The following is a 56,483-nucleotide window of genomic DNA, read 5'->3' on the forward strand; positions in this document are numbered from 1 at the left end:
CGGGCCTGATCGTGATCGATTTCATCGACATGGAAGAGCGCAAGAACAACGCCGCCGTCGAGAAGAAGCTGAAGGACAAGCTGAAAACCGACCGTGCCCGCATTCAGGTCGGCCGCATTTCGGGCTTCGGCCTGCTGGAAATGTCGCGCCAGCGTCTGCGCCCCGGCATGATCGAGGCCACGACCCAGCCGTGCCCGCATTGCCACGGCACCGGTCTGCTGCGGTCCGACGACAACCTTGCGCTGTCGATCCTGCGCCAGTTGGAAGAAGAGGGCGTGCGCGGTCGCAGCAAAGAGGTGCTGCTGAAGGCGCCGGTGGGGATCGTGAACTTCCTGGTCAACCAGAAGCGCGAGCATATCGCCCAGATCGAGGCGCGCTATGGCATCTCGGTGCGGATCGAGGCCGACGCGACGCTGATCAGCCCCGATTTCACCATCGAGCGTTTCAAGACCGCCACCCGGACCGTGCCCGAGGTGATCGCGCCGGTGATTTCGGTGGATACCTCCGACATGCCCGAGTTCGAGGAAGAGGACGAGGTTGACGTAGAGGTCGAGGAGGAGCAGGTCGAAACGCCGGGGGCCACCGGCGAAGAGACACCTGCGCCGAAGAAAAAGCGCCGGCGGCGGCGGCGGCGGAAAAGCTCGACCGGCACCAACGGGGGCGAGAGCACCGACGAAGGCGCCGCAGATACGGGTGAAAGCGTCGAGGCACCCGAGGCCCCGGTGACCGAAACCGCCGAGGGTGAAGGCGCCCCCGCAGTGGAAGAGAAGCCCAAATCCGCGCGCAGCAGAAGCCGCAGCCGCAGCCGTTCCAGATCAAGAACGCCGGCGGCCGTGACCGAAGGTGACGAAACCACGCCCGAGGCCGTAAGCACCGAGCCCAAGGCCGATGTGACCGTGCCGGAGGAGACCGCCGCGCCCATGCCGGAAGAACCGGTCGCAGCGCCGCAAGAGACCCCCGCGCCGGTCGCCGAAGAGGCCCCGCAGCCCGCACCGGTTGCCGAGGAAACCCCTGCGCCCGAACCGGAGCCGGTGGCACAGGACCTGCCTGCCGCCGAGCCCGAAGTGGTGCATATGCCCGAGGAGCCCCCGGTTGCCGCCGAGGTTCCGCAAGAGCCCGCGCCGCAGCCCGAGCCCGAACCGGAATATACCGCCGAGGCGCCCGAGGAAGACAACAAGCCGAAAAAACGCGGCTGGTGGTCGATCCGCTAAGCAAGGACAGGGAAGCGCCGGGCCACGCGCCCGGCGTTTTCACATCCGCCGGATCAGATAGGCGCAGACCGGGCCATCCTCGGTCATATCCAGAAATTCATGCCCCGCCTCGGCGCAGAAATGCGGCACATCGACAATCGCGGCGGGATCGTCGGCCAGCAGGCGCAGCACCTGGCCGGGCGTCATCGCGGCCAGCGCCTTTCGTGCGCGCAGCACGGGCAGGGGGCATTTCAGCCCGGTCGCGTCGATCTCGGCGTCATGGGTCATGGCGCATCGCTTTAGGCACGATGTGACAGCATGTCCACGTGAATGTGAGCGCACCCCCCGTGACCTGGGCCGCCGCATTCGTTATGCCGGGCGCAAAAGGGGACCGTGATGTTCGGAATAGAATTGATCGACGCGGGGTTGCTGCCGGCGATGCTCGTGGCGCTGGTGGCGGGGCTGCTGAGCTTCCTCAGCCCCTGCGTGCTGCCGATCGTGCCGCCCTATCTGGCCTATATGAGCGGCATCACCATGACCGAACTCAGCAGCAATCAGGCCCGCGCCCGGCGCCGTGCACTGCTGTCGGCGCTGTTCTTCGTGATGGGCCTGTCGACGGTGTTTCTGTTCCTGGGCTTCACCGCCTCGGCCTTTGGCGCGTTCTTTTTGCAAAACCAGACCTATTTCAACATCGTCGCGGGCGTGATCGTGATGATCTTCGGGGCGCATTTCGTCGGCGCCATCCGCATCCCGTTCATGGAACGCGAGGCGCGGCTGGATGCGGGCGACCGTGGCGGCTCGGCCTTCGGGGCCTATTTGCTGGGGCTGGCCTTCGCTTTTGGCTGGACGCCCTGCATCGGCCCGCAACTGGGCGCGATCCTGTCGATGGCGGCAAGCGAGGCCAACCTGGCGCGTGGCACGCTGCTGCTGGCGGTCTATGCGGCGGGTCTGGGCCTTCCGTTTCTGCTGGTCGCGGCGTTCTTTCCGCGGCTGACCGGGGTCATGGGCTGGATGAAACGCCATATGGAACAGATCGAGCGGATCATGGGCCTGTTGTTGTGGACCATCGGCCTGCTGATGCTGACCGGCGGGTTTTCGTCCTTTTCCTATTGGCTGCTGGAAACCTTCCCCGGTCTTGCCAGCCTGGGCTGAGGCGGCTTACTTTCGCCAAACTCCCGCGCTATGCTTTCGCGCAAGGAAGAGCAGAGCGCCCGAATGGACAAACCAGCACAGCAACAGGTGCGGCGACGCCGGGTGTTCTATATCCCCGGCTATGATCCGATTCACCCCCGCCGCTACCGGGAGCTGTACCGCAAGGAAGGTGCCGCGCAGGCGGTCATGTCCGGCTATGATATCGGGCTGCGCGCGAAACAGGGCGGCGGGCCATATGGCTGGCATGTGACCGCCCGGATCGACGGGGCCGAAGTGACCACTGATGTCGAGGTTCTGGTCTGGTCCGATATCGTGCGCGACTCGATGGATCAGGGCATTGCTGCCACCTATCTGCAACTGATCCGCACCGCCTGGGCCTATATCGGGTCGGGGGCGCTGTTCCGGCTGATGCGGCTGCGCAAGGGGCCGGTGATTGCCGCGCTTTACCCGATCTTCATGCTGCTGGGTCAGCTTGCCCTGGCAATGGCGCTGGCGCGCGGGCTGGGGGCGGTTCTGGGGCTGAGCGGGCTGCCCTTTGCCGGCTGGCTGGGGCTGGTCGCTGTCTGGCCGGTTCTGGCCTGGTTTCGCAAGCACGACAACAGACTTTATGCCTATTACCTGATGCATGATTTTGCCTATGCGGCCCAGTCCCGCGGCGCCAACCCGCCATTGCTGGAGGCCCGTATGACCGAATTTCGCGCCACCATCGCCGACGCCCTGCGCGCGGATGTGGACGAGGTTCTGGTGGTGGGCCATTCGTCGGGGGCGCATCTGGCGGTGTCGATCCTGGCCGATCTGATCCGCGACGGGGTGCCGGACGGCGGGCCCGTCTTGTCGTTTCTGTCGCTGGGACAGGTGGTGCCGATGGTGTCGTTCCTGCCGGGCGCGGACCGGCTGCGCGCCGATCTGCACTACCTGTCGGCGCGCGATGAGCTGACCTGGGTCGATGTCACGGCCCCCGGCGACGGCTGCGCCTTTGCGCTGTGCGATCCGGTGGCGGTGACCGGCGTGGCGCCTGCGGACAAGCGCTGGCCGCTGGTACTTTCGGCCGCTTTCAGCCAGACCCTGAGCCCCGCGCGCTGGAAAGAACTGCGCTGGCGGTTTTTCCGGCTGCATTTCCAGTACCTGTGCGCGTTCGACCGACCGCATGATTATGATTACTTTCGGATCACCGCCGGGCCGCTGACGCTGGGCGCGCGCTATACCGGGCGGCCCCCCTCGAAAAGCAGGATCGAGGCGGCGGTATCGGGCTATCGGACGATGGCCGCATGACGACCCCGCCCAAACCCGCCAGCCGCCCCGAGCGCGTGTCGCTGCTGCGCTATCTGCGGCTGTTTCGCGACGACATCCTGTCGGCCCAGCCGGCCAAGCTGTACCGCGCCAAGATGGCCGAGTTCCGCACGCCGTTCTTTCGCTCCTATCTGGTCAACGAACCCGATCTGATTGATCTGGTGCTCAAGCAGCGCCCGCTCGATTTCCCCAAATCGGGCCGGGTCGGCGAAGGGCTGCGGCCGCTGCTGGGCAATTCGGTGTTTCTGACCAACGGCGCCACATGGCAGCGCCAGCGCCGCATCATCGACCCCGCGTTCGAAGGCGGGCGGCTGCGTGACACGTTTCCGGCGATGGTCGCGGCGGGGCAGGCGGCGGCGGCCCGGCTGTCGGACGGCGTGCAGGAGATCGAGGCCCAGACCAGCCACGCGGCGGCCGACGTGATCTTTCGCACGTTGTTTTCGATCCCGATCGAGCATGAGATCGCGGCGCGGGTCTTTACCCAGTTCCGCGACTATCAACGCACCCAGCCGATCCTGAATCTGGCCGCCTTCGTCCCACTGCCGCGCTGGGTGCCGCGCTTTCACCGGGCGCGCACCAGGGCCACCGCGAAATCGATCCGCGCGCTGATCACCGAGCTGACCGCCGCGCGCGGGGCCGCGATCCAGGCGGGCACGGCGCCCGACGATCTGGTGACCAAGATCATGACCACCGCCGATCCGCAGACCGGTGCGCGGTTCGATACCGAAGAAATGGTCGATCAGGTGGCGATCTTCTTTCTGGCGGGGCATGAAACCTCGGCCTCGGCACTGGCTTGGGCGCTGTATCTGCTGGCGCTTTACCCCGATGCGCAGGACCGGGTCGCGGCAGAGGCGGCAGCGTTCGGAGAAAACCCAGATTTTTCAGACATGTCCAAGCTGAAGTTCACGCGCGACGTGTTCCGCGAGGCGCTGCGCCTGTATCCGCCGGTGCCGATGATGGTGCGCGAAGCGACCCGGCCCGAACAGTTCCGCGACCGTGCCGTGAAACCGGGCAGCCAGATCGTGCTGTCGCCCTGGCACCTGCACCGGCACGAACGATTGTGGGACCGGCCCGACGATTTCGACCCCGACCGCTTTGCCACCGAAAACGGCAAGACCTGCCTGCGCGGCGCCTATATGCCGTTTTCATCCGGGCCACGGGTCTGCACCGGCGCGGGCTTCGCGATGGTCGAGGGGCCGCTGCTGCTGGCCCTTTTGCTGCGCGCGTGGCGGTTCGAGCGGGTCGAAGGCCGCGACCCTGTGCCGGTGGCGCATCTGACGGTGCGCGCGAAAGACGGGATCTGGCTGAAGCTCAGCCGTCGTCAGACCCCGCCGGCACCAGCCGCGTAACCCCTACCGCCCCGGCACGGGCCAGGTTCGGATCCAGCGACATCGGCACATATTCACCGCGCCGCCACAGTTCGCCCAGATCGTCGTAATGGCGCGACAGCGGATGGCCCGACTGGCCGGTGGCGGTGATGAAGACCGAACTGTCGGGATCGGCGAAATCATAGACCCCGCGATAGCCCGCCGCGTGGACGTTGGAAAAGGGCCGCGGATCGGTGCCGCTGGTCAGGCCGCGTTGCAGGGTGTTGTCGCCGCCGCTGGTCGACTGCCGGATATTGACCAGCCATTTCAGCACCGGCACCTCGCCCAGCACCGGGTGGTCGTGCAGCGCCTGATGCGCATCGCCCCAGCGCAGGCTTTCCAGACTGCCGCCGTGATGCTCCGCGATCCAGATCAGCGCTTCGTCCAGCGCGATGCGGGCGGTGTCGGAACAGGTTTCAACCGCGGTGGACTGGCGGATGTCGCACCAGGCGCCGGCGCCGTCCACATCGCGGAACACGCGCTCGATAAACAGCGGCTCCACATGCGGAAAGGCATCGGCCAGCGGGCCCAGATCGTCGCGGATCAGCCGATCCTGCAGGGCGCGCAGCCAGGCGGCATAGATCAGCGGTTCGGGCATATGCTCGTTCATCTCGCCGTTCCAGTTGGCCAGCAGCTCCAGCGCTTTCTGGCGCTGGCGCGCGGGCGTGTTGTCCGCGGCGGGTTCGCCGGTGTACCACAGATCGCGCGCAATCAGCGGCAGCAACGCGCGGGCGGTGAAGCTGACCGTATCCAGTTGCGCCTCGATAAAGCTTTCGCGGGTATGCACCTCGCGGCTTTGCATCAGCTTGCGCCAGCGCTGGATGCGTTGACTGTCGCCCCAGCTGAAGCTGACATGCCGCGGGAACGGGCGGTCCACCAGCTTGTTGTTGGTGTTGCCCAAAATGCCGCCTTCGGGGTTCGTGAAGCGTGGATTGTCGTCATAGGGAAAGGTGCCCTGCCAGCGGTTGTCGGCGATCCAGCCGGGCGCGGGCATCCGCCCCTGGGTCTGGTGGCGAGCATCGCGGCGCGGCATCGCGCCGACCATCTGCAGGGCGATGCTGTTCTTGTCGATCAGGGTCAGGTTCTGCGCCGGGGCCTGCCAGTCGCGCCCGGCCTCGATCGCCTCGTCGACCGATTGCGCCGCCATCAGTTTCAGCGCGGCGGTGGCTGACCGGTCGTGGTCGCCCAGCGCGGTCCAGGCGATTGCCGCCACATGGCCCGGCGGTGTGATGGCACGCAGCCCGTAATGGCCGCCGGGCAGGACCGGGCCGTTTTCGGTCCAGCGCAGGGTGACGGTCAGCGGTTCGTGATCCTTGATGCGGATGATCGACCGGCGGGTCGTGAACCGCTTGTACCCGTCCGGGGTCAGGTATTCCTCTGGGTTTTCGGGGTTCAGCTTTTCGATATAGACATCGACATCGTCCAGATAGGGTGTGGTCAGGCCCCAGCCCAGATGCGCCGAGCGGCCCGCCAGAATCGTAGGCGAGCCCGGCACCGAGCCGCCGATCACCCCGCCGGTCGACAGATCCAGCCCCGCCAGATACCAGATCGTCGGCGCGGTCAGTCCCAGATGCGGATCATTGGCCAGCAGTGTGCCGCCCGCGGCCGAACGTGATGGCGCCACCGCCCAGGCATTGGACGCCCCGGCCAGATCGCGCGGCGCGACCGGCGACAGCGGATCGCGCGGTGGATTCAGTGCGGCCATGCCGGGCTGCACGCCGGGCATCAAAGAGGCATAATTTGGCAAGGCGGCCACGCCCGGCCCCGGCACATCGGGCAGGATATCGGGCACCCGGTCTTCGGGCAGGGCCAGCGACAGCGACAGCCGGGCGCGCAGCACCTCGGTTTCCAGATGGCCGGTCAGTTCCATCGCCAGCAGCTTGCCGATGGCGATGGAATCGGCGGGCTGCCAATAGGCGACCTCGTTCGAGAACAGAAAGAATTCAGGCGCGCCGCGGCCCAGCGCCTGCGCGTTCACCTGCGCGATGCGGGCATTCACCCCCCGGGCATAGGCGGCCAGCGCGGCCTTGACCTGATCGTCCTGCGCGGCGACGGATTTGACCGCCAGCCCATAAAGATCGAACCGGCGCAGCAATTCGTCGATCTTGACGGTGCGTTCGCCGAACAGCTCGCTCAGCCGGCCCTGCGCGGTGCGGCGCAGCATGGTCATCTGCCACAGCCGGTCCTGCGCATGGGCGAAGCCAAGGCCGAAATACACGTCCTCGTCGGTTTGCCCCGAAATATGCGGCACATTGGCGTTGTCGCGTACGATCTCGACCGGGCCCGACAGCCCTTGGGCCCGCACCGTGGCGTCATATTCGGGCAGTGAACGCGAGGCCAGGTAATAGGTGCCCAGCACCGCCAGCGCCGCCAGGGCGGCCAGGGCGGCGAACAGGCGCAGCAGCCAGCGAAAGAGTATCGGCATGGAATTCCCGTATATTGCGGCCGGCGCAGATTAGGGCAAGCGCATGTCCGGGGGAAGCGGGGCGGCGGTAACTTTTCGCCCGCCCGCGCGGCTGTGTATCACGGAATGATGCGGGTGTATTTCGTGCCTTCCAGCGTGGCGCCCAGGATCAGCCCGGCCTGGCCAAAGACCACGGCGATGATCGGGTCCAGCGCGGTCAGGGTTTCGGCCGACAGGTTGCCGCCCTGATCGTTCAGCGCATATTCCATGTCCGCCCCGGCCGACCAGCCCGACGAGCGGCGGAATTCCGACAGCGCATCCTCGGTCATGAAGAACAGCGCATGGGCATATTGCTGCGCGCCGATCTGAAGGCCGAAGGTGGCCTGGGTGGCGGAATAGTAATCCACGGTCACGTTGTCGATCCGCAGCGCGCCCTTGCCATAGGCGCCACCGAACACGAAGCCGGCCTTGGTGATCAGCGGCATCCACAGGATGCCCTGCGCCTTTTGCGCCAGATCATAGGTGCCGGGATACTGATCGAACAGATAGTTGCGGGTCGAGTCCACCCGCGCGTCCAGCGTCGACGCCCCGTCGGAGCCCACGCCATTGCCGCAGCCTGCGGTCAGCGCCGTGGTGGCGCCCGCGGCCATCATAAACCTGCGGCGGGAATACATGGTCATGTCACTGCCCTCATCATGCCTGTACGGATCGGCACTTTTTGTGCCGTTCCCCTACCTATAGGGGTTTTCGCCTGTTCTGTCACCAATACATATGGCTGTGCGGCGGTTTCCCGCGTCTGATCACAGCGATTTCAACCGCCGCGCTACCGCTGGCGCGAAATAGGTCAGGATCCCGTCGCAGCCCGCGCGCTTGAAGGCCAGCAGGCTTTCCATCATCACCTTGTCGCCATCAAGCCAGCCGTTCTGCGCCGCCGCCTGCAACATCGCGTATTCCCCCGACACCTGATAGGCATAGGTCGGTACGCCAAATGTGTCCTTCACCCGGCGGCAGATATCCAGATAGGGCATCCCCGGCTTGATCATTACCATGTCGGCGCCTTCCATCAGGTCGCGTTCGATCAGGCGCAGGGCCTCGTCGCTGTTGGCCGGGTCCATCTGATAGGTGTTCTTGTCGCCGGTCAGCGCGCCGGTGGCCCCGACCGCATCGCGGAACGGGCCATAAAAGGCCGAGGCATATTTCGCCGAATAGCTCAGGATTGCCACATTGGCGTGGCCGTCCTGCTCCAGCGCCGCGCGCATCGCGCCGATCCGGCCGTCCATCATGTCCGACGGACCCAGAATATCGGCCCCGGCTTCGGCCTGGGCCAGCGCCATCCTGACCAGCGCCGCCACGGTTTCGTCATTGACGATCTCGCCGCCGCGCACGATCCCGTCATGGCCGTTGATGTTATAGGGATCAAGCGCGATATCGGTCATCACCGCGATTTCGGGCACGGCGGCCTTGATCGCGCGAATGGCGCGGTTCGACAGGTTGTCGGGGTTCCAGGCTTCTTCGCACAGTTCGGTCTTCAGCGCGGGGTCGGTATAGGGAAACAGGCAGATCGCCGGAATGCCCAGCTTTGCCGCCTCTTCGGCCGCCGCCACCGCCCGGTCGATCGACAGACGGTTGACGCCGGGCATAGAGGGCACGGGCTCTTCCACGCCGTGGCCGTCGCGCACGAAAATCGGCCAGATCAGATCGTCGACGCTCAGTGTGTTCTGACGTACTAGTGCGCGCATCGCGGCGGATTTGCGGGGCCGGCGCAGACGTGTGGCGGGGAAGGGGGCGACGGTCGGGCGCATCACAGGCTCCTTGGGCGGCGTTTGTATCTGGGTGACATGGATTTGGCCGCATCTCAAGGGTGGGAATCGGCTGTGCGCGTCGTTAACCTATTCGGCAACGCAGAATAAAGAGGGCAGGCATTGGACTGGTACAAGACCGTCTTTGAAGTGATCGACATGCGATCCTTCTCGAACCTGTGGTACTGGATCGCGCTGGCCGTGGTGTGGTCGTCGGCGGCGCATTGGGTGCTGGGGGTTCCGTTCGACCTGATCCAGCGCGGCGCGCGCCAGGGTGGCCAGGCCGAGGCCGATCTGAACGACATGGTGCGGATCAACGTGAACCGCATCCTTTATATTTCCGGCATGTCCGGCATGTGGCTGCTGGGGCTGGCCTGTTTCGGGCTGACCACGCTGGCGGTGCTGGGCTTCTACTACTGGATCGAGTTCTGCCAGGCGGTTCTGCTGCTGGCGGTGCCGCTGACACTGGTGGGCGGGCTGAGCATCCACACCGCGCACCGGATCGCGCGGGCGGGCGCCACCGGCCCGCAATTGCACCGGATGCTGCGCCAGCACCGGCAGGCCACACAGGCGATCGGGATGCTGTCGATCCTCGTCACCTCGCTGTGGGGGATGCATCAGAACCTGTCGATCGGCGCATTGGGCGGTTGACAGGGCGGCCTGCTGGGTTAACTGACGCCTCCATGTCCCAGCCCGATCACATCACCGTCGGCGGCGCGCCCGAAGGCTTCGACGCCCGGCTTCTGGCCACAGAGCTGACCAAGACCGGAAAGCCGGTCCTTCATGTCGCACGCGATGACAAGCGCATGGCCGCGATGCGGGCCGCGCTGTCGTTCTTTGCCCCCGATGCGGTGGTGCTGGACTTTCCCGCCTGGGATTGCCTGCCCTATGACCGCATGTCGCCCAATGCCGAAGTGTCGGCGGCGCGGATGGCGACGCTGGCCGGGCTGGCGCATGGGGTGCCGGGGCCGTTCATCCTGTTGACCACGCTGTCATCGGCAACCCAAAGGGTGCCGGCCCGCGCGGTGCTGCAAGAGGCCGCGTTCAGCGCCCGCGTGGGTCAGCGCATAGATGAAGCCGCGCTGCGCAACTTTCTGACCCGCATGGGGTTTTCACAATCGCCCACGGTGATGGAGCCGGGCGACTATGCGATTCGCGGCGGGATCATCGACATTTTCCCGCCCGGTCAGTCCGGGCCGGTGCGGCTGGATCTGTTCGGCGATGTGCTGGACGGCGCGCGGCGTTTCGATCCGGCCACCCAGCGCACCACCGAGACACTGACGGTTGTGGAACTGGCCCCGGTGTCCGAGGTCATTCTGGACGAGCCCGCGATCACCCGGTTCCGGCAGAACTATCGTATCGAGTTCGGCGCGGCCGGCAGCGACGATCCACTGTACGAGGCCGTCAGCGCCGGGCGCAAGCATCAGGGCGCCGAGCATTGGCTGCCGTTCTTTCACGAGCGGCTGGAAACCCTGTTCGACTATCTGCCCGATGCGTCTGTTTTTCTGGACGATCAGGTGACGGCCAGCCGTCTGTCGCGGTGGGAGAGCATCGAAGACCAGTACGACACCCGGGCCGAGGCGATGAGCCAGAAAAGCCGGATGGACACGGTCTATAAACCCTGCCCGCCGGGGCTGCTGTATCTGAATGATGCCGATTGGGACACCGCGATTGCGGGCCACCGGGTGCTGCGGCTGAACCCCCTGCCACAGGGCACCGGCCCCGGTGTGATCGACGCGGGGGGGCGGATCGGGCGCAATTTCGCGCCCGAGCGGCAGCTTGAACAGGTCAGTCTTTTCAGTGCTCTGGCCGATCACGTGAAGGTCCGGCGCGACGAGGGGCCGGTGATTATCGCCTCGTATTCCGACGGTGCGCGCGAGCGGCTGGGCGGGTTGATGGAGGATGAGGGCGTCACCGATGCTCTGCCGATCACCGACATCCGCGACGTGAAACCGGGCCGGGGGCTTTATCTGGCGGTCTGGGCGCTGGAGCACGGCTTTCAGGGGCCGCAGCTTACCGTGATTTCGGAACAGGACGTGTTGGGCGACCGGCTGATCCGATCCCCCAAGAAACGCAAGCGGGCCGAAAACTTCCTGACAGAGGCGCAATCGCTGTCGCCCGGCGATCTGATCGTGCATGTGGAACATGGCGTGGGCCGCTATAACGGGCTGGAAACCATCACCGCGATGGGTGCGCCACATGAATGTATCGCGCTGGAATACGCCGGCGGCGACCGTCTGTTCCTGCCGGTGGAAAATATCGAGCTGCTCAGCCGTTACGGGCACGAAGAGGGGATGCTCGACAAGCTGGGTGGCGGTGCCTGGCAGGCCAAGAAGGCCAAGCTGAAGGAACGCATCCGCCAGATCGCCGACAAGCTGATCCGGGTGGCCGCCGAACGCACCCTGCGCCGGGCGCCGATCCTGGAGCCCAGCCATCATATGTGGGAAACGTTCAGCGCCCGCTTTCCTTACGAGGAAACCGAGGATCAGCTGCGCGCGATCGAGGATGTGCTGGGCGATCTGGCCCAGGGCAGCCCGATGGACAGGCTGATCTGCGGCGATGTGGGCTTCGGCAAAACCGAGGTCGCGATGCGCGCGGCCTTTGTCGCGGCGATGTCGGGGGTGCAGGTGGCGGTGATCGCGCCCACCACGCTGCTGGCGCGCCAGCACGCCAAAAGTTTCCGTGAACGGTTCCGGGGCTTTCCGGTCGAGGTGCGGCAGCTATCGCGTTTCGTCGGGGCGAAAGAGGCCGCCAAGACCCGCGAAGGGCTGGCCGACGGCACGGTCGACATCTGCATCGGGACCCACGCGCTGTTGGCAAAAAACATCCGGTTCCAGAACCTCGGCCTGCTGATCATCGACGAGGAACAGCATTTCGGCGTCAGCCACAAGGAACGGCTGAAGCAGATGCGCAGCGATATCCATGTGCTGACCCTGACCGCCACGCCGATTCCACGCACGCTTCAGATGTCGCTGACCGGGGTGCGCGATCTGTCGATCATCGGCACCCCGCCGGTGGACCGGCTGTCGATCCGCACCTATGTGTCGGAATTCGACGCGGTGACGGTGCGCGAGGCCCTGCTGCGCGAGCATTACCGGGGCGGGCAAAGCTTTTACGTGGTGCCGCGCATTTCCGACCTGCCCGAGATCGAAGAGTTCCTGCGCGACCAGGTGCCCGAGGTCACGTTCATCACCGCCCATGGCCAGATGGCGGCCGGCGAGCTTGATGACCGCATGAACGCGTTTTACGACGGCAAGTATGACGTGCTGCTGGCCACCACGATCGTGGAATCCGGCCTCGATATCCCGACTGCCAACACGATGGTGGTGCACCGGGCCGACATGTTCGGGCTGGCGCAGCTTTACCAGATCCGCGGCCGGGTCGGGCGCTCGAAAACCCGCGCCTATGCCTATCTGACCACCCAGCCGCGCAAGCCGCTGACGCCGCAGGCCGAAAAACGGCTGCGGGTTCTGGGTAGCCTCGATACGCTGGGCGCCGGGTTCACGCTGGCGGCACAGGATCTGGACATTCGCGGCGCTGGCAATCTGGTGGGCGAGGAGCAGTCCGGCCATGTGCGCGAGGTGGGGTTCGAACTCTATCAATCGATGCTGGAAGAGGCGATCGCGCGGATCAAGTCGGGCGAGGCCGAGGGGCTGAGCGAAGACGACGGCCAATGGGCGCCGCAGATCAACCTGGGCGTGCCGGTGCTGATCCCCGACACTTATGTGCCCGATCTGGACGTGCGGCTGGGGCTGTACCGGCGGCTGTCGGGACTGCACAGCAAGGTCGAACTGGAAGGCTTTGCCGCAGAACTGATCGACCGGTTCGGCAAGCTGCCCAAAGAGGTGAACACGCTGCTGCTGATCGTGCGGATCAAGGCGATGTGCAAGAAGGCCGGGATTGCCAAGCTGGATGGCGGGCCCAGGGGCGCCACGATCCAGTTCCACAACGACAAATTCGCCAATCCCGCCGGGCTGGTCGCCTTCATCCAGGCGCAGGAGGGGATGGCGAAGGTCAAGGACAACAAGATCGTCATCCGACGCGACTGGGCGCGCGACAGCGACAAGATCAAGGGCGCCTTCGCGATTGCCCGCGATCTGGCCAGGAATGCGGCCGCCTGAACGGGCCGGCCGCTATTCGGCCAGTTGCGGCGCTTCGTCCATGCGCGCCTGCCACATGATCGCCACCGCAATGCTGGCGCAAACGAACGCCCCGGTCAGCAGCGGCACAATCGTGCCGTTGAACGCGGCCCCGATCGGCGCGGCGACAAGAACCGACAGGATGGTCGAGATCCCCCCGACGATCGACGCCCCGACCCCGGCGATATGGCCCAGCGGCTGCATGGCCAGTGCATTGAGGTTGCCGAAGGTCATTGAGTTGAGAAAGAAGAACGATACCGTCCAGACAAAGAAGACGGGAAAGGCCAAAAACCCGGGAATGATGCCGGTTGCCGCAGCCAGAAGATAGCCGCCCGACAGCACGACCTGAACCAGATAGGCCACAACGCTGATCCGCCACATGCCAAAGCGGATCACCAGCTTTGCATTGATGATCGCCCCGAAGGCCGCCAGCAATGCGCTCAGACCGAACCACAGCGGAAAGCTGGTCGCCTTGCCAAAGATCTGATCATAGACCTGCTGGGTCGAGGTCAGGATCGCGAACATGGCACCCAGCCCGAACGCCATGACCAGGATATACATCGTCACATGGCGGTTGCTGAGAACCTCCTTGGTGCCCGCCACAAAGGTATGCGGGCGCAGCGGGATCCGGCGCTCGGGCGGCAGGGTCTCGGGCTGGCGCAGACCCAGCCAGGTGCCGCCGATCAGGCCGAACGCGATGAAGGCCAGAAAGATGCCGCGCCATCCGGCCCCGGCCACGATCAGCGCGCCCATCGACGGGGCGACCGCGGGGACCAGCGCGAACAGCGTCATCACAAAAGAGGCGATCTGGGCCATGGCGCGCCCTGCATACAGATCGCGGATCATCGCCACGCTCGCGACCCGCGGCCCGGCGGCACCCAGCCCCTGAATCAGCCGCGCCAGCAGCAGCACCTCCAGCGTCGGGGCGATGGCGGCAAGCATGGCACCGGCAATATAAAGCGCCATCCCGCCGATAATCGTTCTCCGGCGCCCCAGCGCGTCCGAGACCGGCCCAGCCCCGAATGTGCCCAGCCCAAGCCCCAGCACGAAGGTGATCACGACCAGTTGGGCGCGGTTCACGTCCTGCGGGGTCAGATCGGTGGCGATTTGCGGCAGCGCGGGCAGCATCGCATCGATCGAGAACGCGACCGTGGCCGTCAGAAGCGCCAGCATCGACACGAATTCCGGCTTTGAAAGGCGGGTCTTGGGCATAGGGGATCCGTTACTGAAATGAGGGTCGCCAGGCAAAGTGCAAAACTGAACCGAGCGGTTTGATAAGTCGACCCTATGCCCGCCCGCCACCTGATGCCAGAGGCTCTACTGTGCCTTCATGCACAGAGTCTGACCGAAATAGCGGGAAATCGCACAAACCGGGGGCGTGGCGACAGCTCAGGCGCTGCCGGTCAGATCTGTGGTCAGTTCGTCGATCACGCCGGTCCACATCGCGGCGGGCTGTGCGCCAACCACCGCGTGCTTGTCGGCCACGATGAAGGTGGGCACACCGGTCACACCACGTTCGCGCGCATGGGCGTCGCGGGCGCGGATCTGATCGGCATCGGCGTCGCCGTTCAGCAGGCGGCGGATAATGGCGCCGTCCATCTCGGCCCGCTCGGCGATCTGCACCAGAACATCGGTATCGCCGATATCCAGACCCTTTTCGAAATACGCCTCGAACAGAAAGGACACGACCGGGGTCTGGCAACCCTCGATCCCGGCCCAATGGATCAGCCGATGCGCGTTCAGCGTGTTGGGTGTGCGTTCGATCGCGGCGAAATTGATCATCAGCCCGGCCTCTTCGGCGGCTTCGGCAATTCTGGAATAGACCGCGACCGCCTGTTGCTTGCCGCCGAATTTCGCTTCCAGATAGCTGCGCCGGTCGGCCCCTTCGGGCGGCATTTCGGGGTTCAGCTGAAACGGGTGCCACTCGATCGTGAACGGATGACCGGGCCGCTCGGCCAGCGCGCGGTCCAGATTGGTCTTGCCGATATAGCACCACGGGCAGATCGGATCGGACAGGATATCAAGCTTGATCATGGGGGGCCTCCCGGCCCTGGTGCAGGGCGCAGCGGTTCAGTTTGACGATGTCGTTCTTGGGCACCGTTTCCAGATACACATACAGGCGTGGCTGCTTGCCCGGGGGGCGTGAGCGCCACCCACGCGATCCTGCCGGGCAGCGCGGGTACAGAAGCCGGCGCATGGGCGGCCGGATTGCACGGGGCGGGGCAGGGCGGCGCAGCCGCTTTATCGAACAAGGCTTGCATGGCTCCGTGCTACCCGCCAGCCCTGCCAGTTGCAAGCGATCGGCGCGCGCGCTAGATGCACACAGCATGAGCGAACCGGACCAACCCAGCCTGATCCGCCTGGCCCGCGCCACGGGCGAGGAACCGCGCGTCGAGCCGGTCAACCTCGGCCAGCGCGTGCGCGAGTTGCGCACCGCGCGCGGCTGGACGCTGGAACAGGCGGCCAATCAGGCCGGGCTCGCCCGCTCGACCCTGTCGAAGATCGAGAACGGCCAGATGTCGCCCACCTATGAGGCGCTCAAGAAACTGGCCGGGGGGTTGGCGATCTCGGTACCGCAACTCTTTACCCCGCCGCAAAAGACCCAGGCCAACGGCCGCATGACCGTCACCCCTTCGGGCCAAGGCGCGGCCCATGCCACCACTACCTATGAGCATGAATTGCTGGCCGGTGCCCTGACCAAGAAACAGATGCTGCCCTACCGCGCCCGGATCCGGGCCCGCAGCATGGATGAATTCGACGGCTGGGTGCGCCATGACGGCGAGGAATTCCTCTATGTGCTGACCGGGGTCATCACCCTTTATACCGAATTCTACGAACCTCTGGAAATGCGCCGTGGCGACAGCGCCTATTACGATGCCACCATGGGCCATAACGTGATCTCGACCAGCGCAGAGGACGCGACGATCCTTTGGGTCACCTCACTGGTCTAACCGCTTCTTTTTCGAACAAATATCCCCGCCGGAGGCAAACCCGAGCATCCGCAGGATGCGAGATAAGGGAAATGGCCCGGAACGGGCCGCAATCTTGTGACGCAGGCTCAGAACGCGTCGCGCACCATGCGCGAGCCAGAGGAAATATCTTCCCCGATGCCTTCGACCGTGCCGCAGGCCGTCAGGGCCAACAGCGCGGATACGATCAAGAGTCTGGTCATTCAATCCTCCGCATACCACCAGATGTCGGGCTGGAAACCGTCCCAGTCCCCATACATGGGGATGGTTTCGGGATACTTCAGCTGTTTCTTATGCGCAAGACGCGAGATTGGCGAAAACCAGATCGGGATCACATAGCGCCCCGAGGTCAGCACCCGGTCCAGCGCGCGGGTCGCGGCCAGAAAGCCGTCAGTGTCGGGCGCGTTCAGCAGCGCGTCGATCATCGCCGCGATGGCCGGGTTGCTTGCGCCCATCCAGTTGCGCGAACCGGGGGTATCCACCCCTTCGGGGCCCCAATACAGCGATTGCTCGTTGCCCGGCGACAGCGACAGCCCGCGCCAGTAATAGGTCATGTCGAAATCATAGGCGGTGCTGCGCTCGGCATACTGGGCGCTGTCCACGGTGGTGATCTTGGGGAAAATCCCCAGCCGTTTCAGCCCCTCGACATAGATATCGATGATCTTCTGGGGTTCGGTGGCGCCCTGTTTCAACACGATCTCGAAGCTGAAAGCCTGCCCCGCGACGTTGCGCAGAACCCCGTCGCCGGCCACGTCCCAGCCCGCCGCTTGCAGCAATTTCAAGGCGCTGCGCAGGTTCTTTCGGTTGGATTCGCGGCCGTCCGACACCGGCAGGCTGTACCCCTCCAGCGCGCCGGGCAGCAGATCGTCGGCGAAGGGGGTCAGCAGTTCCTTCACCTGACCCTCGGCCGGGCCGTGCGACATGCCCAGAACCGAGTTCGAGAAATACGAGGTGGTGCGCGGCGCGGCGCCGTCGTTCAGGGTCTGGTTGATGAATTCGAAATTGAACGCCTCGATCATCGCCTGGCGTACCCGCCAGTCGGTAAACACCGCGCGCCGCGTGTTCATCACGAACCCGGCAATCCCCGACGGGCGCCGGTTCGCGATCTCGGCCTTCACCACGTCGCCGTGCGTCACTGCCGGAAAATCATAGGCGCTGGCCCATTTCGCGGCGTTGGTTTCGCGAAAGCTGTCGATTTCGCCGCCGCGGAACGCCTCGAACACCACATCGCCATCGCCGAAATAGTCATAGCGGATCTCGTTGAAATTCATCTGTCCGCGCATCAGCGGCAGATCCTTGCCCCAATAATCGGGGTTACGTTTCAGGGTCACATAACGGCCGGTCTCATACGCATCGATCACATAGGCCGCGCTACCGATCGGCACCAGACCGGTGCCGCTTGCACCGAAATCGTGTCCGTCCCACTGCGCCTGTTTCAGGATCGGGCGCATTCCCAGCAACAGCGGCAATTCGCGGTCTTGCGTGTTGAAGGTGAAGCGGACGGTGCGCTCGCCCACGGCCTCGGCGCGCGCGACCTTGTCCCAGACGGTGCGATAGCGCGGATCGCCCTGGGTGCCCAGAATCTCGTGGGACCAGAGCACATCCGCGACGGTTACCGGGCTGCCATCGGAAAAGCGGGCCTCGGGACGCAGGGTGAATTCGACCCAGTCGCGGTTCGGCCCGGTCTCGACCGATTCGGCCAGCAGACCGTAAAGGGTGAAGGGTTCATCCCAGGATCGGCCCATCAGGCTTTCGAACACATAGGCCCGCACGCCGAACGGCGCGCGCCCCTTCAGGATGAACGGGTTGAGGCTGTCGAAGCTGCCCGTCTCGCCCAGCACGATACGCCCGCCCTTGGGCGCGTCGGGATTCACATAAGGCAGAGACACAAAATCCGGGGGAAGGGCAGGGTCGCCATACATAGCTATGCCATGACGCGGCTCGGCGGCGGCGAATCTGGCTGCCAGAATCAGGCAGATCGCCGCCCCGAGCAACCCGGATCGGGTGAAAAACTTTGGTCTCATTTGCGCAACAATCCTGACTGCCCCTGTTTTCATTGGCGCAGAGCCTATGCCCGGTTGCCAGAGTTTTCAAACTTTTAGCTTGGACCACGCACACAGATTGCGTATAAAGAGGGCACTGCTCGATAGGTTTCTTGCCTGTATGAAACCTGCCTCAATAACTTAACGCCCGCTTCGTGCGGGCGTTTTTTTTTGGCCGTCGCTTTCGCGGCCCGCGCCCTTGTTCTGTTTCACTTTTTACCGGCGCGCGGGCATTCGCCCTCGTCAAACCTTGAGGCTTGCCGCATATTTCGCGGGCGTGGCATGTGGGGCCGCGCATCACAGTGCAACAGGAGGTATCGCCATGCCGCTCAAGGGAAAAACCGCCATCATCACCGGCTCGAACTCGGGCATCGGCCTTGGGGTCGCGCAGGAGTTGGCCAAGGCCGGGGCGCATGTTGTGCTGAACTCTTTCACCGACCGCGACGAGGATCACAAGCTGGCCGAAGATATCGGTGACGAATACGGCGTCACCGCGCGCTACATCAAGGCCGATATGTCGAAACCGGCGGACTGCCGCGCGCTGATCGAAACCGCAGGCGTCTGCGATATTCTGGTGAACAATGCGGGCATTCAGCATGTGGCGCCGGTCGATGAATTCCCGCTGGACAAATGGGACGCGATCATCGCGATCAACCTTAGTTCGGCCTTTCATACAATCGCCGCCGCACTGCCGGGGATGCGAGAGCGGGGCTGGGGCCGGATCGTCAACGTGGCCTCGGCGCACGGGCTGACGGCATCGCCGTTCAAATCGGCCTATGTCGCGGCCAAGCACGGCGTGGTCGGGCTGACCAAGACCGTGGCGCTGGAAACCGCCGAGCAACCGATCACCTGCAACGCGATCTGCCCCGGCTATGTGCTGACCCCGCTGATCGAGGCGCAGATCCCCGACACCATGAAGGAATATAACATGGACCGCGAAACGGTGGTCCGCGAGGTGATGCTGACGCGTCAGCCCTCGCACGCCTTCGTCACCGTCGGGCAGGTCGGCGGCACCGCGGTGTTCCTGTGCTCGGATGCGGCCGAGCAAATCACCGGCACCACGATCAGCGTCGATGGCGGCTGGACGGCGCTGTGATCCGCCCCATCTGATACCCGGACCGCAGCCCCATACAGGGAGACAGGCCAATGGGCACGACCAAGCGCATCAATCTGGCGCTTCAGGGCGGAGGCGCGCATGGCGCCTTCACCTGGGGGGTGCTCGACCGTATTCTGGAGGATGAGGAGATCGAGATCGCCGGCATCACCGGCACCTCGGCGGGTGCGCTGAACGGGGCCGCGCTGAAGGCCGGGCTGGCGGCGGGCGGGCGTGACAAGGCGCGCGAAAATCTTGACTGGCTCTGGGGGCAGGTGGGGGCCACGGGCGGTACGCGCCTGACCCAGTGGCTGAGCGAGTTCAACACCTCGCCGGGTCTGTTTTCGCGCGCGGTCGGCCATTCGGTGCCTTATTCGCTGGCCGACTCGGCGGCGCGGATGTTCAGCCCCTATTATTACGGCCCGTTCTATCGCCACCCGTTACAGCGCGTGGTCGAGCAGTTCGATTTCGATAATGTCTGCGCCGATCAGGGACCGCGTTTTTTTGTCTGCGCCACCAATGTGCGCACCGGCCGCGCGCGCATCTTCACCCGCGATGAAATCACCAGCGACGCGATCCTGGCCTCGGCCTGCCTGCCCACGGTGTTTCAGGCGGTGGAAATCGACGACCCCGAAACCGGCACGACCGAAGCCTATTGGGATGGCGGCTATAGCGGCAACCCGGCGCTGTTCCCGCTGTACGACCGCGATCTGCCCGACGATATCGTGATCGTGGCGATCAATCCCCAGCGGCGCGAGCGGCTGCCGGTGACCCCGCAGGAAATCCAGAACCGGGTCAACGAGATCAGCTTCAACGCCTCGCTGCTACGCGATCTGCGCTCGATCGCCTTCGTCAAGCGCCTGCTGACCGAAGGGGCCATTCGCAACGGCAGTATGAAGGATGTTCTGGTGCACATGATTTCGGACGACGAATTGATGCGCAAACTGGGCGGCATCACCAAATCCATGCCTAATCCGGTTCTGCTGCAAAACCTGCGTCAGGCCGGGCGCGATGCGGCGGATCAGTTCCTGACCGATCACAAGACGGCGCTGAACAATGAACCCACCGTCGATCTGGCGGCGATGTTCGCTTAACCCGCCCCAGCGATCAGCCCGGCCGCGATCATCCACATCACCGCGCCCACGCCGATATCGAACAGCCGCCAGGCGCGGGGGCTTTGCATCACCGGCGCCAGCAGACGCGCGCCGTATCCCAGCGCGAAAAAAAAGCTGAACGAGGCAGCGGTCGCCGCCCCGGCGAAGGCCAGCTTTTGCGGCACTGGCGCGAACTGGGTGGACACCGCCCCGATCAGCCCCAGCGTATCCAGATAGACATGCGGATTGAGCCAGGTAAACGCCGCCGCCGTGGCCAGTGTCGGCCCCAGCGGCGCCGAGCGGCCCGACAAGACCATGCCGTAGTCGCCCTTCCAGGCCGCGTGAAACCGCATCGCGCCATAGACCGCCAGAAACGCCGCCCCCGCCAGCGCCATCAGCCGTGGCAGGGCCGGGAACAAGCTTACGACCGCGCCGAACCCGGCCACCCCGGCCGCGATCAGCGCCGCGTCGGACAGCGCGCAGAACAGGCACAGCCAGAACACATGCGCCCGCAGCAGCCCCTGCCGCAACACAAAGGCATTCTGCGCCCCGATCGCCAGGATCAGGGACAGCGCGGTCAGATAGCCGGTGACGGCGGCACTGAACATGGCGGACTCAGATTTTGGGAATGCTGGTGGGCTTCGCGTCTCTCGCCCCGGCGCCGGTCTTCTTCTCGGAAGGATAGACCAGCCCGGCCGAGATCACCAATTTGGCTGCATCCTCGACGCTCATGTCCAGCATGATCACTTTCTCACGCGGAACGAACAGCAAAAAGCCCGAGGTCGGGTTCGGCGTGGTCGGCAGAAAGACGCTGATCAGCGGATCCTCGCGCGGGATTTTACGGTCGATCTCGCCTTTGGTGGTGGTCGAGATAAAGGCGACGGCCCAGATATCCTCGCGCGGGTATTCCACCAGGCAGGCCTTGTCGAACGAGGTTTCCGAATGGGCGAACACGGTTTCGGCCAACTGCTTCACGCCGCTGTAGATCGAGCGCACGACCGGCATGCGGTCGACCAGCCCTTCGGCCCAGTTCAGGAACGACCGGCCGATCATGCCCTTCGCGATCCAGCCGACGATGACCGTAAAGACCAGAAAGAACACGACCCCCACGCCACGGATGTTGACGGTGGTTTCCTCGCCGAACAGTTGGCGGAACAACTCGTCCGGCTGATAGGCGTCAGGCACGAAGGGCAGAACGAAGGCATCGATCCAGCCGACCACGGTCCAGATCAGCCACACGGTCAGGCCAATGGGTGCGATAACCACAAGCCCCGTCAGGAACGAGCCGCGAATGCCGCGCAGCGGGGCACGGCGGCGGCGGTGCTGGCCTTCGGCATTGTCCTGAGGGGTCTCGGGGTCGAACATGCGGTGCACCTTTCTGTTTCAGGGCAATCTAGTCACACCCCCCACGCACTACAATAAACTGCGACCGGCATTGGGGAATTTCTTTTACGTTGCGCCGATTTCACGGGCGATGGCGGCGGCAAGCCGCGCATTGTTCAGCACCAGCGCGATATTGGCGGTCAGGGACCGGCCTTCGGTCAGCTCATAGATCCGCGACAGCAGAAACGGCGTGACCTCTTTGGCGGCGATTCCGTCCGCGTCGCGCAGTGCGGCCTCGATGATCGGACCGATTTCGGCGGCGGGGATCTCGGCGCTTGCCGGGATCGGATTGGCGACCAGCTGACCGCCCGCAAGCCCCAGCCGCGCGCGCATCCGGTGCGCGGCGGCGATCTGGGCGGCGCTGTCCATCCGCAGCGGCACCGGCAGGCCCGCGCTGCGCGACCAGAAGGCGGGCAGATCGTCGGTACCATAGCCGATTATCGGCACGCCCAGGGTTTCCAGCACCTCCAGCGTTTTCGGCAGATCGAGGATCGCCTTGGCCCCCGCCGCGACCACGGTCACCTGGGTCTGCGCCAGTTCCTGCAGATCGGCAGAGATGTCGAAGCTGTGGTCCGCGCCGCGATGCACCCCGCCGATGCCGCCGGTGGCAAAGACTCTGATCCCGGCCAGATCGGCGCAGATCATCGTCGCAGCCACGGTGGTGGCGCCGGTCCAGCCTTCGGAAAGACAGGCGGCGATATCGGCGCGGCTGATCTTTCTGGCGCCTTGGGTCCGGGCCAGCGCCGTCAGCTGTGCGGGTTCCAGCCCGACCCGGATCCGCCCGTCCATCAGGGCGATGGTGGCGGGCACCGCGCCGGAATCGCGCACCTCCTGCTCCACCCGCTGCGCGGTTTCCAGGTTTTGCGGAAACGGCATCCCGTGGGTGATGATTGTGCTTTCCAGCGCCACCAACGGGCGGTCCTCGGCACGGGCGGCGGCCACTTCGGCCGAAAAACTCAGGGGGACGGTCATGAAGGGCTCTTTCCCGATACATATTGTGCGGCGGCCTGCAGCGCGCGGTCCAGCGCCGCGGCGGGGGCGGCGCCGCCAAGCTCGGCCGCGATATGGGCGGCCATGAGCGTGTCGCCCGCGCCGGTCACGCGGGTGACCATGACGGCGGGCGGGCGACGCGCGACCAGCCCGCCGCTATCGGCCAGAACCGCATCCGCGCCGCCATCGGTCACCAGAACCCGATGCGCGCCGCGCGTGCGCAGCGCCTGTGCGGCGGCCTGGGCCGTGGCGAATTCGGTCAGGCAGATCCGCCCGGCTTCCTCGCGGTTCAGGTAGAACGTGGCGCGGGGATGATCCAGCAGCGGGATCAGCCGCTCGGCCTTGTCGGGGCTGGCGAGCGCCACCCGCAGATCGGCGGCGGCGAACAGCGGGCTTTGCGCGATGTCGCGCAACAGCGCCTCGGTCAGATTGCCATCAAGCACGATCGCGCCCGCATAAGGCGCCGCCGCGCTGCCCAGCCGCCCGTCTTCGAGCGGGCGCAAAATCTTGCGTCCCGCCGCTTCAAGCGAATGGGCGTCGGCAATGGCCGCGATCAGTCCGTTGCGCCCCTCGATCGCCATATAACGGTCGGTGGGCAGATCAGCGGGGCGGTAAACGTGATCGGTCACCAGCCCGATCCGGGTGCAGGCGGCGATCAGCGCGTGACCGTCCTCATCGGTGCCGACCGCGCTCAGCAACGCCGGGATCAGACCAAACCGGCGCAGGGTCATCGCGATGTTCATCGCGACGCCGCCGGGCAGGCGGGTGATGCGGCCCGGTACATCCGCCCCCACGCCCATCGGCGTCGGCGCGCGGCCGATCACGTCCCACAGGACCGAACCGATGCACAGGATATCGGGTGTCACTCTCATGGAACGCTTGTGACCGGCGGCGGGGCGGGTTGCAAGCGGCTACATTGCGCGCCTGCGGCGCACGACATGCGTTCGATTGGGGCGCTGCCCCAAACCCCGGGATATTTGCACCAAAGCAATTGGAAGGGGAGCCTTCGTATGTTGCTTTGGGCGAAATATCCCCGCCGGAGGCATACCGGCCCGCAGGGCCGCAAACCAATGTCTTGCGCCGCAGGCGCGCCGGTGGGTCAGGGCTGAGGGCGCGGGATTCGCGGGCAGGGGGCTTGCATCTTTTTGCGAAGGGGGATAGATGCGCGCTACTTCACAGGCGGGGTATGGGCCTGACGGGGAGAAATCCCGTTCAGGTCCGCCGGTTGGGCATATGCCCTTGATTACCCCGCTCAGGCGCAAACCGGAAAAGGAAATGGACATGGCGCTTCCCGATTTCACCATGCGTCAGCTGCTTGAAGCTGGCGTTCACTATGGTCACCAGACCCAGCGTTGGAACCCGCGGATGGGCGAATACATCCACGGCGAACGCAACGGCATCCACATTCTCGACCTGACGCAAACCGTGCCGATGCTCGACACGGCCCTGAGCGTGGTGCGCGACACCGTCGCCCGCGGCGGTCGCATCCTGTTTGTCGGCACCAAGCGTCAGGCGCAAAAGCCGATCGCGGATGCCGCCGAGCGTTGCGCGCAGTATTACATGAACCATCGCTGGCTGGGCGGCACGCTGACCAACTGGAAAACCGTTTCCCAGTCGATCCAGCGTCTGAAAGCCATCGACGAGCAGATGGAAGTCGGTTTTGAGGGCCTGACCAAGAAAGAGCGTCTTGGCATGGAGCGCGAGCAGGCCAAGCTGCAGGCCAGCCTTGGCGGTATCCGCGAGATGGGCGGCATTCCCGACCTGCTGTTCATCATCGATGTCAAGAAAGAAGATCTGGCCATCCTTGAAGCCAAGAAGCTGGGCATCCCGGTCGTGGCCATCGTGGATACCAACTGTTCGCCCTCGGGCGTGGATTACATCATCCCTGGCAACGATGACGCAGCCCGTGCCATCGCGCTTTACTGCGATCTGGTGTCCCGTGCGGCGCTTGACGGCATGACCGCCCAGATGGACGCTGCCGGCGTTGACCTTGGTGCGTTCGAAGAGGCCCCCGTCGAAGAGGTCCTGGCCGAAGAAGCCGCCGAAGAGGCCCCGGTCGAGGCGTAAGGCCGGTCTGTCACGGAACTGACACCGGGCGCGGCTACTGGCTGCGTCCGGGAACCAACGATATCTCACGAGGAGAGCCGACATGGCAATCACCGCAGCATTGGTGAAAGAACTGCGCGACAGCACCGGCGCAGGCATGATGGACGCAAAGAAAGCGTTGACCGAAACCGATGGCGACATGGAAGCCGCGGTTGACTGGCTGCGCACCAAGGGTCTGGCGAAAGCCGCCAAGAAATCCGGCCGCACCGCCGCGGAAGGTCTGGTTGCGGTCAGTGTTTCTGCTGGCCGGGGCGTCGCGGTCGAGGTGAACTCGGAAACCGACTTTGTCGCCAAGAACGCCGACTTCCAGGAGATGGTGGCCAAGATCGCCGCCGTCGCCGTGAACGCGGACGACATCGAGGCGTTGAAGGCGATGGACATGGGCGGCAAGACCGTCGAGGACACGCTGACCGGCAAGATCGCCACCATCGGCGAAAACATGGCCCTGCGCCGGATGGCGTCGCTGGAAGGCGATACCGTGGTGTCCTATATCCATAACGCCGCAGCCGAGGGTATGGGCAAGATCGGCGTTCTGGTCGCGCTGAAGGGCGATAACGAGGCATTCGGCCGTCAGGTCGCCATGCATGTGGCCGCCGTCAACCCCGCCTCGCTGGGCGAGGCCGATCTGAACCCCGATCTGGTGGCGCGCGAAAAGGCCGTTCTGACCGAGCAGGCCCGTGAAAGCGGCAAGCCCGAGCAGGTCATCGAAAAGATGATCGAAGGCCGGATGAAGAAGTTCCTGTCGGAAGTGACCCTGCTGGGGCAGTCCTTCGTGATCAATCCCGACCTGACCGTCGCCCAGGCCGCCGAAGAGGCCGGCGTCGAGGTGATCGGCTTCGTGCGCCTCGAAGTGGGCGAGGGGATCGAGAAGGAAGAAGAGGACTTCGCCGCCGAAGTCGCAAAAGTGGCGCAGGGCTGACACCCTGTTTCTTGTGATCGGCCTGTCCTTGTCGGGGCGGGCCGCCAGCAATCCGGACCCAAAAAACGGTGCAGCCGGGCAGGCTGCACCGTTCTCTTTTACGCGCCGCACATTGGGGATGAGGACGGGGCGCATTATTTGTCCGACCTGCCGGCGGAACTATACACCGACAGGCCAGGTTTCCGGTTTCCCGGACAGGCAAGGCCAACACGAAATCGCGTGCCGCACACAAACCGCAGCTCCCTGGCAAAAAAAGCCACCACTCACGGAACGCCGCCAATCTGATCTGTTACGCAACGTCACGACAGTCAGGGATTCCCTACCTCAGGGCCGGCATTTGGTTCAGTGGTCAGGTTCGATCACGAAAATCTGGTTCTGATAAGAGGCCTTGAGCACCGCCTGCGCGGTGGTTTCGACATTCAGCGCCTCGCGGGCCAGCCGCAGATGCTTTTCGACCGTCGCGGCGGTCAGCCCCATGATCATGGCGATGTCCTGGGTGGTCTTGCCGTCGCCCACCCATTCCAGCGCCTCGCGCTGGCGGCGGGTCAGCGGCCGGCGCGAGCCGTGATGGGGCAGGTTGATCAGCTTCAGGTGCGCGGTATTGGCGAAGGCCGTGATCACGCGCCCGTGTTCGCGCCAGATCGCATCGACCTCGGGTTGGGACAGACCATCGCGCGCGGCCAGACCGATCGCCCCCTTGGCACGCGACGACACGTCCTTGAAGCTGATTGTATAACCGGTGCGCACACCGAAGGAATGGTTGAACTGGACGACCTTCTCTTCGGCACCGGTGAACCGGCCCAGGCGGGCCTCTTCCTCGATCCAGGACCACGAGCAGGCGCCGACATTCTCGGCGGCCCAACGCACCATCGGGGCGTGGAAATAAAGCCCCTGATGGATGAAGGCATTGGTGTAAGCCTCTGGATAGTTGGTCAAAACAAGTGAATCCTGCAGATCGCCCAGAGAGGTCTCGGTGCAGAACCGGGTGAACCCGTAGAGCACCCTGTCAAAGCCGAACTGACCCATATAGCCGATCAGGGTGTCACAGACCTCTTCGACACTGTGGGCGCCGAACAGAGCCTCCAGATCGTCGAGTGTCATGGCGACGACGCCCGCAGATGATCGGCCAGCGCCTGCATCGCCAACGGATAGCCCGCCGCGCCGAAGCCGCAGATCTGACCGACCGCAACCGGGGCGATCCAGGACTTGTGCCGGAACGGTTCGCGCGCATGGATGTTCGACAGATGAAGTTCGACAACCGGCACCTGGGCCGCCACGATCGCATCCATCAATGCGATAGAGGTATGGGTCAGGGCGCCCGCATTCAGCACGATCCCGTCATGGGCACCGGGCGCTGCATGGATCGCGTCGATCAGCACGCCCTCGTGGTTCGATTGGGCAAAGTCCAGCGCAACGCCCAGTGCACCGGCCTTGGCCCGGCAGGCCGCTTCTATATCGGCCAGCGTGGTGCGGCCATAGACCTCTGGCTGACGTGTGCCCAACAGGTTCAGATTGGGGCCGTTCAGGATCAGAAACGATATCATTGCAATTTCCCGATTTTCGCTTTTTTAGTCAGGAATACCATACCTGTCGAGGGGTGAGTCTATCTCGGACCAGGGGAATTCCGGGGACATTCCCCCCACAACGTGAAAGGGCAGGATGGATGCAGGTCGATGTGGTGATCGTGGGCGGGGCGGTGATGGGCAGCGCCGCCGCCTTTTGGCTGAGCCGGATGGACCCGGCGCTGTCGGTAGTGGTGGTTGAATCCGACCCGACCTATGCGCGCGCTTCGACCGCCCTGTCGGTGGCCTCGATCCGGCAGCAATTCTCCAACCCCATTAACGTGAAGATATCGCTCTTTGGAATTGAATTCATAAGGAATATTGCCTCTGAAACCGGGCCGGAGCCGACCGTGAGCGATCTGGGGTTTCGCGAAAACGGGTATCTGTTTCTGGCCGGTGAAGACACCGCCGCGGCCATGCTGGCGCTTCAGGCGATGCAATGCGCCCAAGGGGCCGGAACCGAGATTCTGGAGCCCGATCAACTGGCCGCCCGGTTTCCCTATCTTGCCCTCGGCGATGTGCGCCGGGGCAGCTTTGGGCCGCGTGATGAGGGCTGGTTCGACAATATGGGACTGTTGCATGCCTGCCGCAGTGCCGCGCGCCGCGCCGGGGTGCAGTACCGCACCGGGCGCGTGGCCGGGCTGATCCGCGACGGGGGCAGGGTGTGCGGGGTCACCCTGGACACGGGCGCACGGATCATGGCCGGCGCGGTGGTCAACGCCGCCGGGCCGCGCGCTGCCGACTTGCTGCGCGGAATTGGCGAGGATATGCCGGTAGAGCCGCGGAAACGCACGGTTTTCCTGATCGACGCACCGAATGCGCGACACCCGGATGCGCCGCTTTTGGTGGACCACACCGGGTTTTACCTGCGGCCCGAGCACAATCAGTGGATCTGCGCCACCGTACCGCAGGACGATCACGCCGCCGATCCCCAGGATTTCGAGCCCGAATATGATCAGTTCGAAACGCTGATCTGGGAAAAGCTTTATGCACGCGCGCCGGGCTTTGATGCGGTCAAGGTGCTGCGGGCCTGGGCCGGACATTATGCGTACAACACGCTGGATCAGAACGCCATTATCGGGCGCTGGCCGGGGCTTGCCGGGCTTTATGTCATGAATGGCTTTTCCGGCCACGGGTTGCAGCAGGCCCCGGCGGTGGGCCGCGCCATTGCCGAACTGATCCTGCATGGCGGGTTCCGCACCCTTGATCTGCGTGCGCTGGGGCCAGAGCGTATTTTCGAGAACCGACCGTTTCGGGAGACTGAAATCGTATAAAAACACTTTTACAACATCGGCTTGAGGCACAGTTTTTAACTGGTGCTCAAGTTGCTTTATTCACATAATACTGATTATCGGACTTAACCCAGAGCGTATCCGGCACCCCGCACTGTGCGTACCGGATCGTCGCCGCCATGCTGGCACAGCGCCTTGCGCAGCCGCCCGATATGCACGTCCACGGTGCGCGTATCGACATAGATGTCACGCCCCCAGACCCGATCAAGCAGTTGTTCCCGGCTCCAGACCCGACCTGGCTTTTCCATGAAGGTGGACAGCAGACGGAACTCGGTTGGCCCCAGCTTCAGCAACTTGCCGCCCCGGAACACCTTGTGGGTTTCGGAATCGAGCATGATGTCTTCGAATTCCAACTGCTCGCCCACCGCCGCAGGCCGTGTGCGGCGCAACTGGGTACGCACGCGCGCCATCAGCTCGACCACAGAATAGGGTTTCACCACATAATCGTCGGCGCCGGTTTCCAGCCCCCTGACCCGGTCGACCTCTTCGGAGCGGGCCGACAGCATGATGATCGGCACGCCACGCGTGTCGGCGCGGGTTTTCAGGCGGCGGCACACCTCGATCCCCGAGACATTGGGCAGCATCCAGTCCAGCACGATGATATCCGGCGCGGCCTCGTCGACCAGCAGCAGCGCCTCTTCGCCGTTCTCCGCCTTGGACACCAGAAAACCCTCGGCCTCCAGGTTATAGGCCAGAACCTCCCGCTGCGCCGGCTCGTCCTCGACCAGCAGCACGGTGGGTTGTTCGACGCTGCTCACTCGTCCACCTCCAGCGTACCGAGCCCGGTCAGTTCGCTTTTCGGGCGGGCATCCTCGGGCATGACGCCGGTGGTCAGATAGATCACCTGCTCGGAGATCGAGGTGACGTGATCGCCCATCCGTTCGATGTTCTTCGAGATGAAATGCAGATGCATGCACGCGGTGATATTGCGCGGATCCTCCATCATGAAGGTCAGGAATTCGCGGAACAGCGCGTTATACATCTGATCGACCTCGTGATCGCGCAGACGTACATCCTGGGCCAGTTCGGCGTCGCGCTGGATATAGGCGTCCAGCGCGTCTTTCAGCATCCCCTCGACGGTCTTGGCCATGCGCCGGATCGCGCCGGCGGCGCCCTCGATCGGGGTCATCTGCACCAGAACCGAGGTCCGCTTGGCCAGGTTCTTGGCATAGTCGCCGACCCGTTCCAGATTGCCGCTGATCTTCATCACCGTCAGAACGGTGCGCAGGTCGCTGGCGGTGGGCTGACGCAGGGCCAGAAGCCGCGCGCATTCCTCGTTCACCTGCTCTTCCAGATCGTCGATGACCTGATCGCCGGCGCGCACCTGTTCGGCCAGCTCTTCATCGCGCCGCTCCAACGAGGTCGCGGCGTCCAGGATGGCCGCCTCGACCAGCCCGCCCATCTTCATGATCAGCGCCTGGATCGCCTCCAGATCGCGGTCATAGGACGAAACGATATGGCTTTTGTCAGACATGATTGTCGCCTCTCTCAGCCGATCCGGCCGGTAATGTAGCTTTCGGTCCGCGGGTCCTGCGGGTTGGTGAAGATCTGGCCGGTCTCGCCGAATTCCACAAGGTTGCCCAGGTGGAAGAAGGCGGTCTTCTGGCTGACCCGCGCGGCCTGTTGCATCGAGTGGGTCACGATCACCACCGAATACTGTTCGCGCAGCTCGTCGATCAGTTCCTCGACCTGTGCGGTCGCGATCGGGTCCAGCGCCGAACACGGCTCGTCCATCAGCAGAACCTCGGGTTCGGTCGCAACGGCGCGGGCGATGCACAGGCGCTGCTGCTGACCGCCCGACAGGCCGGTGCCGGGGGATTCGATCCGGTCCTTCACCTCTTCCCAGATCGCGGCCCGGCGCAGGCTTTTCTCGACGATCACGTCCAGATCGGCCTTGCTGTTGGCCAGACCGTGGATGCGCGGGCCGTAAGCGACATTGTCATAGATCGACTTGGGGAACGGGTTGGGCTTCTGGAACACCATGCCGACCTTGGCGCGCAACTGCACCGGATCGACCTTGGCGTCATAGATATCTTCGCCGTCCAGCAGGATCGTACCCTCGACACGGCAGATGTCGATGGTGTCGTTCATCCGGTTCAGGCAGCGCAGAAAGGTGGACTTGCCGCAGCCCGAGGGGCCGATGAAGGCGGTGACCGTCTTGTCCTGAATATCCACATCCACGTCTTTGATGGCGTGCGTGTCGCCATAATAGACCTGGCAGTTCCGCGCGGAAATCTTCACCTCTTTGGTGTCCACTTTTCTCTCCACAATTCGCATGTCGTTCATATCGGCGTTCCCTTACCAGCGGCGTTCGAACCGACGGCGCAGGAAAATCGCGATCGCGTTCATGAACAGAAGGAAGATCAGCAGGACGATGATAGCGCCCGATGCCCGTTCGACAAAGGCCGGATCGGCACGCTGCGTCCAGTTGTAAACCTGCACCGGCAAAGCCGAGGCCGGGTCGAAGAACCCTTCGGGCGGTGCCGAGGGGTATTCGCGCACGAAGGCGACCATGCCGATCAGCATCAGCGGCGCGGTTTCACCCAGCGCCTGGGCCAGCCCGATGATGGTGCCGGTCAGGATGCCCGGTGCGGCCAGCGGCAGCACATGGTGGAACACCGACTGCATTTTCGAGGCCCCTACCCCAAGCGCTGCGTCCCGGATGCTGGGCGGCACCGATTGCAACGAGGCGCGGGTCGAGATGATGATCGTCGGCAGGGTCATCAGCGTCAGCACCAGCCCGCCGACGATCGGCGCCGATTGCGGCAGACCGGCGAAGTTGATGAAGATCGCCAAGCCCAGGATACCGAACACGATCGACGGCACCGCCGCCAGGTTCGAGATATTCACCTCGATCAGGTCGGTCCAGCGGTTCTTGGGCGCGAACTCCTCCAGATAGATAGAGGCCGCGACGCCGATCGGCAGCGCCAGAAGCAGCACCACCAGCATCATGTAAAGCGAACCCAGGATCGCCACGCCCAGCCCGGCCGCCTCGGGCCGGTTTTCGGACGCATCCGGCGCGGTGATGAAGGCCCAGTTGAACTTCTTGGCCAGCGCGCCCTGATCTTTCAGCGCATCCGCCAGCATCAGCTGCTCGGGCGAGACGTTGCTGTCCAGCAGCGCGCTTTCCATCGACACCCGGCCCTTCAGGTAGCCGTCGATCCGGCCATTGGCCAGCACCTCGAACCGGACGGTCTTGCCGATCTCGTCGGGGTTGGCCAGCACATAGTCGCGCAGCTGCGCCGGGGCATCTTTCGACACGATGTCGGCGGCGGCCTTGGACGACAGCCCGTCGATCACGATCCCCAACTCGGCCATCCGCGCCTCGATCGCGGTGTTGATCAGCGGCGCATATCCGAAGGTCGAGACCTTCTTCAGATCGTCAAGGTTGCGGTTTCCGGTCTTGTCGAGCTTGCTTTCCACCAGTTCGACATTCAGCGTCATATAGGTCTGCCGGAAGGCGCTCAGGCCATTGCCCATGATCGACACCAGCAGCATGATCAGCGCCAGAATGCCCAGGCAGACGGCCACCAGCCCATAGGTGCGGAACCGGGCCTCGGCCGCGTTGCGCCGTTTTGTCAGCTTGTTCTGCGTCAGCAGAGAGCCGCGATGCGGCGAAGCGGCACCGGGGGTTGCGGTCGCGTCGGTCATTCATACTGCTCCCGGTATTTGCGCACGATATACAGCGCGAAGACGTTAAGGCCGAGGGTGATGACAAACAGTGTCAGCCCCAGCGCAAAGGCCACCAGCGTTTCGGGGCTGGCAAAGTCGGTATCGCCGGTCAGCTGACTGACGATTTTCACGGTCACGGTCGTCATCGCCTCGAACGGGTTAAGGCTCATCCGGGCCGCGGCCCCTGCCCCCAGCACCACGATCATGGTCTCGCCGATGGCGCGCGACGCGGCCAGCAGCACCGCGCCGACGATGCCCGGCAGCGCGGCGGGAATCACCACCTGGCGGATGGTTTCGGATTTGGTGGCGCCCAGACCGAGCGAGCCGTCGCGCATTGCCTGCGGCACCGCGTTGATGATGTCATCGGACAGCGACGACACGAAGGGGATCAGCATGATGCCCATCACGACGCCCGCGGTCGCGACCGAGGCCGAACTTTCGCCCAGGCCCAGCGGCTGGGCGAAATAGTCGCGCAGCATCGGGCCGACGGTGATCAGCGCGAACAGACCGTAGACGATGGTCGGGATGCCAGCCAGAATTTCGATCGCCGGCTTGGCGAACGAACGCATCTTGGGGCCGGCATATTCCGACGTGTAGATCGCTGCGAACAGCCCGATCGGCACCGCGACCAGCAGCGCGATGAACGAGATATAGAGCGTGCCCCACAGCAGCGGCAGGATGCCAAGGTCGGAACCGCCGCGAAAGTTGGGCGACCAGGTCGTGCCGAAGAAGAACCGGTACCACGGGTACTGGCTGAAGAAATTGCGCGTCTCGAACAGCATCGACAGGACGATGCCCAGCGTCGTCAGGATGGCGATGGTCGAGGCCATGATCAGCAGCGCCTTGATCACCGCCTCCACCGTGTTGCGGGCCCGGAACTCTTTATGCGAGCGCGACCAGCCCAGGGCGAGCCCGGCCAGCGCGGCGGCCAGGACCGCAACCACCCTGATCGTCGAATAGGTGGCCTGAAGGCTGCGATAGCGCTGTGCGGCGCGCAGCACGACCGGTTTGACATCCGACCCCAGCGCCACGCCGACCTCGCCCAACCGGGCGCGCACATCGGTGAATCCGCTGCGGATGCTGCCGGCCTGCTCTTCGGTCATCGCGCCCTGTGCCACGGCCGTGTCCAGCCCGTCGGCGACCCGGCGCACATCGGCCATGACCAATCCGCGGCTGGAGCCTTCGGCGATCGCGCTGTCGGGGATGATGTCCACGACCTGCGCCTCGATCACCATCGGCTGAAGCAGCGACCAGATCGCCAGCAAAAGCAGCGAGGGGATGATCACCAGCAGGGCGACCTGCATCCCGTAATAGCTGGGCAGCGAGTGCAGCTTACGTGCGTCGCCGCCGACATCCGCCATGGCACGACCGCGGCCGAGCACATAGCCCGCGACCCCGAGCGCGAAAACGATCAATACAATCCAGAGGACAGGCATCAGCCCCTCATTCGTTTGGAAAAGGTCCTAAAAGGCAGCGACGGGCGGCGCACGAAGGCGCCGCCCGGCCTTGGCACGGATGTGCCTTAGTTCATCGGGGTTTCGTCGGCGACGGCAGCCTGGGTGGCAGCCAGCTCCGGGTCGGAAACCAGGCCATAGGCGGCCAGCGGGCCGTCGGGGCCGGCGATCTCGTCAGAGACGAAGAACTCGGCATATTCCTTCAGGCCGGGGATGACGCCGATGTGGGCTTTCTTGATGTAGAAGTACAGCGGACGCGACACGGGGTATTCGCCGGTCGAGATGCTCTCGGTCGAGGGAACGACGCCGGACATGGTTGCGACCTGCAGCTTGTCGGTGTTGTTCTCGTAGAAGGCCAGACCGAACACGCCGATGCCGTCCTTGTTGGCTTCGATGCGGGCCAGGGTCTCGGTGTAGTCGCCGTCGATGTCGACCGAACGGCCATCGGTGCGAACTGCCATGCAGGTCTTCTCGGCGGCATCTTCATCGCCACCGTTGATCTTCATGATGGCTTCCATCGCGCCGGTGTCTTCGCAGCCCTGCAGCAGGACCTTCTCTTCGAAGACTTCACGGGTACCGTGCTTGGTGCCCGGGATGAAGGCCATGATTTCCTGCTTGGGGAAGTTGGCGTTGACGGCCGACCAGTCGACGTTCTCGTTGGTCACCATGGCGCCATCGACGGGGAGTTCGGCAGCCAGGGCCAGGTACCAGTCGGAGGGGGTGAATTCGAACGAGTTGCCGTTGATGTCGGAGGCGAAGACGATGCCGTCATAGCCGATGCGAACTTCGACGATGTCGGTCACGCCGGCTTCGGCACAGGCTTTGACTTCTTTGTCTTTGATTTTCCGCGAGGCGTTGGCGACGTCGATGGTGTTTTCACCCACGCCTTCGCAGAAGCGCTTGAGGCCAGCGGAGGAGCCACCGGATTCCACGACCGGGGTCGGGAAGTCGAAGTTCTCACCGAAGGCTTCGGCGACGATCGATGCGTAGGGCAGAACCGTCGAAGAACCAGCGATCTGGACCTGATCGCGGGCAACTGCGGCGGTAGCGGAAACGGCAGCGATCGCCAGTGTGGAGGCGGTCAGTTTCACAAAGGACATGTAGAGCTCCTGATATCTTTGTTCGGGCCGTCAGCAACGACGGCCTGTGCCCCGCCTCCTATTGGCCGGGCGCTATGCTTTTGTGACGATATGGTAACAGTTTTATGACAACGATCGTATTGGCAGAAATATAGACAAATCGATCCGGTTGTCGGCAACGTGCCGGGCCAATCAAGCGACTGGCAACATAACCGAAAACCGGCTGCCCTGGCCCGGCGTGCTTTCGATGCGGAAGCGGCCGCGGTGGCGATTCACGATATGTTTCACGATCGCCAGCCCAAGGCCGGTACCGCCCATTTCGCGCGAGCGGTGACTGTCCACCCGATAGAACCGTTCCGTGAGTCGCGGAATGTGCACCGGGTCGAAACCTTCGCCCCGGTCGATCACGTCGATCCGCAGACCCGGGCCACGAAACGCCAGTTCGCGCTCGGCATAGGTGATCGCCACCGTGACCTTGCCGCCGCGGGCGCCATATTTGATCGCGTTCTCGATCAGGTTGGTGAACACCTGCACCAGTTGATCGGAATCGCCGGGCACCACGACCGGCTGATCGTGGCCTGTCACCTCCAGCACCACGCCCGCCTCTTCGGCCATGGGGTGCAGCGTCCGCACCGACGACTGGACCAGCCCCACCACATCGACCCGGTTCGAGGGGCGCATCCGTTCTTCGCTTTCGACCCGGCTGAGCGACAGCAGATCGCGCACCAGCCGGTTCATCCGCTCGGCCTCGCTTTCCATGATCGACAAAAACCGCTCGCGCGCGGCGGGGTCGTCGCGGGCATTGCCCTTCAGCGTTTCGATGAACCCCAGCAGCGCGGTCAGCGGGGTTTTCAGTTCATGGCTGACATTGGCCACGAAATCACGGCGGATCTGGCCGGCCTGCTCGCGCTCTGTGATATCCTCGAAGCACAGCAGAACCCCCTGCCCCAGGCCGTTGTTGCCCTCGACCGGGCTGGCGGTCACCTCATAGGTGGCTTCGCGCGTCATGTCGGTGGTCAGATAGCGGATGCGCCGGGTCTGGCGCAGGCGCAGGGTCTCCTCGACACAGTCCAGCAGCGCCGGCTGACGCAGCACGGTAATGTAGTGCCGCCCGATCCCGCTGGGGCCGAACATCGCCTGGGCCCGTTCGTTCATCGCCTCGACCCGTTCGTCGCTGGTGATCAGCACGCAGGGCAAGGGCACCGCGGTCAGCACCGATTGCATCAGGTCGGTTGTCATGGGCATCGGGCTCCGTCGCTGCTTTTTCCGGCGCCACCCTCATCCACTGCCGCGAAATTGTAAACGGCCCTGTGGTACGGGCGCATCTTGCCGTCTTAAGGCTTTCAATCTGACTTTATTTCAACTTAAATTTGTATATCGTTTCAGAATTCGTTCCTGATGGAGCTTAAGCCGTTGACACAGCCGGATGCCGGGCATCATCGCCGGCAGATATTCGTTGGGGTTCCGATGCGATGAGGCGCAGCTTGATCCTGGCCTCGCTGTCGGATGTGACGGTGACCGAGCCGCTGGTTCTGGTCGTCGGGATGGATCCGGGCGAACTGCCGCGCGGGCGCAACATCGGGTCCGGCACCCGGCTAGAGGCGCTTCCCTTCACCCTGATCCATGCCGCGCTGGCCACGGCCCCCTGGGCCGAAGAGGTGGTCACACCGCTGGTGTCCGAACATTTCGACGCGATGGACATGGCGATGCAGCTGTCGCTCGCAGGCTATACCGGCACCTATACGGTGATGATTCCGCCGCTGCCGCGCCCCGACATCATCCGCCGCGAGCTGTGCCAGATCTGCCCCGGCCTGAAGGTCGAACTGCGGCAACGGGCGCCGCATTAGGCGCCCGCGCCTGCGGCAATGTCACAAGGTCGCGGCGACCCCGGCGCTAAGTTCGGCAATCAGCATCTCGACCGGCTCGACCCCGACCGACACCCGGAAGAACCCCTCGGTGATGCCAAGGGCGGCGCGGCCCTGCGGCGTCAGCGCCCGGTGCGAACTGGACGCGGGATGCGACAGCGTGGTGCCGACATCGCCCAGCGTCGGGGCAAAGGCGATCTGCGGGCAGGCCCTGGTGAACGCATTGGCCGCCGCGCGCCCGCCTTCCAGTTCGAAGCTCAGCATGTTGCCGAACCGGTCCTCCAGCAACGCGCCGGCGCGGTTGTGGTCGGGGTGGTCGTCGCGCCCCGGATACAGCACCCGCTTGATCCCTTTCAGCCCGGCCAGATGATCGGCCAGCGCGCGGGCGTTTTCCTCGGCCCGGTCATAGCGCAGCTCGAACGAATACAGCCCGCGTTCGGCCAGCCAGCAGTCGAACGGGCTGGGCGTCAGGCCCAGAGTGACGGCGGTGGCCCGGATCCGCGCCTGCAACGCGGGGTCGCGCGCCACGGCATAGCCCAACGTCACGTCGGAATGGCCGGCCAGCAGCTTGGTCACCGAATGGATCACGATATCTGCGCCATGCTCGAACGGACGAAAGGCACGCGGCGTGGTGAAGGTGTTGTCGACGACCAGCAGCAGACCGTGTTCCTGCGCCAGCGCCGCGATTCCGGCCATGTCGGCCACCCGCAACGTCGGGTTCGACACCAGCTCGATCAGGATCATCTTCGTTTCAGGCCGCAGCGCGGCGCGCATCGCCGCCGCATCAGTGGGATCGGCCAGCGAGGTGGCAACGCCGAAGCGCGGCAGTTCCTCGGCCATCATCCGCAGCGACCGGCCATAAAGCTGATCGCCGCCCAGAACATGATCGCCCGCCTGCAAAAGCCCCAGCATCACCGCCGTGACCGCCGCCATCCCCGAGCCCAGGATCAGCCCGCCACTGGCACCTTCCAGCCCGTCGATCTTGGTGGCCAGAACATCGGCGTTGGGGTGACCTTCGCGGGCATAGGTATAACCCTGGGTGCGGCCCTCGTACTGCGCGTCCAGCGCATCGGGGCTTTCGGATGCATAGACGACCGAAGGCTGAAGCGGCGTGCCCACCGGGCGCGAGGCGCTGTCGGGCCAGGGGGTGCGGCGCACAAGGGTTTTGGGCGGTATCGTCATCTTTGTCCTTTCCGAACGGCGGTGGGCACTCTTCGGCACGGAAGAGCATTGAAAGGGAAAAGTCTTGATGAAAAGTCTTTAGCCGACAGGTGTCAGTTCCTGCCGGAACCGGCGCATATTGTCCTGATAATGCCGCGCGGACCAGCGCAGTTTTTCCATCGCCTCGGCATCGAGCTGCCGCACCACCCGGCCCGGCGCGCCCATCACCAGCGATCCGTCGGGAATTTCCTTGCCCTCGGTGATCAGCGCACCGGCGCCGATCAGGCAGTTCTTGCCGATCTTCGCGCCGTTCAGCACCGTGGCGCCCATCCCGATCAGGGTCTCGTCGCCGATGATGCAGCCATGCAGCATGACCTTGTGGCCGATGGTGCAATCGCGCCCGATGGTCAGCGGATAGCCGATATCGGTGTGGAACACGCTGTTTTCCTGCACATTGCTGCCCGCGCCCACGGTGATCGCCTCGTTATCGCCGCGCAGGGTGCAGCCGAACCAGACCGACGCGCCGCTTTCCACGATCACCTTTCCGATCAGATTGGCGTCGGGCGCGATCCAGCAATCGCCGTCTTCGGCCAGGGTGGGGGAAATTCCGTCCAGAGCATACAGGGTCATTGGCGTTCCTCGAATTCCTTGTTCAGTGCGCGGACGATATCCACCAGATCGGGTTGTTGCGAGATTCGCATCCGTTCGGCGGTGACGATGGTTTTCAGCCGCTCGAACGTGGCGTCCAGATCGTCATTGACCAGCACGAAATCATATTCGGGCCAATGGCTGATCTCGTCACGGCTTTTCTGCATCCGCTTGGCGATCACCTCGTCGCTGTCCTGGGCGCGGCTGTGCAGCCGGCGTTCCAGTTCCTTGATCGAGGGCGGCAGGATGAAGACCGACAAGACATGCTTGCCCAGGGCCGAGTTGCGCACCTGCTGCCCGCCCTGCCAGTCGATATCGAACAGCACATCGTCGCCGGCATTGATCGCCGCCTCGACCGGGCCGCGCGGGCTGCCATAGAAATTGCCGAACACCTCGGCATGTTCCAGCATCCCGTCGCTGGCGACCAGCGCCTCGAACTCTTCGCGGCTGTGAAAATAATATTCGCGCCCGTGCTCTTCGCCGGGGCGTGGCGGGCGGGTGGTGGCCGAGACCGAAAACCGGATGCCGGGATCCCAGTCGCGCAGCCGTTTGGCCAGCGTCGATTTCCCCGCGCCCGAGGGCGAGGACAGGATGATAAGAAGCCCGCGCCGAATGCTCATGCCTACTCCACGTTCTGAACCTGTTCGCGCATCTGATCAATGGTGGCCTTGAGGTCAAGCCCGATCCGGGTCAGCGCGGCGGCCTGCGCCTTGGAGCACAAGGTGTTGGCCTCGCGGTTGAATTCCTGCATCAGGAAGTCGAGCTTGCGACCCACCGGCCCGCCCGCCCCCAGCAGATCGCGCGCCGCCAGCACATGCGCCTCCAGCCGGTCCAGCTCTTCGCGAATATCGGCCTTGACCGCGATCAGCGCCAGTTCCTGGGCCACGCGGTCGGCATCTGCGCCGTCGCTGTTGTTCAGAACCCGGTTCAGATTGACGCGCAGCGTGTCGGCCATCTGGCCCTTGCGTGCCTCGGCCGCATCCATCGCCTGACGCACCAGCGCCTCGATCGTGGCCAACTGGCCGCGCAGCACCGCCGCCAGCGCCTGCCCCTCGCCCGCGCGCATCTGGTTGAACCCGGCGATCAGCCCCGGCAGATCCGCCATCAACGCGGCCAGCAGCGGCGCGGTGTCGCGCTCGGCGCCGCCGGTCTGCTGCACACCGCGCAGCATCAGAATCTCGGCGGCCGAAGGCGGGCGCAAAGGCAGGTCATGCGCCTGCGCGGTGGTTTCGATCCGTTTCAGCGCAGCCAGCGTGGCCTCCAGCACGTCATTGTCCAGCGCCAGCGGCTCGGCCCCGTCCGCCTGTGTCACCCGCAGGGTCAGGCTGATATTGCCGCGCGCGACGGCAGCGGTCAGCGCGGCCCGGACCGCCTGTTCCAGCCCGCCGATCCAGTCGGGCAGCCGCAGCCGCAGATCCAGCCCCTTGGCGTTGACGCTGCGCAGCTCCCACGTCCAGCGATAGGCGTCCAGACCCCCGGTGGCCGCGGCAAATCCGGTCATAGAGTTAACCATTTGCCCGTTTTTGCCCCTCGATTCCCGGCAATTCATGCCATGTTAAGACTTGGGTAACCGTTCTCATCCTAGCGTTAACACAGTGCGGCGCCGGACGACAACGATCCCGCAAACGGGGGCGTTTGGGTTTACAGGTGCGACGTGAAACACATGTTTGGCGGCGGGGCGACTGTCATTCGCCTGTCGGAGTATCAGGGCAGAATGCGCTTTCCGGTCGTGAATGAGGTCGAGGCCTATTGGGACGCCCTGCGCGACGGGCGCGCCATGCCGACCCGCGGCGACGTGGATCCGCGCGGGCTGGAACGCGCACTGGACCATGCCTTCATTCTGGAACGGGTCGCGCCGGGTGTGGTCCGGGTCCGGCTGTCGGGGCAGCATCTGAACGACCTGATGGGGATGGATCCGCGCGGTATGCCGCTAAGCGCCTTCTTCACCGCCGAGGCGCGGCCGGAACTGGCCGGGCATCTGGAGGCGGTGTTTGACGCGCCGCAAACCGTCCGACTGATCCTGTCGGGCGAACGCGGCATCGGCCGACCGGCGCTGGCGGGGGAAATGCTGCTGCTGCCGCTGCACAACGAGATGGGTCAGGTCACCCGCGCGCTGGGTTGTCTGGCCAGCGACGGCCGCATCGGCCGGGCGCCGCGCCGGTTCCGCATCGCATCGGCGCGCGCGGCCCCGCTGGCCCGGACCCGCCAGACCGGCACCGGCACAACCCCGGCGGCGCATGGTTTTGCCGAGGCCCCTGCCCCCTTTACACAAGAGAAAGGGCCGGACGCGGTGCGCCCGACCCTGACCCTGATCAAACCCGACGTGTGATCACAGAACGGCGCGATGCGCCTGCTGCCGGCGGTCGCTCAGTTCTTCGGCGACAAGGAAGGCCAGTTCCAGCGACTGGCTGGCATTCAGGCGCGGATCGCAGGCGGTGTGATAGCGATCCGACAGATCCTCGTCGGTGACCGCGCGCACGCCGCCGGTGCATTCGGTCACGTCCTTGCCGGTCATCTCGAAATGCACGCCGCCGGGCACGGTGCCTTCGGCGTTGTGCACGGCAAAGAAGTCCTGCACCTCGCGCAGCACGTTGTCGAACGGGCGGGTCTTGTAGCCCGAGGGCGACTTGATGGTGTTGCCGTGCATCGGATCGCAGGTCCACAGCACGTTGGCGCCCATTTCCTCGACCGCGCGAATGAGACGCGGCAGATGCTCGCCCACCTTGCCCGCGCCGAACCGCGCGATCAGGGTCAGCCGCCCGGCCTCGTTTTCCGGGTTCAGCGTGTCGATCAGCGCCTTCAGATCATCGGTGCGCATCGACGGGCCGCATTTCACGCCGATCGGGTTCAGCACGCCCTTGCAGAATTCCACATGCGCGCCATCCGGCTGGCGGGTGCGGTCGCCGATCCAGATCATATGCCCCGACCCCGCCACCGGCAGGCCAGAGGTGCTGTCGATCCGGCACAGGGCCTGCTCATATTCCAGCAACAGCGCCTCGTGGCTGGTATAGAAATCCACCGTCGACATCCGGCTGTCGGTGTCGCCGTTGAACCCGGCCGCCGACATGAAATCCAGCGTGTCGGTGATGCGCGCGGCCATTTCGCGGTATTTCTCGGCCTCTTCGCGGTCGGTAAAGCCCAGCGTCCAGCTGTGCACCCGGTGGATGTCGGCATAACCGCCCTTGGAAAAGGCGCGCAGCAGGTTCAGCGAGGCCGCGGCCTGCGTATAGGCCTGCAACATGCGCTGCGGGTCGGGGATGCGCGCCTCGGGGGTGAAGTCGAACCCGTTGATGATGTCGCCGCGATAGCTGGGCAGCTCGACCCCGCCGACGGTTTCCGTCGGCGCCGAGCGGGGCTTGGCGAACTGACCGGCCATGCGCCCGACCTTGACCACCGGCACCTTGGCGCCGAAGGTCAGCACCATGGCCATCTGCAACAGCACCTTGAACGTGTCGCGGATCGTGTCGGCGCCGAATTCGGCAAAGCTTTCGGCGCAGTCGCCGCCCTGAAGCAGGAACGCCTCGCCGCGCGACGCCGCGCCCAGCTTTTGTTTCAGCTTGCGGGCCTCGCCGGCAAAGACAAGCGGCGGATACTTGGCCAGCTGGGCCTCGACGGCCTCCAGCGCTGCCGAATCCACATAATCGGGCATCTGAACCCTGGGCTTTGCGCGCCAGTCGGATTTTTGCCACTTGCTCATTGTCTTGCTCCCGAAGGTCCCTCGTTTGGGCCGTGTATATAAGCAAAGGGGGCCCTGCTTGCTAGCGCTAAATCCCCGGCCTGCCCGTCCGGCGGGGGCGACTTTTTCGCGCGGCACCTTGATTGCGCCGGGCAAACCTGCTTTCGCTGGGGGATTGGCGTCAGGGAGAGCGGCGTGCAGGAACGACTGAGCGAGGAATACCAGGTCGAGGTGGAGGATGACGGCACGCGCCCGCGCGGCTTTGTCTTCGTGCTGCTGGATCAGTTCACCATGCTCAGCTTCGCCTGCGCGATCGAGCCGCTGCGCATCGCCAACCGGCTGTCGGGCAAACAACTGTATACCTGGACGCTGGTCGGCGAAGGCGGCGATTTCGTCACCTGCTCGAACGGAACCGCGTTCAAGCTGGACATGGATCTCGAAGAACTGGGCCGCGACGACGTGATCCTGATCTGCGGCGGGATCGACGTGCAGGCGGCCACCACCAAGCGGCTGCTGAACTGGCTGCGGCGCGAGGCCCGGCGCGGGCTGACCATCGGCGGGCTGTGCACCGCGTCCTACACCATGGCCAAGGCCGGGCTGCTGGACGGCAAGCGTGCCACGATCCACTGGGAAAACCAGGACAGTTTCACCGAGGCGTTCGAGGATGTGGAACTGACCAAATCGGTCTTCGTGATCGACGGCAACCGGCTGTCCACGGCGGGCGGGACCTCCTCCATCGATTTGATTCTCAAGCTGATTGCTGACGATCATGGCGAAGAGCTGGCCAATGTCGTTGCAGATCAGCTTATTTATTCGTCGATCCGCACCGATCAGGACACACAGCGCCTGTCGATCCCGACCCGGATCGGGGTGCGCCACCCCAAACTGTCCCAGGTGATCCAGATGATGGAGCAAAATCTGGAAGAGCCGATCTCGCCCTCGGTGCTGGCCCGCGACGCGGGCATGAGCACGCGGCAGCTGGAACGGCTGTTCCGGCGCTATCTGAACCGCTCACCCAAGCGGTATTACATGGAATTGCGGCTGGCCAAGGCGCGCAACCTGTTGATGCAGACCGAAATGAGCGTGATCAACGTGGCGCTGGCCTGCGGTTTCGCGTCGCCGTCGCATTTCTCGAAATGCTACCGGGCGCATTACAATACCACCCCCTACCGCGAGCGCGGCGCCCAGGCCACGCGCCTGTCGATCTGAACGCGGCGCCACGTCGCGCAGAACCGGCGTGCCGGCGGCCTTTTCTTTTTCCGAAGGCCGCTCTACGCTTTGCGGCGGACGCATGTTCCAACACGGGAGTGATAGAATGAAAAAGCTGCTTATGGCCACGGCCCTGACGGCGGTTGCCGCCTCGGGCGCCTATGCCGAAGAGGTCAAGCTTGGGGTGATCCTGGGCTTTACCGGCCCCATCGAATCGCTGACGCCGCAAATGGCCTCCGGCGCCGAACTGGCGATGACCGAAGTAACCGACTCGGGCGCGCTGCTGGACGGCGCGACGGTGACGCCGATCCGCGCCGACAGCACCTGTATCGACGCCGCCGCCGCCACTGCCGCGGCCGAGCGGCTGGTGACCTCGGACGGGGTCAAGGGCATCGTCGGGGCCGACTGTTCCGGCGTGACCGGCGCGATCCTGGCCAATGTGGCCGTGCCCAACGGCATCGTGATGGTATCGCCCTCGGCCACCTCCCCGGCGCTGTCCACGGCCGAGGATAACGGGCTGTTCTTCCGCACCGCCCCGTCGGATGCCCGTCAGGGCGAGGTGATGAGCGACGTGCTTCTGGATCGCGGCATCAAGACCATCGCGCTGACCTATACCAACAACGATTACGGCAAGGGTCTGGCCGACAGCTTTGCCGCCGCCTTTGCCGCGGCGGGCGGCACCGTGACACTGGATGCTGCGCATGAGGACGGCAAGGCCGACTATTCCGCCGAAGTGGGCGCACTGGCCTCGGCCGGTGGCGAGGCTCTGGTGGTTGCGGGGTATGTCGATCAGGGCGGCTCGGGCATCGTGCAGGCCGCGCTCGATAGCGGCGCATTCGACACGTTCGTGTTTCCCGATGGCATGATCTCGGCCGCGCTAACCGAAAAGTTCGGCGCGGATATCGATGGCTCGTTCGGCCAGCATCCTGGCACCGACAGCCCCGGCGCGACCAAATTCGCCGGGCTGGTCGGCGATGCGTTCGACCCGACCTCGCCCTTCACGCCCGAAAGCTATGACGCGGCGGCGCTGATCATGCTGGCGATGCAGGCGGCGGGGTCGTCGGATTCGGCGGCCTACAAGGACACGCTGATGGCCGTTGCCAACGCCCCGGGCGAGGAAATCTTTCCCGGCGAGTTGGCGAAGGCGCTGAAAATCCTGGCCGATGGTGGCGAGATCGACTATGTCGGCGCAACCGCGGTCGAGCTGATCGGCCCGGGCGAATCCGCCGGCAACTATCGCGAGATCGAGATCAAGGACGGCGAGATCACCACCGCCGGGTATCGCTGAGCATCCGATTTTGACACCGAAACAGCCCGGAGCACCCGCTTCGGGCTGTTTCCATAAAGAACAAAAAGGGCCAAAGGCCCAAGGGGGACCGGGGAATGATCGTCGCCCAGGACATACACAAGCATTTCGGCGGGTTCCGGGCCGTTGACGGTGCCTCGATCGAGATCGCCGAGGGCTCCATCACCGGGCTGATCGGCCCGAACGGTGCGGGAAAAACCACGCTTTTCAACGTGATCGCCGGGGTTTTGAAACCGACCTCGGGCACCGTGACCATGGCGGGCGAGGATATCACCGGCCTGCCCCCGCATGAGTTGTTTCACAAGGGGCTGCTGCGCACCTTTCAGATCGCACATGAATTCGGCTCGATGACGGTGCGCGAAAACCTGATGATGGTGCCCGGCGGTCAGGCGGGCGAAACCCTGTGGAACACCTGGTTCCGCCGAGGTCGCGTGGCCGCCGAGGACCGCGCACTGGCCGCCAAGGCCGACGAGGTACTGGCATTTCTGACCATCGACCATCTGGCCGATGAACGGGCCGGCAATCTGTCCGGCGGGCAAAAAAAGCTGCTGGAACTGGGGCGCACCATGATGGTGGACGCGCGCGTCGTGTTTCTGGACGAGGTCGGCGCCGGGGTGAACCGCACCTTGCTGAACACGATCGGCGACGCGATCGTACGGCTGAACCGCGAGCGTGGCTATACCTTTTGCCTGATCGAGCATGACATGGATTTCATCGCCCGGCTGTGCGATCCGGTGATCGTGATGGCCGAAGGCCGGGTGCTGGCCCAGGGCCGCGCCGAAGAAATCCTGCAAAATGAGGCGGTGATCGAGGCTTATCTGGGCACCGGGCTGAAGAACAAGACCGCCGAGGGCGCGCAATGACCCGTCTGCGCCCTGCCCTGACCGCGCTTTGCGCCGCGCTGGCGCCGCTGCCGGTGCTGGCCGATCCGATCACCTTTTCCTGCACCTTCGACTGGGTCTGCGACACCCAAACCTGCGCGGCGGCCGATCTGCGCCTGCGCATCCGGCTGGACAGCAGCACCAGCGAGGCCACGATCCCCGGCCAGACCGACCCCGCCAGCATCGCGGTGTTCATCGGCGACCGCGCGGTCAGCTTTGTCGAGGTGCCGATCTCGGGCGGGGTGCGCGCCACCACGGTCAAGCTGGCCACCGGCGAGGCCGTTCACAGCCGCAACCGGATCGACGGCACCGATCTGACCCCGGACCAGTATCTTGGCACATGCTCAATCTCATAGGCGCCTCATGACCCAACCCTTTCTGAATGCCGAAGAGATGACCGGCGGCTATGGCGGCGCGGATATCCTGCATGGCTGCACCATTTCGGTCGAACACGGCCAGATCGCGGTGATCGTCGGGCCCAACGGCGCGGGCAAGTCCACCGCGATGAAGGCCGTGTTCGGGATGCTGAACCTTCACACCGGCACGGTCACGCTGGACGGCGAGGATATCACCGCGCTCAGCCCGCAGGCCCGCGTGGCCAAGGGCATGGCCTTCGTGCCGCAGACCAACAACATCTTCACCTCGATGACGGTCGAGGAAAACCTGGAAATGGGTGCCTTTCTGCGCCGCGACGACATTTCCGGCACGATGGCGCAGGTTTACGAGCTGTTCCCGATCCTGCGCGACAAGCGCAAACAGGCGGCCGGAGAGCTGTCGGGCGGGCAGCGTCAGCAGGTGGCGGTGGGCCGCGCACTGATGACCCAGCCCAAACTGCTGATGCTGGACGAACCCACTGCGGGCGTCAGCCCGATCGTGATGGACGAGCTGTTCGACCGCATCATCGAGGTCGCCCGCACCGGCATCTCGATCCTGATGGTGGAACAGAACGCGCGCCAGGCGCTGGCGATCGCCGACAAGGGCTATGTGCTGGTGCAGGGGCGCAACGCCTATACCGATACCGGCACGGCGCTGCTGGCGAACCCCGAGGTTCGCCGCACGTTTCTGGGGGGCTGAGGATGGATTTTCTGAACGCAATCGTGGCGCTGGCCAATTTCGTGATCATCCCCGCCACCGCCTACGGCGCGCAGCTGGCGCTGGGGGCGCTGGGGGTGACGCTGATCTATGGCATTTTGCGGTTCTCCAACTTCGCTCATGGCGACACCATGGCCTTTGGCACCATGGTCACGATCCTGGTGACCTGGGGCTTGCAGGGCGCGGGTGTCAGCCTTGGGCCGCTGCCCACCGCCCTGCTGGCGCTGCCGATGGGCATTGCCGCCACCGCGCTGCTGCTGCTGGGCACCGACCGGGTGGTGTATCGCTTTTACCGCAGGCAAAAGGCGGCGCCGGTCATTCTGGTGATCGTGTCGGTGGGGGTGATGTTCATCCTCAACGGGCTGACCCGCTTTATCATCGGGCCCAACGACCAGAATTTCACCGATGGCGAACGGTTCATCGTCTCGGCCCGGACCTTCAAGGCGATGACCGGCCTGGACGAGGGGCTGGCGATCCGCACCACGCAGGGCATCACGGTGATCACGGCGGTGATCGTGGTGGCCTGGCTGTTCTGGTTTCTGGGCCGCACCCGCACCGGCAAATCCATGCGCGCCTTTTCCGATAACGAGGATCTGGCGCTGCTGTCGGGCATCAACCCCGAGCGCGTGGTGGCGATCACCTGGATCATCGTGGCCGCGTTGGCAACCATCGCCGGGGTGCTGTATGGCCTCGACAAGTCGTTCAAGCCCTTCACCTATTTCCAGCTTCTGCTGCCGATCTTCGCCTCGGCCATCGTCGGCGGGCTGGGCAGCCCGCTGGGCGCGATCGTCGGCGGCTTCGTCATCGCCTTTTCCGAGGTGACGGTGACCTATGCGTGGAAAAAGGTGCTGGTCTATCTGCTGCCCGAAAACCTTGAACCCAGCGGGCTGGTGCAGCTTCTGTCCACCGATTACAAATTCGCGGTCTCCTTCGCGATCCTGATCATCGTGCTTTTGTTCCGCCCGACGGGGCTTTTCCGGGGGAAATCGGTATGACCAAACGCGACGCGATGCTGTTTGCGCTGGTGGCGCTGCTGATCATCGGCACCGGGTTCATGCAAAGCTGGAACACGGCGCTGACGATCCTGAACATGGGGCTGATCTCGGCCATCATGGCGCTGGGGGTGAATATCCAGTGGGGCTATGCCGGCCTGTTCAATACCGGGGTGATGGGCTTTGTGGCGCTGGGGGGGCTGGCGGTCGTGCTGACCTCGACCGACCCCCTGCCCGCGGCCTGGGCCGCCGGTGGCGGGCGGGTCGTGCTGGCGCTGGCGGCGGGGGTCGCCGTGATCGCGGGGGCGGTGCTGATCTGGCGGCGCATGGCGGCGGGGCGGGCCCGCAGCCTGACGATGGTCGTCTGGCTGATCGCGGGCTTTTTCATCTATCGCTGGATGTTCGACGCGGGCGTCGCCGCGATCGAGGCGATCAACCCCGCGGCCCAGGGCAATATCGGCGGTCTGGGCCTGCCGGTACTGCTCAGCTGGCCGGTGGGCGGCTTGCTGGCCGCCGGGGCGGCGTGGGTGATCGGAAAGACCGCGCTGGGGCTGCGTTCGGACTATCTGGCGATTGCCACGCTGGGCATTGCCGAGATCGTCATCGCCGTGCTGAAGAACGAGGACTGGCTGGCGCGCGGCGTCAAGAACGTGGTCGGCCTGCCCCGTCCGCTGCCTTATGAGATCGACCTGCAAAACAGCGCCGATTTCGTGGCTGCGGCGGGCAGCATCGGCATTGACCCGGTCACCGGCTCGACCCTGTTCGTCAAGCTGGGCTATGCGGTTTTGTTCGCGCTGGTGCTGCTGGCGCTGATCTGGCTGTCGGAAAAGGCGCTGCATTCACCCTGGGGCCGGATGATGCGCGCGATCCGCGATAACGAGGTCGCGGCCGAGGCGATGGGCAAGGATGTGACCCGGCGCCATTTGCAGGTCTTCATCCTGGGCTCGGCGGTCTGCGGCATCGCGGGGGCGATGATGACCACGCTGGACGGCCAGTTGACGCCGGGCAGTTATCAGCCGCTGCGCTTTACCTTCCTGATCTGGGTGATGGTGATCGTCGGCGGGTCGGGCAACAACTGGGGCGCGGTGCTGGGCGGGTTCCTGATCTGGTTCCTGTGGGTCCAGGTCGAACCCCTGGGCAACTGGCTGATGCAGCTTGTGACCTCGGGCATGGCGGATGGCTCGGCGCTGAAGGCGCATCTGCTGGACAGCACCGCGCATATGCGGCTGCTGACCATGGGGGTGATCTTGTTGCTGGTGTTGCGGTTCAGCCCGCGCGGGCTGATCCCGGAACGCTAACCGTTACAGGCGCAGCCCTGCCCGACATGGCAGGTCTTGTCGCGGCTGATGCAACTGTTGCCGCAGGCCTTGCCCTTGCGACAGACCTTGCAGCACGCGGCGTTGAAGAGCGTATCGGGCCGCAAGTCCTGTATTCTTTCCATCAAGGACGGGGCGGATGAGATCGGCATGGTTTGCGCGACCCCGGCCGATGTCGCCAGTCCCGCAGCCAAAGCGATGACAATCGCCAGAATGGGTGTTTTCACGGAATCTCCCAGATACGAAATAAGCGCCCAAAATTGCGCCGTTCGTTAAAAATTGCGCCGTTAATAAATTGTTAATTAAGGTTAACAGAATATCGCGCACTCCGCGATAGAGATTGAGAATGTTTCCATCGGCCCGGATGCGACATGTCATGTCGCCTTTGGCCTTGCCGCCCCGGCCCCGCGCCGCCACGCTGACCCCATGTTGCAAGGCGTGAGGGCCTCATGAAATCGCATATTCAGGTCTGTGTCATCGGCGGCGGCGTCGTCGGCTGTTCGGTGCTTTATCATCTGACCAAACTCGGCTGGTCCGACGTCATGCTGATCGAGCGGTCGGAACTGACCAGCGGATCCACCTGGCACGCGGCGGGCGGGTTTCACACCCTGAACGGCGATACCAACATGGCCGCGCTGCAGGGCTATACGATCGGGCTGTATAAAGAGCTGGAGCAGATCACCGGAATGAATTGCGGGCTGCATCATGTCGGCGGCATCACCCTGGCCGATACGCCCGAACGCTTCGACATGCTGAAGGCCGAGCGCGCCAAGCATCGCTATATGGGGCTGGACACCGAAATCCTTGGCCCCGCCGAAATCAAGGCGATGGCCGAGCTGGTCAATACCGGCGGTGTGCTGGGCGGGCTTTACGACCCGCTCGACGGGCATCTGGACCCGTCCGGCACCACCCACGCCTATGCCCGCGCCGCAAGAATGGGCGGGGCCGAGATCGTGCTGCACAACCGGGTGCTCGAAACCAACCAACGGGCCGATGGCACCTGGGAAGTCGTCACCGAAAAGGGCACCGTGATCGCCGAGCATGTGGTCAATGCCGCCGGCCTGTGGGCGCGCGAGGTTGGCGCGATGGCCGGCATCTATTTCCCGCTGCACCCGATGGAGCATCAGTATCTGGTGACCGACGACATCCCCGAGATTTATCAGCGCGACACTGAATTTCCACATGTGATCGACCCCGGCGGCGAAAGCTATCTGCGCCAGGAAGGCCGGGGGCTGTGCATCGGTTTCTACGAAAAACCTTGCGAGCCATGGGCCGTGGACGGCACGCCCTGGGAGTTCGGGCATGAGCTGTTGCCAGACAAGCTCGACAAGGTCGAGGCCAGCATCGAATTCGCCTATCGCCGGTTTCCGGTGTTGGAACGCGCGGGCGTCAAGACCGTGATCAACGGCCCCTTCACCTTTGCCCCCGACGGCAACCCTCTGGTCGGGCCGGTGCCGGGCGTGCGCAACTACTGGTCGGCCTGCGCGGTGATGGCGGGGTTCAGCCAGGGTGGCGGCGTCGGCCTGACGCTGGCGCAATGGATGATCGAGGGCGAACCGGCGCAAAACAGCTTCGCGCTCGATTGTGCCCGGTTCGGGGATTGGATCACGCCGGGCTATACCCGCCCCAAGGTGATCGAGAATTACCAGAACCGGTTTTCCGTCACCTATCCCAATCAGGAACTGCCCGCCGCGCGCCCGTTCAAGACCACGCCGATGTATGACATTTTCGATGGCATGGGCGCGGTCTGGGGCCAGCAATTCGGGCTGGAGGTGGTCAATTACTTCGCGGAAGGCGACGAACCGAGATATGAGACGCCCAGTTTTCGCCGCTCCAACGCGTTTGACGCCGTCGCGTGCGAGGTGCAGGCGGTGCGCAATGCCGTGGGCATCAACGAGCTGCAAAATTTCGGTAAGTTCCGGGTCACGGGCGCGGATGCGCATGGCTGGCTGGACCGGATCATGGCGGGCCGCATCCCCGCACCGGGGCGCGTGGCGTTGTCCCCGATGCTGTCGCCCAAGGGGCGACTGATCGGCGATTTCACCGTTTCCTGCCTGCACGAGGGCGAGTTTCAGCTTACCGCCTCCTATGCCGCGCAGGCCGCGCATCTGCGCTGGTTTCTGCAGCATCTGGCAGGCGATGTGACGGTCGAAAACATTTCGGACACGCGCACCGGGTTTCAGATTGCCGGGCCTGGGGCGACCGAACTGCTGGCGCGGTGCACCCGCAGCGGGATCAGCGATATCGGTTTCATGGAACTGCGCCAGATGGGTGTGGGGATGGCCGACTGCATCGTGCAGCGGATCAGCTATACCGGCGATCTGGGGTATGAGATTTACTGTGATCCGATGAGCCAGCGCGCGCTGTGGTCGGTGCTGTGGGCGGCGGGTCAGGATCTGGGCCTGCGCCCGTTCGGAATGCGCGCGATGATGAGCCTGCGGCTCGATAAATTCTTCGGCGCGTGGCTGCGCGATTATTCCCCCGATTACACCGCTGCCGAAACCGGGCTGGACAGGTTCATATCATTCGCAAAAGAGGCGGATTTCATTGGGAAATCTGCCGTCCTGGCCGAGCGTGAAGCCGGTCCCGCGCGTCGCATGTGCGCGTTCGAGGTGCAGGCCGGCGATGCCGATGTCATCGGGCGCGAGCCGATCCGGATCGACGGCGCGGTGCAGGGTTTTTGCACCTCGGGCGGCTATTCGCATCATGCGCGCAAATCGGTGGCGCTGGGGCTGATCCCGGTCGGGTTGGCGCGCGACGGTCTGGGCGCCGAGATCGAGATACTGGGCCAGATGCGCGCGGCGAAACTGATCACACGACCGCTGTTTGACGCCGATGGCGCGCGGATGCGGGGCCGGGCATGACCACCGTCGCGATCTTGGTGCTGGCGGCGGGGGCGTCGCGGCGGATGCGCGGCGCCGACAAGCTGTTGCAGCCGGTCGACGGTGTGCCGCTGCTGCGCCGTCAGGCGATGGCCGCCCAGGCCACCGGGGCGCCGGTCTTCGTGGCCCTGCCCGATGCCGCCGGCCCGCGCCGCGCCGCGCTTGATGGGTTGGACGTATCCATTGTGGCGGTGGCCCGCGCCGCCGAAGGTATGGCGCACTCGCTGTGCGCGGGGGTGGCGGCGATGCCTGCAACTGTCGCTGCCATGATGGTGGTTCCGGCCGATATGCCCGATCTGACGGCAAACGATTTCGCGCATCTTATCAGTCAGTTCCGGGATGATCCCGATGTGCCCCTGTTACGGGCCACGTCATCCGGCGGTGTGCCGGGGCACCCGGTGCTGTTCCCGCGTCGCGTCTTTGCCGCGCTGTCGCGACTGACGGACGACACCGGCGCGCGGTCGGTGCTGGACGCGCATCGCGCGGCGCTGCGGCTGGTGCCCCTGCCCGATCGCCGCGCCATAACCGATCTGGACACGCCCGAAGACTGGGCCGCCTGGCGCACGCGAACCGGGGTCGCCGGGTGATCAACTTGCCAGCAGCAGGCGCGCTTCGTGTTTTTTGAGGGTCTTGCGCGCCGCCGAATATCCCTGAACCCCGTCCTGGGTGGACAGTTCCGGGAACAGTTCGAAAATCTCGGTGCGCTGTGCCTGTCCGATACCTTTCAGCGCGTAATCGCCGGGCTGAAAGCTTTCGGTCCAGGCGCCGTTTGACAGCACGACCTCGTGCCGGTCGCACAGGAAATGCAGATAGGAAACCGGCTGGGCCGCGGCCCGTTCGATCCCCGGCAGGTGCAGCAGATGCTTGGCCGACACCAACACCTCGTGCTCTTCGAAATAGAACTCGGCCGCGTCATTGGCCATCAGCACGCGGTGGCTGGGGCTGACCATCATGTCGCGCTGCGGCATCCCGTTGCCAAGCGCGCCGGCGCGGATCAGGATCGGGCGCAGATTCTCATGCGCGGCCAGATCGGCGGTGCTCAGATCCTTGCGCCCGGTCCAGCGGATTTCCTGCACGCCATTGTCGCGGGTGATGATCCTGTCACCCTCGCGCAGATCCTCGACCGCGCGGGTGCCGCAGGGCGTGGCGATGCCCGTGCCGGGGGTGAAGCAGACGATGACCTTTTCGATCTCGGCAAAGTTCAGGCGGCGGAAGATGTTGCCGTTGGCGTCCAGAAATTCGACCCGGCCCTTTTCGGGATCGGCCGCATCGTAGATGACGTTGGCAGCGGCATAATCGGTGCCCATCCCGGTCGACAGATCCAGCACGTCGAGATCGCCGCCATCGGCATCCTCGCCGCCATAGACCGTGATTTCGCCGGCCTTTTCGATGCTGAACGTATCGCTGCCGGTGCCGCCATACAGGCGGTCGTTGTCGCCATCGGCGATCAGGGTGTCGTCGCCCGCGCCGCCATACAGGCTGTCATCGCCCTGGCCGCCGCGCAGGATGTCGTTGCCGTCGCCGCCATCAATCTGGTCCCGTCCCTGGCCGCCGTCCAGCGTGTCGTTCCCGCCCTGCCCGTAAAGCCTGTCATCGCCGTCGCCGCCGGAAATCGCATCCGCGCCGTCGCCGCCATAGATCCTGTCCTGCCCGGTGCCACCGTCGATCACGTCATTGCCGGTGCCACCATCAATGCAATCGTCACCGCCGTTGCCGTGGATCGTGTCATCGCCGCCCTTGCCGGAAATCCGGTCAGAGACATTGGTGCCGTTCAGCACGTTGTCGGTGTCATCGCCATAGATATTCGCCATGAGCAGCGCCCCTTTGCGAAAAGGTGGAAGGTAGGTTCGTATGTTTCGCCCGGCGATTCCTGATCCGGCAGCCCGTCCGGATGGCGCCTGTAGGCGGATCGCGCCTTGTTATTTCAGAAAACAGCAACTTTCAAAGGGTATCGCGAAAAGTGCCCTAACGTCACATTGGCCGCCCACGATACGTTTGCGCCGGGCGGCACGGGATTGTTTCCCGGTATTATTCAATCCGTGTCAGGTGTCGTAATTATTGCCAGACTGGCCCCCGAGCCAGCCATATCAAGGGGTGGGCGCAAAGGATAATTCGCGGGCCCCAGAGCGCGGCGAATTATACCGCCCGGGACAACAGATTGATGACAGGGCTGATAGAACGGGATTCGCCCGCCCCCGGAATATGGCGGGCAGATCGCATGGATCCGCCCGCGCTGCATATGCCTATTCGGCCAGTATCCGGGCTTCGTGCTTTCGCAGCGTCCGGCGCGCGGCCCCATACCCCCGCAACCCTTCGACGGTTTTCAGGTCCGGGAACAGCTCGAAAATCTCGGTGCGCTGTGCGTTACCCATGCCCTTGAGCGTATAGTCGCCAGGCTGGAAGCTTTCGGTCCAGGCCCCGTCCGACAGCACCACCTCGTGCCGGTCGAACATGAAGTGGATATAGGTCGTGCTGACCGTATCCACCGCGTGGACGCCCCGGTTGTTCACCAGATGCTTGGCCGCGACCAGCACCTCGTGCTCTTCGAAATAAAGCGCGGTGCGGTCGTTGGCGACCAGCATACGGTGGTTCGGGCTGACCATCATGTCACGCTCGGGTAGGCCGTTGCCCAGCGCGCCTGCGCGGATCAGCACCGGCTTCAGATGCCGTGCCGCGGCCAGATCGCGCCCGGTCAGGGCCTTTTGCCCGATCCAGCGGATTTCCTGAATGCCGTTGTCGCGGGTGATGACCTTGTCGCCGGGCTTCAGGTCCTGCACCAGACGCTCGCCCTTGGGCGTAGCGATCCGGGTGCCGGGGGTGAAGCAGGGAATGACCTCTTCGATATTCTCGAAGCTCATCGTGCCGGTGGCCGCGCCGCCCGCGTCAAAGAAGGTCACGGTGCCGTCGAAACCGTTGCCGTCGGAATCCGGGCCGGTATAGGTCACCGAAAGGCTGCCGCCCGCAGGTGCCGCACCGGTCAGATCCAGCGTGTCCCAGTCGTCGCCTTCCGAACCGCCGAACACCTGATCGCCCGCATTGCCACCGATAAAGGTGTCGCGGTCGGCCTCGCCGTACAGGATATCCGCGCCCGCGCCGCCGATGATGATATCGTCGCGGTAGCCTGCGGTGATGATGTCGTCGCCGTCGCCACCATCGAGATAGTCGACATTGTTGCCGCCCGCGATGGTGTCGTTGCCACCTTCGCCATACAGCGTGTCGTCGCCGCCACCGCCGATGATATTGTCGTCGCCGTCACCGCCGTGAATCTCGTCATCACCCGAGAACCCGTCGAGCGTGTCGTTGCCCGCGCCGCCATACATCAGGTCGTTGTCGCGGCCGCCGATCAGGGTGTCGTCGCCGTCGCCGCCATCCAGCAGGTCGTCGCCGCCCTGACCATAGATGGTGTCGTTGCCGGTGCCGCCGGTGATCACATCGGCGTCTTCGCTGCCCTGGATGTAATCGTTGCCCGCGCCGCCATCGATCGTGTCGTTGCCCGCGCCGCCGTAAATCTCGTCGTCGCCGTCACCGCCCAGGATGGTGTCGTTGCCGGTACCGCCATAGATCAGGTCGTTGTCGATACCGCCGTCGATCGTGTCGTCGCCCGCATCGCCATAGATCGTGTCGTTGTCGTCCTGGCCAAAGATCGTGTCGTTGCCGTCGCCGCCATGGATCACGTCCTTGCCGTTGTCGGGCACCGCATCGATCGAATCCGGGATGTTCAGCGCATCGGGATAGATCGGATCGAGCCCGCCATAGATCGTGTCGTTGCCCGCGCCGCCGTCGATCGTGTCGGACCCTTCGCCGCCGACGATATAATCGTCGCCGTCGCCGCCATCCACGGTGTCGTCGTCATAGCCCGCATCGATCGTGTCGTTGCCGGTGCCGCCCAGGATCACGTCATCGTCATCGCCGGTGACGATCACATCGTCGCCCGCGCCGCCATCGACATAGTCCTTGTCGTTATCGGGGTCGGTATCGGCCGGGAACAGGCCGGGATAGCCGCGATCGGGCAGCGGGTTGCTGCTGATCGGGGCTGAGGTGTCGATCGTGTCGTTGCCCTCTTCACCGAAAACGGTATCGCTGCCGTCGCCGCCGATGATGATATCGTCGCGGTAGCCTGCGGTGATGATGTCGTCGCCGTCGCCACCATCGAGATAGTCGACATTGTTGCCGCCCGCGATGGTGTCGTTGCCACCTTCGCCATACAGCGTGTCGTCGCCGCCACCGCCGATGATATTGTCGTCGCCGTCACCGCCGTGAATCTCGTCATCACCCGAGAACCCGTCGAGCGTGTCGTTGCCCGCGCCGCCATACATCAGGTCGTTGTCGCGACCGCCGATCACGGTGTCGTCGCCGTCACCGCCATCCAACAGGTCGTCGCCGCCCTGACCATAGATGGTGTCGTTGCCGGTGCCGCCGGTGATCACATCGGCGTCTTCGCTGCCCTGGATGTAATCAT

Annotated in this window: 52 protein-coding genes (2 of these 52 running past the window's edge); 23 read left to right on the forward strand and 29 right to left on the reverse strand. The window is 64.6% G+C overall.

Annotation, left to right across the window (positions count from 1 at the left end; all coding sequences use genetic code 11):
* On the forward strand, positions 1-1,211 hold the end of the coding sequence (locus ACSR1C_RS05150) for an Rne/Rng family ribonuclease (protein ID WP_460258265.1). The gene continues 1,462 nt to the left of window position 1, outside the view; 1,211 of the gene's 2,673 nt are visible here — the last part of the coding sequence; its start codon lies beyond the left edge, outside the window; it ends in the stop codon at positions 1,209-1,211.
* Between the two features lie 39 nt (positions 1,212-1,250).
* Here ACSR1C_RS05150 and ACSR1C_RS05155 read toward each other — a convergent pair whose 3' ends face one another.
* A complete protein-coding gene (locus ACSR1C_RS05155) occupies positions 1,251-1,478 on the reverse strand; it encodes a sulfurtransferase TusA family protein (protein ID WP_460258266.1) in 228 nt (75 codons plus the stop codon).
* A gap of 108 nt (positions 1,479-1,586) precedes the next feature.
* On the opposite strand from ACSR1C_RS05155, the gene ACSR1C_RS05160 reads away from it, so the two are divergent.
* The 3 genes from ACSR1C_RS05160 (at position 1,587) to ACSR1C_RS05170 (ending at position 4,981) form a co-directional block, all read left to right on the forward strand.
* Complete coding sequence (locus tag ACSR1C_RS05160; RefSeq protein WP_460258267.1) at positions 1,587-2,342, forward strand: cytochrome c biogenesis CcdA family protein; 756 nt, start codon at positions 1,587-1,589, stop codon at positions 2,340-2,342.
* Positions 2,343-2,405: 63 nt separating this feature from the next.
* Positions 2,406-3,614 (forward strand): hypothetical protein, encoded by a 1,209-nt coding sequence (locus tag ACSR1C_RS05165; RefSeq protein WP_460258268.1) that lies wholly within the window; start codon positions 2,406-2,408, stop codon positions 3,612-3,614.
* Positions 3,611-4,981 (forward strand): cytochrome P450, encoded by a 1,371-nt coding sequence (locus ACSR1C_RS05170; RefSeq protein WP_460258269.1) that lies wholly within the window; start codon positions 3,611-3,613, stop codon positions 4,979-4,981. Before ACSR1C_RS05165 ends, ACSR1C_RS05170 begins: the two co-directional genes overlap by 4 nt.
* Here the strand turns inward: ACSR1C_RS05170 and ACSR1C_RS05175 are convergent.
* The 3 genes from ACSR1C_RS05175 to hemB all read right to left on the reverse strand — a co-directional run bounded on the left by ACSR1C_RS05175 (position 4,944) and on the right by hemB (position 9,205).
* The gene (locus ACSR1C_RS05175) at positions 4,944-7,424 is read right to left on the reverse strand and encodes a penicillin acylase family protein (protein WP_460258270.1); all 2,481 of its coding nucleotides are present in this window, start codon (positions 7,422-7,424) and stop codon (positions 4,944-4,946) included. The two genes, ACSR1C_RS05170 and ACSR1C_RS05175, sit on opposite strands and share 38 nt — an antisense overlap.
* A 98-nt stretch (positions 7,425-7,522) precedes the next feature.
* Positions 7,523-8,083, reverse strand: a complete 561-nt coding sequence (locus tag ACSR1C_RS05180; RefSeq protein WP_460258271.1) for a lipid-binding SYLF domain-containing protein — start codon at positions 8,081-8,083, stop codon at positions 7,523-7,525.
* Between the two features lie 120 nt (positions 8,084-8,203).
* On the reverse strand, positions 8,204-9,205 hold the full coding sequence (hemB, locus tag ACSR1C_RS05185) for a porphobilinogen synthase (protein WP_460258272.1): 1,002 nt from the start codon (positions 9,203-9,205) through the stop codon (positions 8,204-8,206).
* Between the two features lie 120 nt (positions 9,206-9,325).
* Here hemB and ACSR1C_RS05190 point away from each other — a divergent pair, with 120 nt between their 5' ends.
* Positions 9,326-9,853 (forward strand): component of SufBCD complex, encoded by a 528-nt coding sequence (locus tag ACSR1C_RS05190; protein ID WP_460258273.1) that lies wholly within the window; start codon positions 9,326-9,328, stop codon positions 9,851-9,853.
* Positions 9,854-9,885: 32 nt separating this feature from the next.
* Complete coding sequence (gene mfd, locus ACSR1C_RS05195; RefSeq protein ID WP_460258274.1) at positions 9,886-13,323, forward strand: transcription-repair coupling factor; 3,438 nt, start codon at positions 9,886-9,888, stop codon at positions 13,321-13,323.
* 12 nt (positions 13,324-13,335) lie between these two features.
* Here mfd and ACSR1C_RS05200 read toward each other — a convergent pair whose 3' ends face one another.
* Both ACSR1C_RS05200 and ACSR1C_RS05205 read right to left on the reverse strand, forming a co-directional pair.
* Positions 13,336-14,553, reverse strand: coding sequence for a multidrug effflux MFS transporter (locus ACSR1C_RS05200; protein WP_460258275.1), 1,218 nt, complete (start codon positions 14,551-14,553; stop codon positions 13,336-13,338).
* Between the two features lie 177 nt (positions 14,554-14,730).
* Positions 14,731-15,375 (reverse strand): DsbA family oxidoreductase, encoded by a 645-nt coding sequence (locus ACSR1C_RS05205; protein ID WP_460258276.1) that lies wholly within the window; start codon positions 15,373-15,375, stop codon positions 14,731-14,733.
* Positions 15,376-15,668: 293 nt separating this feature from the next.
* Between ACSR1C_RS05205 and ACSR1C_RS05210 the strand changes: the two genes are divergently transcribed.
* A complete protein-coding gene (locus ACSR1C_RS05210) occupies positions 15,669-16,292 on the forward strand; it encodes a helix-turn-helix domain-containing protein (RefSeq protein WP_460258277.1) in 624 nt (207 codons plus the stop codon).
* A gap of 107 nt (positions 16,293-16,399) precedes the next feature.
* Here the strand turns inward: ACSR1C_RS05210 and ACSR1C_RS05215 are convergent, their stop codons facing one another.
* Positions 16,400-16,513 (reverse strand): entericidin A/B family lipoprotein, encoded by a 114-nt coding sequence (locus ACSR1C_RS05215; RefSeq protein ID WP_460258278.1) that lies wholly within the window; start codon positions 16,511-16,513, stop codon positions 16,400-16,402.
* The gene (locus ACSR1C_RS05220) at positions 16,514-18,334 is read right to left on the reverse strand and encodes an extracellular solute-binding protein (RefSeq protein ID WP_460258279.1); all 1,821 of its coding nucleotides are present in this window, start codon (positions 18,332-18,334) and stop codon (positions 16,514-16,516) included.
* 340 nt (positions 18,335-18,674) lie between these two features.
* Between ACSR1C_RS05220 and ACSR1C_RS05225 the strand changes: the two genes are divergently transcribed.
* The gene (locus ACSR1C_RS05225) at positions 18,675-19,448 is read left to right on the forward strand and encodes a 3-hydroxybutyrate dehydrogenase (protein ID WP_460258280.1); all 774 of its coding nucleotides are present in this window, start codon (positions 18,675-18,677) and stop codon (positions 19,446-19,448) included.
* 50 nt (positions 19,449-19,498) lie between these two features.
* Positions 19,499-20,539: a patatin-like phospholipase family protein gene (locus ACSR1C_RS05230; protein WP_460258281.1), complete on the forward strand. Its 1,041-nt coding sequence runs from the start codon at positions 19,499-19,501 to the stop codon at positions 20,537-20,539.
* Here the strand turns inward: ACSR1C_RS05230 and ACSR1C_RS05235 are convergent.
* The 4 genes from ACSR1C_RS05235 to ACSR1C_RS05250 form a co-directional block, all read right to left on the reverse strand.
* Entirely contained in the window at positions 20,536-21,147 is a 612-nt protein-coding gene (locus tag ACSR1C_RS05235) for a LysE/ArgO family amino acid transporter (protein WP_460258282.1), read from the reverse strand. The genes ACSR1C_RS05230 and ACSR1C_RS05235 overlap by 4 nt on opposite strands.
* A gap of 7 nt (positions 21,148-21,154) precedes the next feature.
* Positions 21,155-21,904 (reverse strand): DUF502 domain-containing protein, encoded by a 750-nt coding sequence (locus ACSR1C_RS05240; RefSeq protein WP_460258283.1) that lies wholly within the window; start codon positions 21,902-21,904, stop codon positions 21,155-21,157.
* 84 nt (positions 21,905-21,988) lie between these two features.
* Positions 21,989-22,894 carry a pseudouridine-5'-phosphate glycosidase gene (locus ACSR1C_RS05245; protein ID WP_460258284.1) on the reverse strand — a complete coding sequence of 302 codons (906 nt, stop codon included), beginning with the start codon at positions 22,892-22,894 and terminating at the stop codon, positions 21,989-21,991.
* Entirely contained in the window at positions 22,891-23,784 is an 894-nt protein-coding gene (locus tag ACSR1C_RS05250) for a PfkB family carbohydrate kinase (RefSeq protein ID WP_460258285.1), read from the reverse strand. Before ACSR1C_RS05250 ends, ACSR1C_RS05245 begins: the two co-directional genes overlap by 4 nt.
* Before the next feature lie 409 nt (positions 23,785-24,193).
* On the opposite strand from ACSR1C_RS05250, the gene rpsB reads away from it, so the two are divergent.
* Both rpsB and tsf read left to right on the forward strand, forming a co-directional pair.
* Positions 24,194-24,979 carry a 30S ribosomal protein S2 gene (gene rpsB, locus ACSR1C_RS05255; RefSeq protein WP_460258286.1) on the forward strand — a complete coding sequence of 262 codons (786 nt, stop codon included), beginning with the start codon at positions 24,194-24,196 and terminating at the stop codon, positions 24,977-24,979.
* Positions 24,980-25,061: 82 nt separating this feature from the next.
* Complete coding sequence (gene tsf / locus ACSR1C_RS05260) at positions 25,062-25,937, forward strand: translation elongation factor Ts (protein WP_460258287.1); 876 nt, start codon at positions 25,062-25,064, stop codon at positions 25,935-25,937.
* Between the two features lie 342 nt (positions 25,938-26,279).
* Here tsf and ACSR1C_RS05265 read toward each other — a convergent pair whose 3' ends face one another.
* Together ACSR1C_RS05265 and aroQ are read right to left on the reverse strand one after the other, a co-directional pair.
* Complete coding sequence (locus tag ACSR1C_RS05265) at positions 26,280-27,038, reverse strand: LuxR family transcriptional regulator (protein ID WP_460258288.1); 759 nt, start codon at positions 27,036-27,038, stop codon at positions 26,280-26,282.
* Positions 27,035-27,481: a type II 3-dehydroquinate dehydratase gene (gene aroQ / locus ACSR1C_RS05270; RefSeq protein WP_460258289.1), complete on the reverse strand. Its 447-nt coding sequence runs from the start codon at positions 27,479-27,481 to the stop codon at positions 27,035-27,037. The genes ACSR1C_RS05265 and aroQ overlap by 4 nt, the downstream gene beginning before the upstream one ends.
* Before the next feature lie 119 nt (positions 27,482-27,600).
* Here aroQ and ACSR1C_RS05275 point away from each other — a divergent pair, with 119 nt between their 5' ends.
* A complete protein-coding gene (locus ACSR1C_RS05275; protein ID WP_460258290.1) occupies positions 27,601-28,773 on the forward strand; it encodes an NAD(P)/FAD-dependent oxidoreductase in 1,173 nt (390 codons plus the stop codon).
* 83 nt (positions 28,774-28,856) lie between these two features.
* On the opposite strand, the gene phoB is transcribed toward ACSR1C_RS05275, so the two are convergent.
* The 7 genes from phoB to ACSR1C_RS05310 form a co-directional block, all read right to left on the reverse strand.
* A complete protein-coding gene (gene phoB / locus ACSR1C_RS05280) occupies positions 28,857-29,549 on the reverse strand; it encodes a phosphate regulon transcriptional regulator PhoB (protein WP_460258291.1) in 693 nt (230 codons plus the stop codon).
* Complete coding sequence (gene phoU, locus ACSR1C_RS05285) at positions 29,546-30,265, reverse strand: phosphate signaling complex protein PhoU (protein WP_460258292.1); 720 nt, start codon at positions 30,263-30,265, stop codon at positions 29,546-29,548. Before phoU ends, phoB begins: the two co-directional genes overlap by 4 nt.
* Before the next feature lie 14 nt (positions 30,266-30,279).
* Positions 30,280-31,077, reverse strand: coding sequence for a phosphate ABC transporter ATP-binding protein PstB (gene pstB, locus ACSR1C_RS05290; RefSeq protein WP_460258293.1), 798 nt, complete (start codon positions 31,075-31,077; stop codon positions 30,280-30,282).
* 12 nt (positions 31,078-31,089) lie between these two features.
* A complete protein-coding gene (gene pstA / locus ACSR1C_RS05295; RefSeq protein WP_460258294.1) occupies positions 31,090-32,442 on the reverse strand; it encodes a phosphate ABC transporter permease PstA in 1,353 nt (450 codons plus the stop codon).
* Positions 32,439-33,899: a phosphate ABC transporter permease subunit PstC gene (gene pstC, locus ACSR1C_RS05300; RefSeq protein WP_460258295.1), complete on the reverse strand. Its 1,461-nt coding sequence runs from the start codon at positions 33,897-33,899 to the stop codon at positions 32,439-32,441. The genes pstA and pstC overlap by 4 nt, the downstream gene beginning before the upstream one ends.
* 86 nt (positions 33,900-33,985) lie before the next feature.
* Positions 33,986-35,017 carry a substrate-binding domain-containing protein gene (locus ACSR1C_RS05305; RefSeq protein WP_460258296.1) on the reverse strand — a complete coding sequence of 344 codons (1,032 nt, stop codon included), beginning with the start codon at positions 35,015-35,017 and terminating at the stop codon, positions 33,986-33,988.
* 171 nt (positions 35,018-35,188) lie between these two features.
* On the reverse strand, positions 35,189-36,235 hold the full coding sequence (locus ACSR1C_RS05310; RefSeq protein ID WP_460258297.1) for an ATP-binding protein: 1,047 nt from the start codon (positions 36,233-36,235) through the stop codon (positions 35,189-35,191).
* 233 nt (positions 36,236-36,468) lie between these two features.
* Here ACSR1C_RS05310 and ACSR1C_RS05315 point away from each other — a divergent pair, with 233 nt between their 5' ends.
* Positions 36,469-36,843, forward strand: a complete 375-nt coding sequence (locus ACSR1C_RS05315; protein WP_460258298.1) for a hypothetical protein — start codon at positions 36,469-36,471, stop codon at positions 36,841-36,843.
* Positions 36,844-36,864: 21 nt separating this feature from the next.
* Here ACSR1C_RS05315 and ACSR1C_RS05320 read toward each other — a convergent pair whose 3' ends face one another.
* From ACSR1C_RS05320 to ACSR1C_RS05335, 4 genes are all read right to left on the reverse strand, one after another.
* Entirely contained in the window at positions 36,865-38,043 is a 1,179-nt protein-coding gene (locus ACSR1C_RS05320) for a trans-sulfuration enzyme family protein (RefSeq protein ID WP_460258299.1), read from the reverse strand.
* A 78-nt stretch (positions 38,044-38,121) separates the two neighbouring features.
* Positions 38,122-38,652 carry a gamma carbonic anhydrase family protein gene (locus ACSR1C_RS05325; RefSeq protein WP_460258300.1) on the reverse strand — a complete coding sequence of 177 codons (531 nt, stop codon included), beginning with the start codon at positions 38,650-38,652 and terminating at the stop codon, positions 38,122-38,124.
* Positions 38,649-39,290, reverse strand: a complete 642-nt coding sequence (gmk, locus tag ACSR1C_RS05330) for a guanylate kinase (RefSeq protein ID WP_460258301.1) — start codon at positions 39,288-39,290, stop codon at positions 38,649-38,651. Before gmk ends, ACSR1C_RS05325 begins: the two co-directional genes overlap by 4 nt.
* Before the next feature lie 2 nt (positions 39,291-39,292).
* A complete protein-coding gene (locus tag ACSR1C_RS05335; protein WP_460258302.1) occupies positions 39,293-40,171 on the reverse strand; it encodes a YicC/YloC family endoribonuclease in 879 nt (292 codons plus the stop codon).
* Between the two features lie 162 nt (positions 40,172-40,333).
* Here ACSR1C_RS05335 and ACSR1C_RS05340 point away from each other — a divergent pair, with 162 nt between their 5' ends.
* Entirely contained in the window at positions 40,334-40,999 is a 666-nt protein-coding gene (locus tag ACSR1C_RS05340; protein ID WP_462563485.1) for a PAS domain-containing protein, read from the forward strand.
* On the opposite strand, the gene ACSR1C_RS05345 is transcribed toward ACSR1C_RS05340, so the two are convergent.
* Positions 41,000-42,367, reverse strand: a complete 1,368-nt coding sequence (locus tag ACSR1C_RS05345) for a class II 3-deoxy-7-phosphoheptulonate synthase (protein ID WP_460258304.1) — start codon at positions 42,365-42,367, stop codon at positions 41,000-41,002.
* A 270-nt stretch (positions 42,368-42,637) separates the two neighbouring features.
* On the opposite strand from ACSR1C_RS05345, the gene ACSR1C_RS05350 reads away from it, so the two are divergent.
* The 7 genes from ACSR1C_RS05350 to ACSR1C_RS05380 all read left to right on the forward strand — a co-directional run bounded on the left by ACSR1C_RS05350 (position 42,638) and on the right by ACSR1C_RS05380 (position 49,124).
* Positions 42,638-43,555 carry a GlxA family transcriptional regulator gene (locus ACSR1C_RS05350; protein WP_460258573.1) on the forward strand — a complete coding sequence of 306 codons (918 nt, stop codon included), beginning with the start codon at positions 42,638-42,640 and terminating at the stop codon, positions 43,553-43,555.
* Positions 43,556-43,661: 106 nt separating this feature from the next.
* Positions 43,662-44,843 (forward strand): ABC transporter substrate-binding protein, encoded by a 1,182-nt coding sequence (locus ACSR1C_RS05355; protein WP_460258305.1) that lies wholly within the window; start codon positions 43,662-43,664, stop codon positions 44,841-44,843.
* A 95-nt stretch (positions 44,844-44,938) separates the two neighbouring features.
* The gene (locus tag ACSR1C_RS05360) at positions 44,939-45,724 is read left to right on the forward strand and encodes an ABC transporter ATP-binding protein (protein WP_460258306.1); all 786 of its coding nucleotides are present in this window, start codon (positions 44,939-44,941) and stop codon (positions 45,722-45,724) included.
* The gene (locus ACSR1C_RS05365) at positions 45,721-46,098 is read left to right on the forward strand and encodes a hypothetical protein (protein ID WP_460258307.1); all 378 of its coding nucleotides are present in this window, start codon (positions 45,721-45,723) and stop codon (positions 46,096-46,098) included. Before ACSR1C_RS05360 ends, ACSR1C_RS05365 begins: the two co-directional genes overlap by 4 nt.
* A gap of 7 nt (positions 46,099-46,105) precedes the next feature.
* Positions 46,106-46,816, forward strand: a complete 711-nt coding sequence (locus tag ACSR1C_RS05370) for an ABC transporter ATP-binding protein (protein WP_460258308.1) — start codon at positions 46,106-46,108, stop codon at positions 46,814-46,816.
* Positions 46,817-46,818: 2 nt separating this feature from the next.
* Complete coding sequence (locus ACSR1C_RS05375; protein ID WP_460258309.1) at positions 46,819-47,829, forward strand: branched-chain amino acid ABC transporter permease; 1,011 nt, start codon at positions 46,819-46,821, stop codon at positions 47,827-47,829.
* Positions 47,826-49,124, forward strand: a complete 1,299-nt coding sequence (locus ACSR1C_RS05380) for a branched-chain amino acid ABC transporter permease (RefSeq protein WP_460258310.1) — start codon at positions 47,826-47,828, stop codon at positions 49,122-49,124. Before ACSR1C_RS05375 ends, ACSR1C_RS05380 begins: the two co-directional genes overlap by 4 nt.
* A gap of 3 nt (positions 49,125-49,127) precedes the next feature.
* On the opposite strand, the gene ACSR1C_RS05385 is transcribed toward ACSR1C_RS05380, so the two are convergent.
* Positions 49,128-49,577 (reverse strand): hypothetical protein, encoded by a 450-nt coding sequence (locus ACSR1C_RS05385; RefSeq protein WP_460258311.1) that lies wholly within the window; start codon positions 49,575-49,577, stop codon positions 49,128-49,130.
* Positions 49,578-49,591: 14 nt separating this feature from the next.
* Between ACSR1C_RS05385 and ACSR1C_RS05390 the strand changes: the two genes are divergently transcribed.
* Together ACSR1C_RS05390 and ACSR1C_RS05395 are read left to right on the forward strand one after the other, a co-directional pair.
* Positions 49,592-52,006: a GcvT family protein gene (locus tag ACSR1C_RS05390; protein ID WP_460258312.1), complete on the forward strand. Its 2,415-nt coding sequence runs from the start codon at positions 49,592-49,594 to the stop codon at positions 52,004-52,006.
* A complete protein-coding gene (locus ACSR1C_RS05395) occupies positions 52,003-52,611 on the forward strand; it encodes a nucleotidyltransferase family protein (RefSeq protein ID WP_460258313.1) in 609 nt (202 codons plus the stop codon). Before ACSR1C_RS05390 ends, ACSR1C_RS05395 begins: the two co-directional genes overlap by 4 nt.
* Here the strand turns inward: ACSR1C_RS05395 and ACSR1C_RS05400 are convergent, their stop codons facing one another.
* Together ACSR1C_RS05400 and ACSR1C_RS05405 are read right to left on the reverse strand one after the other, a co-directional pair.
* Positions 52,612-53,835: a Hint domain-containing protein gene (locus ACSR1C_RS05400; RefSeq protein ID WP_460258314.1), complete on the reverse strand. Its 1,224-nt coding sequence runs from the start codon at positions 53,833-53,835 to the stop codon at positions 52,612-52,614.
* A 432-nt stretch (positions 53,836-54,267) separates the two neighbouring features.
* A protein-coding gene (locus ACSR1C_RS05405; RefSeq protein WP_460258315.1) for a Hint domain-containing protein crosses the window boundary here: on the reverse strand, positions 54,268-56,483 show its 3' portion. Its footprint extends 1,114 nt past the window's final position; 2,216 of the gene's 3,330 nt are visible here — the last part of the coding sequence; its start codon lies beyond the right edge, outside the window; the stop codon is at positions 54,268-54,270.

The sequence above is a fragment of the Actibacterium sp. D185-2 genome (genome assembly GCF_054954595.1).

Excerpts from the sequence above, each read along its gene's own strand:
- ACSR1C_RS05210 (WP_460258277.1), top strand. The coding sequence starts at position 15,669 with ATGAGCGAACCGGACCAACCCAGCCTGATCCGCCTGGCCCGCGCCACG.
- pstC (WP_460258295.1), bottom strand. The coding sequence starts at position 33,899 with ATGCCTGTCCTCTGGATTGTATTGATCGTTTTCGCGCTCGGGGTCGCG.
- ACSR1C_RS05345 (WP_460258304.1), bottom strand. The coding sequence starts at position 42,367 with ATGAGCAAGTGGCAAAAATCCGACTGGCGCGCAAAGCCCAGGGTTCAG.
- ACSR1C_RS05380 (WP_460258310.1), top strand. The coding sequence starts at position 47,826 with ATGACCAAACGCGACGCGATGCTGTTTGCGCTGGTGGCGCTGCTGATC.
- ACSR1C_RS05390 (WP_460258312.1), top strand. The coding sequence starts at position 49,592 with ATGAAATCGCATATTCAGGTCTGTGTCATCGGCGGCGGCGTCGTCGGC.
- ACSR1C_RS05205 (WP_460258276.1), bottom strand. The coding sequence starts at position 15,375 with ATGATCAAGCTTGATATCCTGTCCGATCCGATCTGCCCGTGGTGCTAT.
- ACSR1C_RS05305 (WP_460258296.1), bottom strand. The coding sequence starts at position 35,017 with ATGTCCTTTGTGAAACTGACCGCCTCCACACTGGCGATCGCTGCCGTT.
- ACSR1C_RS05160 (WP_460258267.1), top strand. The coding sequence starts at position 1,587 with ATGTTCGGAATAGAATTGATCGACGCGGGGTTGCTGCCGGCGATGCTC.
- ACSR1C_RS05165 (WP_460258268.1), top strand. The coding sequence starts at position 2,406 with ATGGACAAACCAGCACAGCAACAGGTGCGGCGACGCCGGGTGTTCTAT.
- ACSR1C_RS05230 (WP_460258281.1), top strand. The coding sequence starts at position 19,499 with ATGGGCACGACCAAGCGCATCAATCTGGCGCTTCAGGGCGGAGGCGCG.
- ACSR1C_RS05310 (WP_460258297.1), bottom strand. The coding sequence starts at position 36,235 with ATGACAACCGACCTGATGCAATCGGTGCTGACCGCGGTGCCCTTGCCC.
- ACSR1C_RS05180 (WP_460258271.1), bottom strand. The coding sequence starts at position 8,083 with ATGACCATGTATTCCCGCCGCAGGTTTATGATGGCCGCGGGCGCCACC.
- ACSR1C_RS05325 (WP_460258300.1), bottom strand. The coding sequence starts at position 38,652 with ATGACCCTGTATGCTCTGGACGGAATTTCCCCCACCCTGGCCGAAGAC.
- ACSR1C_RS05200 (WP_460258275.1), bottom strand. The coding sequence starts at position 14,553 with ATGCCCAAGACCCGCCTTTCAAAGCCGGAATTCGTGTCGATGCTGGCG.
- ACSR1C_RS05240 (WP_460258283.1), bottom strand. The coding sequence starts at position 21,904 with ATGTTCGACCCCGAGACCCCTCAGGACAATGCCGAAGGCCAGCACCGC.
- ACSR1C_RS05235 (WP_460258282.1), bottom strand. The coding sequence starts at position 21,147 with ATGTTCAGTGCCGCCGTCACCGGCTATCTGACCGCGCTGTCCCTGATC.
- ACSR1C_RS05365 (WP_460258307.1), top strand. The coding sequence starts at position 45,721 with ATGACCCGTCTGCGCCCTGCCCTGACCGCGCTTTGCGCCGCGCTGGCG.
- ACSR1C_RS05395 (WP_460258313.1), top strand. The coding sequence starts at position 52,003 with ATGACCACCGTCGCGATCTTGGTGCTGGCGGCGGGGGCGTCGCGGCGG.
- ACSR1C_RS05360 (WP_460258306.1), top strand. The coding sequence starts at position 44,939 with ATGATCGTCGCCCAGGACATACACAAGCATTTCGGCGGGTTCCGGGCC.
- mfd (WP_460258274.1), top strand. The coding sequence starts at position 9,886 with ATGTCCCAGCCCGATCACATCACCGTCGGCGGCGCGCCCGAAGGCTTC.
- phoU (WP_460258292.1), bottom strand. The coding sequence starts at position 30,265 with ATGTCTGACAAAAGCCATATCGTTTCGTCCTATGACCGCGATCTGGAG.
- ACSR1C_RS05275 (WP_460258290.1), top strand. The coding sequence starts at position 27,601 with ATGCAGGTCGATGTGGTGATCGTGGGCGGGGCGGTGATGGGCAGCGCC.
- tsf (WP_460258287.1), top strand. The coding sequence starts at position 25,062 with ATGGCAATCACCGCAGCATTGGTGAAAGAACTGCGCGACAGCACCGGC.
- ACSR1C_RS05355 (WP_460258305.1), top strand. The coding sequence starts at position 43,662 with ATGAAAAAGCTGCTTATGGCCACGGCCCTGACGGCGGTTGCCGCCTCG.
- rpsB (WP_460258286.1), top strand. The coding sequence starts at position 24,194 with ATGGCGCTTCCCGATTTCACCATGCGTCAGCTGCTTGAAGCTGGCGTT.
- ACSR1C_RS05215 (WP_460258278.1), bottom strand. The coding sequence starts at position 16,513 with ATGACCAGACTCTTGATCGTATCCGCGCTGTTGGCCCTGACGGCCTGC.
- ACSR1C_RS05400 (WP_460258314.1), bottom strand. The coding sequence starts at position 53,835 with ATGGCGAATATCTATGGCGATGACACCGACAACGTGCTGAACGGCACC.
- ACSR1C_RS05320 (WP_460258299.1), bottom strand. The coding sequence starts at position 38,043 with ATGACGATACCGCCCAAAACCCTTGTGCGCCGCACCCCCTGGCCCGAC.
- ACSR1C_RS05340 (WP_462563485.1), top strand. The coding sequence starts at position 40,334 with ATGTTTGGCGGCGGGGCGACTGTCATTCGCCTGTCGGAGTATCAGGGC.
- ACSR1C_RS05175 (WP_460258270.1), bottom strand. The coding sequence starts at position 7,424 with ATGCCGATACTCTTTCGCTGGCTGCTGCGCCTGTTCGCCGCCCTGGCC.
- ACSR1C_RS05370 (WP_460258308.1), top strand. The coding sequence starts at position 46,106 with ATGACCCAACCCTTTCTGAATGCCGAAGAGATGACCGGCGGCTATGGC.
- aroQ (WP_460258289.1), bottom strand. The coding sequence starts at position 27,481 with ATGATATCGTTTCTGATCCTGAACGGCCCCAATCTGAACCTGTTGGGC.
- ACSR1C_RS05225 (WP_460258280.1), top strand. The coding sequence starts at position 18,675 with ATGCCGCTCAAGGGAAAAACCGCCATCATCACCGGCTCGAACTCGGGC.
- pstB (WP_460258293.1), bottom strand. The coding sequence starts at position 31,077 with ATGAACGACATGCGAATTGTGGAGAGAAAAGTGGACACCAAAGAGGTG.
- ACSR1C_RS05220 (WP_460258279.1), bottom strand. The coding sequence starts at position 18,334 with ATGAGACCAAAGTTTTTCACCCGATCCGGGTTGCTCGGGGCGGCGATC.
- ACSR1C_RS05315 (WP_460258298.1), top strand. The coding sequence starts at position 36,469 with ATGAGGCGCAGCTTGATCCTGGCCTCGCTGTCGGATGTGACGGTGACC.
- gmk (WP_460258301.1), bottom strand. The coding sequence starts at position 39,290 with ATGAGCATTCGGCGCGGGCTTCTTATCATCCTGTCCTCGCCCTCGGGC.
- ACSR1C_RS05350 (WP_460258573.1), top strand. The coding sequence starts at position 42,638 with ATGCTCAGCTTCGCCTGCGCGATCGAGCCGCTGCGCATCGCCAACCGG.
- pstA (WP_460258294.1), bottom strand. The coding sequence starts at position 32,442 with ATGACCGACGCGACCGCAACCCCCGGTGCCGCTTCGCCGCATCGCGGC.
- ACSR1C_RS05245 (WP_460258284.1), bottom strand. The coding sequence starts at position 22,894 with ATGACCGTCCCCCTGAGTTTTTCGGCCGAAGTGGCCGCCGCCCGTGCC.
- ACSR1C_RS05250 (WP_460258285.1), bottom strand. The coding sequence starts at position 23,784 with ATGAGAGTGACACCCGATATCCTGTGCATCGGTTCGGTCCTGTGGGAC.
- ACSR1C_RS05265 (WP_460258288.1), bottom strand. The coding sequence starts at position 27,038 with ATGACACTCGACGATCTGGAGGCTCTGTTCGGCGCCCACAGTGTCGAA.
- ACSR1C_RS05170 (WP_460258269.1), top strand. The coding sequence starts at position 3,611 with ATGACGACCCCGCCCAAACCCGCCAGCCGCCCCGAGCGCGTGTCGCTG.
- hemB (WP_460258272.1), bottom strand. The coding sequence starts at position 9,205 with ATGCGCCCGACCGTCGCCCCCTTCCCCGCCACACGTCTGCGCCGGCCC.
- ACSR1C_RS05335 (WP_460258302.1), bottom strand. The coding sequence starts at position 40,171 with ATGACCGGATTTGCCGCGGCCACCGGGGGTCTGGACGCCTATCGCTGG.
- ACSR1C_RS05375 (WP_460258309.1), top strand. The coding sequence starts at position 46,819 with ATGGATTTTCTGAACGCAATCGTGGCGCTGGCCAATTTCGTGATCATC.
- ACSR1C_RS05155 (WP_460258266.1), bottom strand. The coding sequence starts at position 1,478 with ATGACCCATGACGCCGAGATCGACGCGACCGGGCTGAAATGCCCCCTG.